This window comes from Marinobacter qingdaonensis (assembly GCF_034555935.1).
In the GTDB taxonomy this organism is placed as follows: Bacteria; Pseudomonadota; Gammaproteobacteria; order Pseudomonadales; family Oleiphilaceae; genus Marinobacter; species Marinobacter qingdaonensis.
This window is the reverse complement of sequence record NZ_JAYDCJ010000003.1, coordinates 2,918,928-2,976,598: the sequence shown is the minus strand read 5'-3', so window position 1 is coordinate 2,976,598 and position 57,671 is coordinate 2,918,928. Positions and strand designations below refer to the sequence as shown.

The following is a 57,671-nucleotide window of genomic DNA, read 5'->3' as shown; positions in this document are numbered from 1 at the left end:
TCCGCGAGGAGCTGCAGGAAATCGTCAACGACTACGGCGACGAGCGTCGGACCGAGATCACCAGCTCCCGTCGGGACCTGACCATCGCCGACTTGATCGACGAAGAAGACCTGGTGGTCACCATTTCCCACAGTGGCTACGCCAAGACCCAGGCGGTCGAAGACTACCAGGCCCAGCGTCGTGGCGGCCGGGGCAAGGCAGCCACGTCCATGAAGGACGAGGATTTCGTCGAGAAACTGCTGGTCGCCAACTCCCACGACACCATTCTGTGCTTCTCCAACCGCGGCAAGGTGTACTGGCTGCGCGTGTTTGAAATTCCCCGGGCCAGCCGTGCGTCCCGTGGTCGCCCGATGGTTAATATCCTGCCGCTGGACGAGGGTGAGCGCATCACCACCTTCCTGCCGGTGCGTGACTACCCGGAAGACCAGTTCGTGCTCATGGCCACCTCCGCCGGCGTGGTCAAGAAGACCCCGCTGCCGAACTTCTCCCGTCCGCGCAGCAGCGGCCTGATCGCGCTGTCGCTGGATGAGGGCGACACCCTGATTGGCGCCGCGATCACCGAGGGCGACGCCGAAGTCATGCTGTTTTCCACGGCCGGCAAGGCGGTGCGCTTCAACGAGGAAGCGGTTCGCCCGATGAGCCGGACCGCACGCGGTGTGCGCGGCATCAAGATGCCGGAAGGGCATCAGGTGGTGTCCCTGATCATTCCGCAGGAAGACGGTGTGATCCTGACCGCCAGTGAAAACGGCTACGGCAAGCGCACGGCGATCGACGAATTCCCGACCTACAGCCGGGGCAGCCAGGGCGTTATTGCCATGCAGTGCTCCGAGCGTAACGGTAACCTGGTCACGGCGCTGCAGCTGTTTGATGGCGACGAGATGATGTTGATTTCGGACAAGGGCACGCTGGTGCGGACCCGGACCGATGAAGTCTCCGTGCTGAGCCGGAACACCCAGGGCGTGCGCCTGATCAAGCTGAGCCAGGAAGACGAGCGCCTGGTGGGTGTGGAGCGGATCGCCGAAGCCGACGACGAAGACATCGACGCTGACGTGGTCGAAGGCAGCGCCGAAGAGAGCAGTTCTGACGACGGTGCCGGCGAGGAATAAGCCGGTACCGCCAATAACCCGAATCAGTAGGACTTGAGAGATCACAGGATCATGAGTAGGGCGTATAACTTTTGTGCAGGACCGGCTACGTTGCCGGAGTCTGTTCTGCAGCAGGCACGCGAGGAAATGCTGGACTGGCGTGGCACCGGCATGTCGGTGATGGAGATGAGTCATCGCAGCGACGAGTTCGTTGAGATTGCCGAAAATGCTGAGCAGGATCTGCGGGAACTCGCAGGTATTTCCGATGATTACGCCGTACTCTTCATGCAGGGAGGAGCCTCCAGCCAGTTTTCGGCCATCCCGCTGAACCTGCTGGGCGACAAGTCCTCCGCGGATTACGTGAACACCGGTATCTGGTCCAAGAAGGCCATCGCCGAAGCCAAACGTTTCGGTGACGTGCAGGTGGTGGCCAGTGCCGAGGCCTCGGGTTTTGCCAGCATTCCCGACGTCGCCGATTGGCAGACCAATCCGGACGCCGCGTACCTGCATTACACCCCGAACGAAACCATTGGTGGCCTGGAGTTCGATTTCATTCCCGAAACCGGCAGCGTGCCGCTGGTCGCGGACATGTCCTCCACCATGCTGTCACGTCCGATGGATTTCTCCCGATTCGGCCTGATTTACGCCGGTGCCCAGAAAAACATCGGTCCCTCGGGCCTGGTGGTGGTGATCGTGCGCAAGGATCTGCTCGGCAAGGCGCGCAAAGAGGCGCCGACCATGCTGAACTATCAGGTCATCGCCGATAACGGCTCCATGTACAACACCCCGGCGACCTATTCCTGGTATCTGGCGGGTCTGGTGTTCAAATGGCTGAAGGCCCAGGGCGGGGTTGAGGCCATGGGCCGGATCAACGAGCGCAAGGCCCGCAAGCTGTACGATTTCATCGACACCAGCGATTTCTACGCCAACCCCATCGAGCCGAGGTTCCGCTCCTGGATGAACGTGCCGTTCACCCTGGCGGACGACGCGCTCAATGGCGACTTCCTGAAAGGGGCGGATGCCCGCGGGCTGCTGAACCTGAAAGGCCACCGGTCGGTGGGTGGTATGCGCGCCAGCATCTACAACGCCATGCCGGAAGCCGGCGTGGACGCCCTGATTCACTACATGGCGGAATTCGCCAAGGAGCGGGGCTGACCATGAGTGACGAGCAGGTTCGTCTGGGCAAACTCCGGGAGGAGATTGACAGCCTGGACCAGCAGATCATGGATCTGATCAGTGCCCGGGCCCGTTGTGCCCAGGAAGTGGCGCACGTGAAGACCAGTTCTAATCCGGATCAGGACGTGTTCTTCTACCGTCCCGAGCGCGAGGCCCAGGTGCTGCGCCGGATCAAGGAGCAGAACCCCGGGCCCTTGTCCGGCGAGGAAATGGCACGGCTGTTCCGGGAGATCATGTCGGCCTGCCTGGCGCTGGAAAAGCCCATGCACATCGCTTTCCTGGGGCCGGTCGGTACCTTTACCCAGGCGGCGGCCCTGAAGCATTTCGGCCATTCCGTGGTCAGTGTTCCGCTGCCAGCGATCGACGCCGTGTTCCGGGAAGTCGAGTCCGGTGCGGCCCATTACGGGGTGGTGCCGGTGGAAAACTCCACCGAGGGCATGATCAACCACACCCTGGACATGTTCATGTCGTCGCCGCTGAAAATCTGCGGCGAGGTGCAGCTTCGTATTCACCACCATCTGCTGGTGTCCCCGAAGTTTGAGGACCAGGACATCACCCGCATTTATTCGCACCAGCAATCCTTTGCCCAGTGCCGGCAGTGGCTGGATACCCATCGCTATGGCATCGAGCGCATCACTGTGTCGAGCAACGCCGAAGCGGCCCGTCGGGCGGCGGAAGAGCCAGGCGCTGCCGCAATTGCCGGTGATATGGCGGCCGAACTCTACGGCCTGAAAAAGCTGGCGAACAGCATTGAGGACCGGCCGGACAACACCACCCGGTTCCTGATCATCGGCCGGGAAGAGGTGCCGGCCAGCGGTCACGACAAGTCGTCGATCCTGGTGTCCATGCGTAACAAGCCCGGCGCCCTGTACCAGCTGCTGGAGCCGTTCCATCGTCACGGCATCAGCCTGACCCGCATCGAAACCCGGCCGTCACCGAGTGGCACCTGGGCCTATGTGTTCTACATCGATTTTGAGGGCCACATGGACGAGGAGCCGGTGCGCAAGTTGCTGGCGGAAGTCGACGACGAGGCGGTGGAATTGAAGCGCCTCGGTTCTTACCCAATCGGTGTACTCTGATGGCGATTGATTACCAGAGCCTGGCAGTCCGAGGCGTGCAGGCCTTGTCGCCCTACCAGCCGGGCAAGCCCATCGACGAGCTGGCCCGGGAACTGGGCCTGGATCCGGCCGACATCATCAAGCTGGCCAGCAATGAAAACCCGCTGGGGCCCAGCGAGAAGGCCCTGGCCGCGGCGCGCGAGGCGTTGTCGGAGCTGTGTCTGTACCCGGACGGCAACGGCTTCGATCTGAAGCAGGCGCTGTCAGCTCGCCTGGCGGTGGGCATGGACCAGATCACCTTGGGGAATGGCTCCAACGACGTGCTCGAAGTGATCGCCCGCTGCTTCGCCGATCCCGACGCGGAGGTGGTCTATTCCCAGTACGCCTTTGCCGTCTATCCGCTGGTGACTCAGGCCATTGGGGCAACCGGGGTGTCGGTACCGGCCCGCGACTGGGGACACGACCTGGACGCCATGGCCGCGGCCGTCACCGAGCGCACCAAACTGGTGTTTGTTGCCAACCCCAACAACCCGACCGGCACGGTGCACAAGGCCGCCGATATCGAAACCTTCCTGGCCAAGATTCCGGAGCGGGTGCTGGTCGTGCTGGACGAGGCCTACTGCGAATACCTGACCGGTGATGCGTACCCGGACGGGGTACAACTGCTGTCCCGCTTCCCGAACCTGATTGTCTGCCGGACCTTTTCCAAGGCCTGGGGCCTGGCCGCGCTTCGGGTCGGCTACAGCATCAGCTCGCCGGCAATTGCCGATGTATTGAATCGGGTTCGTCAACCGTTCAATGTCGACACCCTGGCCCTGGCGGCTGCGACCGCGGTGCTGGCGGACGACGCTTATCTGGAACGGTCCCGGGAGGTTAACAGCGCGGGCTTGCGTCAACTGGAGCAGGCGTTTGACCGGATGGGACTGGCCTACATTCCCTCGGCTGGCAACTTCGTCGCCGTCGATGTCGGGGAACAAGCCCAGGCCGTCTATGAGGCACTCCTGGCACGAGGCGTGATAGTCCGGCCGGTGGCCGGATACGGCATGCCGCGGCACCTGCGGGTATCGGTCGGGCTGCCGGAGCAGAACGCGCGTTTTATCGAGGCGCTGGAGCAATCCCTGGCAGCGCTGGGGCAGGGGAGCTGAGGTGTCTGAGAATCAGCCCCTGTTCAAGCGCGTTGCTGTCATCGGCCTGGGTCTGATCGGCGGATCGCTGGCCAGTGCCATTCGCCGCAACGGCTTGGCGGATGTGGTGGTCGGCGCCGACAAGCGCGCCGACGAGCTGGCGCTGGGCCAGGAGCTTGGTGTCATCGACGAGGTCGCCGAGTCCGTGGAGGCCGCCGTCAAAGGCAGTGATCTGGTGGTGCTGGCGGTTCCGGTGCGGGCGACCCGTGCCGTGCTGGCCGAGGTCAAACCCTGGCTGGAGGCGGGTGCGGTCCTTACCGACGTCGGCAGCACCAAATCCAGCTTTGTTGCCGACGTCGAAGCCGTGTTCGGTGCACTACCCCCGACCGTTATCCCGGGTCACCCGATTGCCGGCTCCGAGAAGAGCGGCATCCGGGCCGCCAATCCGGAACTCTTTGCCAGCCACAAGGTCATCCTTACGCCAGCCGACGACGCCGAGCCGTCCGCTCTGGCGCGCCTTCAGCGCCTGTGGGAAGGGTGCGGAGCGACCGTGCTGACCATGTCGGTCGCCTACCACGACGAGGTGCTGGCGGCGACCAGTCACCTGCCGCATCTGATCGCCTTCTCCCTGGTGGACACCCTGGCCGGCGAAGACGAGAACATGGACATTTTCCGCTACGCGGCCGGCGGCTTTCGCGATTTCACCCGGATTGCCGCCAGTGATCCGGTCATGTGGCACGACATCTTCCTGTCAAACCGGGATGCGGTACTGCGGGTTATCGACCACTTTACCCACGATCTGGATCAGCTGCGCTCGGCCATCGCTCACCAGGACAGTGCCACGCTGCTGCGGGTTTTCAGTCGCGCCAAGGCGGCGCGGGAACATTTTTCTAAGATGCTTTCAGGACAGGCTTACGTGACAAACAACAGTGAAAAGCAGGTAACGTTCCGTCTTCAGCCCGGTGGCTCCATCTCCGGCGATATCCGGGTCCCTGGCGACAAATCCATGTCCCATCGCTCGATCATGCTCGGGGCGCTGGCTGACGGTATCACCGAGGTGAAAGGCTTCCTGGAAGGTGAGGACAGCCTGGCCACGCTACAGGCGTTCCGGGACATGGGCGTAACGATCGAAGGCCCGGACGACGGTTTCGTCCGCATTCACGGCGTTGGTGTCAACGGCCTGCAGGCCCCACGGGGCCCTCTGTACCTGGGCAATTCCGGGACGGCCATGCGCCTGTTTGCCGGCCTGCTGGCGGCGCAGCCGTTTGATTCCGAGTTGACCGGCGACGCCAGTCTGTCCAAGCGGCCGATGGGTCGGGTCGCCGACCCGCTGCGGGCCATGGGCGCAGTCATCGAAACCGCCGACGGCGGTCGCCCACCCATGAAGATTCGCGGTGGCCAGCAGCTGACCGGTATCCATTACGAAATGCCGGTGGCCAGTGCCCAGGTAAAATCCTGCCTGCTGCTGGCGGGTCTGTACGCCGAGGGCAGCACCTCGGTGACCGAGCCGGCTCCGACCCGCGATCACACCGAGCGCATGCTGGCCGGTTTCGGCTATCACGTGCATCGGGATGGCGCCACCGCCAGTGTCACCGGCGGCGGCCAGCTTCAGGCTTGCAACATCGACGTGCCCGCCGACATTTCCTCCGCCGCGTTCTTCCTGGTGGCAGCCAGTATTGCCCCGAATTCCGACCTGATCTTGCGCCACGTTGGTATGAATCCGACCCGGGTTGGCGTGATCAATATCCTGCGCCAGATGGGCGCCAATATCGAAGTGCTGGATGAGCGCGAGATCGGTGGTGAGCCGGTGGCCGACCTGCGGGTGCGCTCTGCCGAGCTGACCGGCATCGACATTCCCGAGGACCAGGTGCCCCTGGCCATCGACGAGTTCCCGGTCCTGTTCATCGCGGCCACCTGCGCCAAAGGCCGCACGGTGCTGCGTGGCGCCGAGGAGCTGCGGGTCAAGGAGAGCGATCGCATCCAGGTGATGGCGGACGGCCTTGCGGCCATTGGCGTGGAAACCACGGTGACGCCGGATGGCATCATCATCGACGGTGGCCAGACCATGGCGGGCGGTACCGTCAACAGCCATGGCGACCACCGAATTGCCATGGCGTTCGCGGTGGCGTCCCTGCGCGCCGCCGGCGACATCGAAGTGACCGACTGCGCCAACGTCGCCACCTCGTTCCCGGGCTTTGTCGAGCTGGCCCGCGGTACCGGTATCCAGATCGAGGCTGAGGGGGCGGAGTAATGGCGGACAGCAAGGCCATGGTCATCACCGTCGACGGGCCCGGTGGCTCGGGCAAGGGCACCATCACCCAGATGTTGGCCAAGAAACTGGGGTTTCACCTGCTGGACAGCGGCGCCCTCTACCGTTTGACCGCGCTGGCGGCGGTGCGCCAGGGTGTGGCCCTGGACGATGAACCCGGTTTGATCGCCGTGGCCGCGTCTCTGGATGTCGCCTTCGAGCCCACCCCGGCCGGTGAGCCCGCCAAGGTCATCCTGGCGGGGGAGGACGTGACCGGGGAAATCCGTACCGAGACCTGCGGCGATAACGCCTCCCGGGTCGCGGTGATCCAGCCGGTGCGGGACGCGCTGTTGCAGCGCCAGCGGGATTTTCGTCAGCCGCCGGGATTGGTCGCCGACGGTCGCGACATGGGGACCGTGGTTTTCCCCGATGCGCCGGTCAAGATTTTCCTGACCGCCAGTGCCGAGGAGCGCGCGCGCCGGCGCTACGCCCAGTTGAAGGACGCAGGTGTCGATGTTAATATTGATGCCCTTTTAGAGGAGATACGGGTTCGCGACGAGCGGGATATGAACCGTTCTGCAGCCCCTCTCAAGCCTGCGGATGATGCGCAAGTCATTGATTCTACGGGTTTGAGTATAGAAGAGGTGTTAGGCAGGTGTATGGCCGCAGCAGGTCAGGCCTGACTACACCTTTTTGTCGTTGAAATGCCGGATGTGGCGTTATCGGCCAGCCACTGGCCATATCCGGAATGACTAACAGACCGTGTCGCTGGTAGCACGGAGTAAACTTGCGTTGATCACATAGGACACATAATGAGCGAGAGCTTTGCGGATCTTTTTGAAGAAAGCCTGAAAGAAATTGACATGCAACCGGGTTCCATCGTCCAGGGAACCGTAGTTGACGTCGACAGCGACTGGGTCACCGTTAACGCCGGACTGAAGTCCGAAGGCGTTATCCCCGCCTCCCAGTTCCTCAACGAAAAAGGCGAGTTGGAAATTGCTATCGGCGACGTTGTCGATGTAGCTCTCGATGCTGTTGAAGACGGCTTCGGGGAAACCCGTCTGTCTCGTGAGAAAGCCAAGCGCGCTGAAGCCTGGAAGGTACTCGAGAAGTCCTTCGAAGCAGAAGAGGTTGTTAAGGGTGTTATCAATGGCAAGGTCAAGGGTGGTTTCACCGTCGATCTGGCCGGTATCCGCGCCTTCCTGCCGGGCTCGCTGGTAGACGTTCGTCCGGTTCGCGACACCGCGCACCTGGAGAACAAAGAACTCGAATTCAAGGTTATCAAGCTGGATCAGAAGCGCAACAACGTGGTTGTTTCCCGTCGCGCGGTTCTGGAAGCTGAGAACAGCGCCGAGCGTGAAGCGCTGCTCGAGACCCTGACCGAAGGTCTGGAGATCAAGGGTATCGTCAAGAACCTGACCGACTACGGCGCGTTCGTAGATCTGGGCGGTGTTGACGGCCTGCTGCACATCACCGATATGGCCTGGAAGCGCATTAAGCATCCGAGCGAAATCGTGAACGTGGGCGACGAGATCAACGTCAAGGTTCTGAAGTTTGACCGTGAGCGTAACCGTGTATCCCTCGGCCTGAAGCAGCTGGGCGAAGATCCATGGGTCGACATCAAGGGTCGCTATCCGGAAGGCAGCAAGGTCAAGGCGCGTGTTACCAACCTGACCGACTACGGCTGCTTCGCGGAGCTGGAAGAAGGTGTTGAAGGTCTGGTTCACGTATCCGAGATGGATTGGACCAACAAGAACATCCATCCGTCCAAAGTCGTCCAGGTTGGCGACGAAGTGGAAGTGATGATTCTGGACATCGACGAGGAGCGTCGTCGTATCTCCCTGGGTATCAAGCAGTGTGTTGCTAACCCGTGGGAAGACTTCTCCAGCAACTTCAACAAGGGCGACCGCATCTCCGGTAAGATCAAGTCCATCACCGACTTCGGTATCTTCATCGGTCTGGACGGTGGCATCGACGGTCTGGTTCACCTGTCTGACATCAGCTGGAACGAGACTGGCGAAGAAGCGGTTCGCGAATACAAGAAGGGTGACGAAGTTGAAACCGTTATCCTGTCTGTTGATCCGGAGCGCGAGCGCATCTCCCTGGGTATCAAGCAGCTCGAGAGCGATCCGTTCGCCGAGTTTGTTCAGCTGAACGACAAGGGCTCCATCGTTAAGGGCACTGTCTCTGCTGTGGATGCCAAGGCTGCGACCATCGCCCTGAACGACGAAGTCGAGGCGGTACTGAAGGCTTCCGAAATCAGCCGCGACCGTGTTGAAGACGCACGCAACGCGCTGAAGGAAGGCGAAGAAGTTGAAGCCAAGATCATCAGCATCGATCGCAAGAACCGCATCATCAACCTGTCTGTGAAGTCCAAAGACGTTGAGGACGACAAGCAGGCTCTGGAAAACGTGCGGAGCAAGGCGGCTGAAACTTCTGGTGCGACCACCATCGGTGATCTCATCAAGGAGCAGATGCAGCAGCAGAACGCCAACAAAGAATGATCGTCTGGTTGGTATGAAAAAAACGGGCTCTAAGAGCCCGTTTTTTTTGTGTTTTTTTTTGGTTTGGCTAAACTAGTGGTCATGAGAGTCCGGTAACCAACCGCGGAATAATAACGAAAGAGGGAAGCGCCTCATGACGAAGTCCGAACTGGTGGAGCTGATTGCGTCCAAGCAAACCCAGCTCTCCGTTAAAGATGTAGAGTTGGCGGTCAAAACCATCATTGAGCACATGTCCCAGTCACTCGCCGATGGCCAGAGAATTGAAATCCGGGGGTTCGGTAGCTTTTCCCTGCATCACCGTGCTGCACGTACGGGGCGAAACCCGAAAACCGGTGAGGCCGTTCAGCTACCCGCCAAGTACGTTCCCCATTTCAAGCCAGGCAAGGAGCTGCGGGAGCAGGTTAACGATAGCCTCAAGAAAGGCTTCTGACGCGGGGTCAGGGAACGGGTATAATTCGGGCTTTCCAGAGCCCAAGCGGGAGCACTAGCGATATGGCAGGGTTGCAGAAAATCTTTATTATTCTGTTGGTACTGGTTCTGGTCCTGCTCGCCCTTGTGTTCTCCCTCAACAACCAGATGGCGGTTTCCCTCAACTTCCTGCTGTTTGAAACCCAGCCCCATGGCGTTGCCGTCTGGATCATCATGTCGTTTGTCATCGGCGCCTTGGTCGGAGTATTGATGACCATGCTGGCCACCTTCAGGACCTCGGTCTCGCGGCGAAACCTTCAGAAAAGACTCGATCGTGCCGAGCAGGCATTGGAGAAATCCAGGGCCCAGAACGACCGGACGCTCTAAATGGATATTGTGCTTCAGTGGCTTCTGCTGACAATAGCGGTCGCCGCCGGGTGGGCTGTCGGGCGGCTAGGCAGCAACAGCCGAAGAACCAAAACCGTGATTGCCGACGAAGAGTCGGTGCGCGATCGTCTTCAGTTTCTCTTCACCAATTATTCCGATCAGGCCGTTGAAAACTTTGTCCAGTCCCTCGCGGTTAACAAGGACACCGTCAGCCTGCACCTGTCCATCGGCAGCCACTTCCGCCTCAAAGGCGAAACTGACCGGGCCATCCTTATTCATCAGAACCTGCTGGCCCGACCCGAACTGCCCACTCGCTTTTCCCCTCAGGTTACCCTGGAGTTGGCCAAGGATTACCTCAAGGCCGGCCTGCTGGACCGCGCCGAAGCACTGCTCCATGAACTCATGGGTGATCGCGATTACGGCCGCAACTCGGCTCAGCAGCTGATCGAGTTGTACCAGCAGGAGAAGGAATGGACCAAGGCGGCGGATGTCGCGCGGGCGCTGACCAAGGGTGATGCCGATCCTGCCATGTTCAAGGTATTGGCCTACCTGACCTGCGAGCTGGCTGAGGACGCCTTGAGGAAGGACGACCGCTGGGCGGCGCAGAAGCTTTGCAAAGAGGCGCTGGATTACGACCAGTCCTGCGTTCGGGCCACGCTGATTCTGATGAAGCTGCTGATCCGCCAGGGCAGTTTCCGCGAGGCGGCGAGCCAGAGCCTGAAAGTGTTCGATCAAAACCCGGAATTCGGCCCCGAAGCGGTGGACCGGCTGATGCGGCTGGAGCAGGAGCACGGTGACGTGGGGCGCCTGGGCAAGAAGTTGCGCAAGCTCTATGAGGCCAACCCCAGCACCAGTCTGCTGTTGGCGCTGGTGGAGTCCGTTGAGCGGTCGTCCGGTCGGCAGGCCGCCATAGAGCTGCTGCGCCGTGAGCTCGAAGTTCGGCCCAGCGTCCGGGGCCTGTTGCGGCTGGTCGAGATGGCCGGCTACGAGAAAGGCATGACCACGGACGAGGGGCGCTTGGTCAGCCGCATTGGTCATCTGATCCTCGCCAACCGACCGATCTACCGTTGCGCCAGCTGTGGCTTCTCCGGCCAGCAACTGCACTGGCTCTGTCCGAGCTGCAAACAGTGGGAGACGGTGCGCCCGATCCAGGGTGTTGAGGCCGAATAAATCATTCAGACATTCTGCAGGGCTTAGAACGTGCAAAACCAAAACGATCCGAAGATCATCGTCGCACTCGACTTTCCATCCGAAACCCCGGCCCTGGAGCTGGTCGACAAGCTGGACCCGGCCAAGTGCCGTCTGAAAGTGGGCAAGGAGCTGTTTACCCGTAGCGGTCCGCAGTTGGTCGAGCGCCTGCAAAAACATGGCTTCGACGTGTTTCTTGATCTCAAATTTCACGACATTCCCAACACCACCTCCGCCGCGGTCGCGGCGGCCGCCGATCTGGGGGTCTGGATGGTCAACGTTCACGCCTCAGGCGGCGAGAAAATGATGACCGCCTGCCGTGAGCGTCTGGAGGTCTTTGGTCCCGATCGCCCGCTGCTTATCGCCGTGACCGTGCTCACCAGCATGAACGCGGACGACCTCGCCGGCATTGGTATCACCGATTCCCCGGAAGCCCAGGTGTCCCGCCTGGCCACGCTCACCAAAAACTGCGGCCTCGACGGCGTAGTCTGCTCGGCCCAGGAAGCTCCCAAGCTGAAAGCGGAGCAGGGTGCCGACTTCCAGCTCATCACGCCGGGCATTCGCCCGCTGACCGCCGACAAGGGCGACCAGCAGCGCATCATGACCCCCACGGACGCCCTGAAGGCCGGTTCCGATTACCTCGTGATTGGTCGCCCGATTACTCGGGCGGCGGATCCTCTGGCGGCATTGGAGGCTATCCACGCTGAAGTGCAAGGGCTTTGAGACGGCGCTCTGGCTTTTAGTTCGGGTGATAGGTTTAGAGTTCGCTCCTAGCCTGCATGGCTCGGAGTCGGGTGGTGAGGGATCGCCCTCCCAAAAACCGCTACGAGCGCACATCGACGTGCTCGTAGCGGTTTTTGAGAAGCAGGGGTGGCCGCGACCAGACTCCATCAATCGCAGGCTACGTTTGCAAAGGTTCGTCCAAAAAAGAGGGCAATAAAAAACCCGCTAACTCAGTGAATTAGCGGGTTTTCAGAATAGTGGCTCCCCGAGCTGGGCTCGAACCAGCGACAAACGGATTAACAGTCCGTTGCTCTACCAACTGAGCTATCGGGGAACGTCGTCGTGTGACGAGGCGCGTATATTAAGTTGGCTATACGCCCCCGTCAACCCCTCGCTGGAACTTTTTAGCCCAGGGCCTTCTTCAGGCGCTCGACGGCCTGCTTCAGGTTATCCATGCTGGTCGCGAAGCTCAGGCGCATGTGGCCCGGAGCGCCGAAGGCAGAACCAGGTACCAGCGCCACGCCGGCGTCGGTCAGCAGTTTTTCCGCGAACTCCACGTCGGTGCTGGCGTCCGGATCGGCATCGATGGCCGCCTGGAAGCTCGGGAACACGTAGAAGGTGCCGTCGCCGTGCAGACACTCGACGCCCGGCAGTTCGTTCAGAGCCTGCACCAGCCAGTCGTGACGTTCCTTGAACGCACTGACCATCTCGCCCACGCACGCCTGGGAGCTGTCCAGAGCCGCCTGGGCCGCCGCCTGGGAGACCGAGGACGGGTTGGAGGTGCTCTGGGACTGGATCTTCTTCATCGCACCGATGATCTTGGCCGGTCCCGCGGCGTAGCCGATGCGCCAGCCAGTCATGGAGTAGGCCTTGGATACGCCGTTCAGCACGAAGGTGCGCTCGTACAGCTCCGGGCAGGCGTTCACGATGTTGCAGAACGGCTTGCCGGTCCAGAGGATGGGCTCATACATGTCGTCGGTGGCGATCATGATGTTCGGGTGCTTCTTCAGCACCTCGCCCAGGGCTTTCAGCTCTTCCATGGAGTAGGCCATGCCGCTGGGGTTGGACGGGCTGTTGATCACGAACAGGCGGGTCCGCTCGGTGATGGCGTTTTCCAGCTGTTCAGGGCTGATCTTGAACCGGGTGTCGGCGCTAGTTTCGATGATCACCGGCGTGCCCTCGGCCACTTTGACCATGTCCGGGTAGGACACCCAGTACGGCGCCGGGATGATGGCTTCATCGCCCGCGTTCAGGGTCGCCAGTGCCAGGTTGAAAAAGCTCTGTTTGCCACCACTGCTTACCAGGATCTGATTGGCTTCGTAATCCAGGCCGTTGTCCCGTTTGAACTTCGCAATAATCGCTTTCTTCAGGGCCGGCGTACCATCCACAGCCGTGTATTTGGTCTGGCCGTTGTTGATGGCTTCAATCGCCGCCTGTTTGATGTGATCGGGGGTGTCGAAGTCCGGCTCGCCAGCACCCAGGCCAATGATGTCCTGGCCGGCTGCGCGGAGTTCCGCGGCCTTGTTGGTGACTGCGAGGGTGGGAGAGGGCTTGATCGCCTGTACTCGGCTGGAAAGTTGAAGGTCCAAACTTGCGCTCCTTAAAGCTGCGTCTGATAGGGCTGCGGCGAGCGGAAGGTTGTTGTTTCAGCCAGGAACCTGGCGAATTTCGTCCGGCCGCCGATGGCCCGATGGTATCATGAAGCCGGCATAACGCTAAATTTCTAGACAGTCTAGGCCTTGAGACAGGCCTTTGCAGTCAAACCGGGGGTGTCTGCCGATTATGGCCAAAAATGAATCCAGTGTTACGAGGGAAGGGGTGTTTCGGGTCAATTCCCCGTACCAGCCGGCCGGTGATCAGCCGAAGGCGATCGAGGGGCTGGTCGACGGCATCCATTCGGGACTGGCCCATCAGACCCTGCTCGGGGTGACCGGGTCGGGCAAGACCTTCACCATTGCCAATGTGGTGGAGCAGGTCCAGCGGCCGACGATCATCATGGCCCACAACAAGACCCTCGCGGCGCAGCTGTACGGGGAGTTCAAGGAATTCTTCCCGGACAACTCGGTGGAGTATTTCGTCTCCTATTACGACTACTACCAGCCCGAGGCGTACGTGCCCTCGTCCGACACCTTCATCGAGAAAGATGCCTCCATCAACGAGCACATCGAGCAGATGCGGCTGTCGGCCACCAAGGCCCTGCTGGAGCGGCCGGACGCCATCATCGTGGCGACGGTGTCGTCGATCTACGGTCTGGGTGATCCGCAGTCCTACCTGAAAATGATGCTGCACCTGGACCGCGGCGATCAGATTGATCAGCGCTTCATCCTGCGCCGGCTGGCCGAGCTCCAGTACACCCGCAACGACATCGAATTCCACCGGGCCAATTACCGGGTCCGTGGTGACGTCATCGATGTGTTCCCGGCGGAATCGGAGAAAGAGGCGATCCGGATCGAACTGTTCGATGACGAGGTGGAAAACCTCAGCTATTTCGATCCGTTGACCGGTGAAGTGCTGCGCCGGGTCCCCCGGGTCACCATCTACCCGAAGTCCCACTATGTCACGCCCCGCCAGACGGTGCTGGATGCGGTCGAGAACATACGTGTGGAGCTGGACGAGCGCCTGCAGCAGCTGCGGGATAACAATCGGCTGGTGGAGGCGCAGCGACTGGAGGAGCGCACCCGGTACGACATCGAGATGATGATGGAGCTGGGTTACTGCAACGGCATCGAGAACTACTCCCGCTACCTGTCCGGCCGCCGGCCGGGCGAAGCGCCGCCGACGCTGTTCGATTACCTGCCGCCGAATGCCTTGCTGGTGGTGGACGAGTCACACGTGACCATTCCGCAGATCGGCGCCATGTACAAAGGCGACCGGTCCCGCAAGGAAACCCTGGTGGAATACGGCTTCCGCTTGCCCTCGGCGCTGGACAACCGGCCCATGCGTTTCGAGGAGTGGGAGCGGGTCGCGCCGCAGATGATCTTTGTGTCCGCCACCCCGGCCAATTACGAGGCCGAGCACGCCGGCCAGGTGGTGGAGCAGGTGGTCAGGCCGACGGGGCTGCTGGATCCGGAAATCGAGGTTCGGCCGGCCTCGACCCAGGTGGACGATCTGCTGTCCGAGATCCACCGCCGGGTCGCCATCAAGGAGCGGGTGCTGGTCACCACCCTGACCAAGCGTATGGCGGAGGATTTGACCGACTTTCTGATGGAGCACGACATCAAGGTCCGGTACCTGCACTCGGACATCGATACGGTGGAACGGGTGGAGATCATCCGGGATCTGCGTCGGGGCGAGTTTGATGTGCTGGTGGGGATCAACCTGCTGCGGGAAGGCCTGGACATGCCGGAGGTGTCGCTGGTGGCGATCCTGGATGCCGACAAGGAGGGCTTCCTGCGCGCCGAGCGGTCATTGATCCAGACCATCGGCCGGGCTGCGCGGAATGTGAACGGCAAGGCCATACTTTATGGCGACCGCATCACCGGCTCCATGCAGAGGGCCATCGATGAAACCGAGCGGCGCCGGGCCAAGCAGATGGCGCACAACGAGGAGCACGGCATCACGCCCAAGGGGCTGAACAAGAAGATTGCCGACATCATGGAAGGCGCCGGCGGCGGTGGCGGTCGTGGCAAGCGCAAGGCCGAGCGCCCGGGTCAGAAGGCCGCGGAAGAAGCCGAGCAGTACCGGGCCAAGACCGACAACAAGTCGCCGGAAGAGGTGCTCAAGGAAGTGTCCAGGCTGGAGGACGAAATGTACAAGGCCGCCGCCGATCTGGACTTCGAAACCGCGGCCCGGCTTCGGGACGAGATTTCCGAGTTGAAGGAAGCGGCCCTGCGCACTGGCTGATCAGCCGTCCCGCTTCGGGCCGACAATGACCGCGGCCTGGAGCGGCTGCACACTGCCGTAGCGCGACATGCGGTCGAAAATCCGGCGCTCGATCGGCAAGTACTGCTTGTCGGCAACACTCTCGCCGGCGTCGACATCAATTTCCGGGTCGTGCAGGTACACGAACTGGTCGTCGATGGCGCACACGGTCACCCAGTGTGGGACCCGGCTGCGGTTGAGCTGCCAGGTGCTGATCAGGATCACTGGGACACGGCCATCGTGCAGCGCCTGTTCCATGCCGGCCAGGGTTAGCGGGTCGTGGCGCAGTTCGATGCTGGTCTTGCCGATGTCGTGCAGAAAACCCTCGTGCACCAGTTCCAGTACCCGTTTCTTGTCGTCGTTGCGAACCGTGTCCTTGAACAGCGCGCCTTCCTTGCTGATCCACGCGCTTGCGTGAAAGCCCCGATTCCAGGCCGCCAGGGCCAGCCCGTGGGGGCCGCAACCGCCGTGCCCGGCGAGCATGAAAATGGTGGTGGCCTCGCGCCAGAGCTTGAGTTCCTCCAGGGTGGTGACCGGCTGCTGCTCGTCGAGCGCCGCCATGGCCATGATCAGTGCGGCCGGGCCGCAGGAAAATTCCGTGGTCTGGGGGTAATAGGGCACCACCGGAAATTGCCGGGACGGCTCGTAGAACAGGATGCGGCGCTCGAAGCGCAGGGCATCGCCGTGGTCCTCGTAATAGTCCCGGTAGGTGCCGAACTGCCGATAGCCCAGGCGCCGGTACAGGCCGATGGCGGCCCCGTTGTCCTCCCGAACCTCCAGGCGCATCACGATCCTGCCGGCTTCCACCGCCGCCCGTTCTGCCGCGCGCACCAGTTTCTCGCCGGCCCCCTGGCCGCGGGCTTTCGGGGAAACCGCAATGGAATAGATCCGGGCCAATCGGGTGGCGGCGTGCATCAGCATCAGGCAATAGCCGACCAGCTCGTCACCGAGGGTGGCCACGATGATCCGGTCCCTCGGCATGTCCAGGAAGCGGCGAAAACTACGCCGGGAAATCCGATCGTCCGAAAAACACAGGTTCTCCAGGCGGACAAGACTGTCCAGATCGCTGGAGACGGCCTGACGGAGTTGGAGCTGAGGTTCTGACATCGAGGGCAAACCTTGTGAATTCTCAAGTCGGGGCATGCACGGTGCTTCCCTTTCGGCGCTATTATGAGAGACTGCCGGTTACTGGAACATAGCTTAAGTATGCGTAAAAGCACGCATTAATTGACGATTGTGCCGGTATCTGGCCCAGCGTATCTTTGCCAACATCCGTGTGGGCTCCACTGTCAGGGAGGAACGCCTTCAATGTCCCGTTTGCTCATCGTTGTCGACCGCGCCAAGGACTGGTCACCCTATTACCCCAGCGAAGACGTGCTGACGTTCGACCAGTACCTGCAATTCGCCGCGCCGGCGAACAGTCGCGTGCGGGTGATCAACCTCTGTCAGAGCGCCCGCTACCTGAGCCGCGGCTACTACTGTTCGCTGCTGGCTGAAGCCCGCGGGCACCATGTGGTGCCGTCGGTCATGACCCTCAATGACCTGAGCCGGAAGGGCCTGTTTTCCCTGGAGCTGGAGGAGCTGGACGGCGGCGTGGTGGACTGGTTGGAGGCCTCGGGCTCCGCCATTGACCCGGACACGGATGACCGCCAGGCGACCCACGAGGTGAAGGTCCGGACCTATTTCGGCCAGGTCGAGCACCCGGCGCTCAAGCCGGCCGCTCGGGCCCTGTTCGAACGCTTTCCGTGCCCGATCCTAGAGGTCGTGTTCAAGCGCCGCAAAGGCTGGCAGATTGAATCCATGAAGCCGGCGGCGCCCGCCGACCTTGATGAACGCGAGCAGGACCTGTTCGCGGCCGCCCTCGACCGGTTCAGCAGCATGGTCTGGCGCAAGCCCCGAACCCGGCGGCGTTACCGCTACGATCTGGCGGTGCTGGTCAATCCGGAAGAGGAGATGCCGCCCAGCGACAAGGTGGCGCTGAAACGGTTTGAAAAGGCCGGACGGAAACTGGGCATCAACGTCGAGCAGATCACCCGGCGCGATTACATGCGGCTGCCGGAGTACGACGGTCTGTTCATTCGCGAAACCACCAACATCGATCACCACACCTACAGGTTCGCGCGCAAGGCAGAAGCCGAGGGCATGGTGGTGATTGACGATCCGGTGTCGATCCTGCGTTGCACCAACAAGGTGTTCCTGGCGGATCTGCTCAAGAACAACAAGGTGCCAACCCCGAAGACCCTGATCCTGTCCAAGGACCAGAAACAGGCGGTGGAGCAGGTGGTTGCCGAACTCGGCTTTCCGGTGGTGATCAAGATTCCCGACGGCGCCTTTTCCCGTGGGGTGACCAAGGCCGAGGACGAGGCGTCGCTGCGGGCTGGGCTCAAGGAGCTATTCAAGCAGTCGGCCCTGGTGCTGGCCCAGGAATACCTTTACACCGAGTATGACTGGCGCATCGGCGTGCTGGGTGGCCGCGCCATCTATGCCTGCAAGTACATGATGGTGAAAGGCCACTGGCAGATCTACCAGCACGGCGAGTCGGACAGTGCCAGCGGCGATTTCGAAACCCTGCCCACCTACGAGGTGCCCCGGAACGTGATCCAGGCCGCGCTCAATGCCACCAAACTGATTGGCAACGGGCTGTACGGCGTGGATATCAAGCAGTCGGGCAACCGGGTCGCGGTGATCGAGGTGAACGACAACCCGAGCATCGATGCCGGCGTGGAGGATCGTTTCTTAGGCGGCGAGCTATACACCCTGATCATGCAGGAATTCCTGTCCCGCATGGAGGACAACCGGCGTCGATAGGCGCCCGCCTTGGCGGGGGGGCCGGGTCAGGGCCCGCCGACCCAGACCCGGACGCTGCCAAACCAGTCGTACTCGGCCAGCACCCGTCGTATGCGCTCGGCGTCCAGGCCGTGGCTGTCGGTGCCGGTGTCGAAGAACAGTTCCAGGTGCACCTTGTTCTTGAGGTAGTGCAGGCGCAAACGACCGTTGGCGGGCAATTCGCCCACCCGGTCTGACAGCACCGCCCGGATTTCCTCCCGGTCGGGCAGGCGTCCGGACGTTGGCCGGTGGTCTTCGTCGTTCTCGGCGTCAATGTGAAAGTTGATGTCGCGAATGTTGTCCAGGGCATCGCGCATGCCGCGCACCACCTGCATGCCGATCTGGTGCCCCTCGGAGACACTGATGTCCGGTCGTACCACCAGGTGAATATCCAGCAGAATGTCATGGCCCATACGGCGGCTGCGCAATTCGTGCACGTTGCGTACGCCGTCGGTCTGGCGGGCGATGTCCTTGAGCATGCGGGTGTCGTCTGGCGACAGGCCGGTATCCACCAGCTCCTTGACGCTGTCCCAGGTGAACTTCCAGCCCACCCGAATGATGAAGCCGGCAATGACCACCGCGGCCAGCACATCGAGCCAGAGAAAACCGAGCATGGCGCCTGCCGTGGACACCAGCACTACCACCGAGGACAGTGCATCGGTCCGACTGTGCCAGGCGTTGGCAATGATCAGTTCGGAGCGAATGGCCTGACCCACGCGGCGGGTATAGTGGTAAATCCATTCCTTGCCGGCCACCGAGACCGCCGCCGCCACCAGCACCGGCCAGCCCGGCACGATGTTGGCCTCGCCCTGAATCAGTCGGAGGATGTTCTCCCAGGCCAGGGCGGCGCCGACGGCAATCAGGATGCTGCCAAGCACCAGGGTGCCGAAGGTTTCGATGCGCTGGTGGCCGTAGGGGTGGTCCTGGTCCGGCTCCTGGCGGGAAATGCGCATGACCCCGAGCACCACCAGGTCGGAGGCGACGTCGCTGAAGGAGTGGATGCCGTCAACGAGCAGGGCCTGGGAGTTGAACAGGGCGCCGGCGGTCACCTTGATGGTGCCGAGTACCGCATCCAGTACCATGCCGATGAGGGTGACCCGAGAGGCTGCCTTCACTTCCCGGGCCAGATTGTCGCGACGTTCAGCCGGTGAGGCGGTCTCGTCCATCGGGAGCTCCGGTCGCTGGGGGAGTGTTCAGTATAACCTTATTCCCCGCGCCCGCGAGGGCGCTGAAATCCGGTCTGGCGCGCACCATTTATGCACAATGTTGCTGAACTGTGACCGGCTAACATTTTGTCCATCTTTACTCAATAGCCTGCCTAAAAAAATATAAGCTACTGAAAAATAACGCTATTTTAACTGGTTAAAAAATGATCAATCTGTAGGCTGGCGCAGTTATCAAGGGTTGGCAACCGTTGCCCCGCGATTTTCAACAGGGTTATCCACAGAATCCGTGGAAAAGCTTTGTGGACCTCCCCAGTTCGGTCATCTCGCTCGGATTTTTCGGGCGGGAAGGATGCTGTGGAAAACTTCCGGTATACTCCCGCCACCGATTGGCAAGGAGGTTTCTGATGTACGGCGTTATTCGCAACCTGTTGTTCCGGCTCCCACCGGAGCAGGCCCACACCGTGGCACTGAACGGCCTGGATGCTCTCAATCGACTGGGCTTGCTGGGCGCCTTTGCCCCCAAGGTCGCGCCGATGCCGGTACGGGTCATGGGCCTGGATTTTCCCAATCCGGTGGGCCTGGCGGCCGGACTGGACAAGAACGCCGACCATCTGGATGCCCTGGGCGCCCTGGGGTTTGGTTTTATCGAGGTGGGCACGGTGACCCCGCTGGCGCAGCCGGGCAATCCCAAGCCTCGCATGTTCCGCTTGCCCGAACATCAGGCCCTGATCAATCGCATGGGCTTCAACAACGAGGGCCTGGAGCATCTACTGGCCCAGGTCGACCGCCGTCGCTACCAGGGCGTGCTGGGTATCAACGTGGGCAAGAACAAGGACACGCCCAACGAGGAGTCCGAATCGGATTACCGCAAGGGCATTGCGGCGGTCTACACCCGGGCCGACTACATCACCGTGAACGTGTCCTCGCCAAATACCCCGGGCCTGCGGGATCTGCAGTTTGGGGACTCCCTGAAGCAGCTGCTGGCAGCGATCAAGGATGAGCAGCGGCAGTGTGAGAAGAACCACGGCCGCTATGTGCCGATCGCGGTGAAAATCGCGCCGGACATGGACGATGACGGCATTCGCTTTGTGGCTTCGGCGCTGAAGGAAACCGGCCTGGACGGGGTGATCGCCACCAACACCACAATCAGTCGGGACGCAGTCGCCGGGCATCAGTTCGCCGACGAGACCGGGGGACTGAGTGGAGCGCCGGTCCGGACGCCATCTTTACGGGTGATCGAGGGCCTGTACGCCGAGCTTGGCGAGTCCCTGCCGATCATTGGTGTGGGCGGAATCACCGACGGTGAGAGTGCGGCGGAGAAGATTCGTGCGGGCGCCAAATTGGTTCAGGTCTACACCGGCTTTATCTACCGGGGACCGGCACTGATTCGCGAGGCCTGCGAGGCCATTCGGCGCCTGGAGCCGCGCCCCTGAAGGGGAGGCAAAAAAATGGGCCCGCTTAGCGGGCCCGTGCGGGGAATGAACCCCGTGGCGATTTATCGCATGGTACGGGGCGGGAGGCCCCGTTTCGGTTTATCAGTAAACTGCTTCGAGTTGTGTACAAAAGACCAGATTAAGATCCGGGGTCTCGTTGAATTTCAGTGATTGTCACGCCGACGTGACGTTGGAAAGTTTGTGTATACCGGAAACTCCGGTCATGCCCTCCCAGTTATCGGTGCGGCCTTCACGCCAACCGTTTAACCATTCCTGACGCACTTCGGATTGTTCGGAGGGGCAGCTGTCTTTAGGTTTGCCAGATACGCCGGCGAGATAACCCCGCTTGAATGCACGAGCGTAAACGTCTCTTTTCTGTCTTTTCATGCCGTTCCTCACTGATGGATTAACAGAACAAGCGTGTACACATCTGCCGTGGCCTCGACAGGTGGGACCCACTCCGGGATAACCCACTATTGTCAGCTCCAGCCAGAGCAGTCAGGATCCTGTTAACGGAGGGCGTTTTTGGCCTCCGGAACGACGCGTCACCTACAAGGTAAGTCGAACCTCGCGCGGATGTACACTAATTATTTCGTCTATATGACGTTTTTCTTATAGTTGAGTGAAATAAAAAACCGGCGGTGTCCCTGATTAAAGCCGCCATTCCAGAAACTTACCTGAAGCCTATGCAACCGGGAGCAAACCTTGTCCAAAACCGTCTTTTTCGTAACCTGCCCGAAGGGTGTTGAGTATCTTCTGGCGGACGAACTCAGCAGTTTCGGACTGTCATCGGTGCGTAACGCCCCGGCCGGTGTCTGGGCTGAGGGCACGCTGGAAGCCGGCTACCGGACCTGTCTCTGGTCGCGCCTGGCCAACCGGGTGATCCTGCACCTGGACGAGGCGGATGCCCGGTCCGGGGACGCGCTCTATGACGGCGTGGTGCACATGGACTGGCAGCAGCACATTCCCGTGCAAGGCAGTTTCCGAGTCAATTTCCTGGGCCAGAACGATGCCATTCGTAACACCCAGTTTGGGGCCCAGCGGGTCAAGGACGGCATCGTCGACCGGTTCCGCGCCAACGGCGGCCAGCGTCCCTCGGTCGCCGCCAGTGACCCTGATGTCACCGTATCCGCCCGTTTGAATCGGGGGCGCCTGTCCCTGGGCATCGATCTGAGTGGTCACAGCCTGCATCGTCGGGGCTACCGGACGGAGAAAGGGGCAGCGCCCCTGAAGGAAAACCTCGCGGCCGCCTTGCTGATGCGCGCCGGATGGCCCGAACTGGCACAGGCCGGTGGCGATTTTCTTGACCCCATGTGCGGCTCCGGCACCCTGGTGATCGAGGCCGCCATGATGGCGCTGGATCTCGCGCCCGGGCGCAAGCAGGAGCGGTTTGGCTTTGAGGCCTGGCTGGGCCATCAGCCGGAACTCTGGCTGGCCTTGCGTCAGGAGGCCGAGCGTCGGGCCCACGACGGCAAACAGGGACCGCTGCCGCGGATGCAGGGCTTTGATCAGGATCCGCGGGTGATCGCCACCGCTCGCAACAACCTGCGTCGGGCCGGCCTGGAGGGGCTGGTCGAGATGCAGGCCTGCCCGGTGGCTGACCTGGCCCTGGACGACGGCTGGGCAACCACCGGACTGGTGCTGACCAACCCGCCCTACGGTGAGCGGTTGAGCGAGCGGCGCGAGCTGGGCGGTTTGTACCAGGCCCTGGGCGATGCGGTGAAACGTCTGGTGCCGGGCTGGCGTCTGGGGGTGTTTTCCGGCGCGCCGGAGTACGGTAAGTCCATCGGTCTGCGCAGTTACAAGCAGTACAAGCTGTTCAACGGCAAACTGCCCGCCCAGCTGTTGCTGTTCAGTGTCGACGAGGCCAGCGTCCGGACGCCGCGGGAGCCGGATGTTCCCGGCGAAATCACGCCCCGGGTAAGCAACGAAGAGCGGGCGGCCATGCTGCGGAACCGGTTGAAGAAAAATCTGAAAACCGTCGGCCAGTGGGCGCGCAAGCAGGGCATTGGCTGTTACCGGCTCTACGACGCTGATATGCCGGAATTCGCGCTGGCGATTGACGTCTACGAGGGCAGGGTGCACGTGCAGGAGTACGCCGCTCCCAAGTCGGTGGACGAGCGCTCGGCGCGGGAACGTCTGGCCGAGGCGCTGGCCGTGATCCCCGAGGCCCTGGGCATCGACCGCGACGCCCTGGTCTGCAAGCAGCGGCAGCGCCAGTCCGGCACCAGCCAATATGAGAAGCAGGCGGCCAGTGGCGAGTTTTTCCAGGTCCACGAGCACGGCTGTGCCCTGAAAGTGAATCTGAAGGATTACCTGGACACCGGTCTGTTCCTGGACCACCGTCCGGTCCGGCACTGGATCCAGCAGCACGCCCAAGGCAAGCGGTTCCTGAACCTGTTCTGCTACACCGGGGCGGCGACGGTCCATGCGGTGGTCGGAGGCGCCAGCCGTTCCCTGAGCCTGGATATGTCCAAAACCTACGTGGGCTGGGCCCGGGACAACCTGGCGCTCAACGGTGCCGATCCCAGACGACACGCGGTGGAGCAGGCCGATTGTCTGGCCTGGCTGGCGGCGCCGGCGTCTCCGGACCAGCGTTATGATCTGATCTTCATGGACCCGCCCACCTTCTCCAACTCCGCCCGCATGGCCGGTGTGCTGGATATCCAGAAAGATCACGCCCGACTCATTCGCCAGGCCATGACCCGCCTGAACAGCGAGGGTCTGCTGATCTTCTCGAACAATTTCCGTCGGTTCCGGCTTGATGAAGACCTGGCGTCAGAGTTCGATATTCAGGAAGTGAGTCAAAGCACCCTGGATCGGGATTTCCAGCGCAATGCCCGCATTCACCGGTGCTGGCACATCCGTCACCGGGCCTGAGTCAGAATTCGTAGCGCAGGCCGCCGGAGAACTGGAAGGTATTGATGTCCGAGGGCGTGTCTTCGAACAGCTTGCCACCTTCCAGTACCAGGTAGGTGTGGTCGAGGATTTCGAAATCCAGGCCGGCCAGCCAGCTCACACTGAAGCTGCTGTCGGGAAAATCCTCAGACAGGCCGGGAAAGTCCTCCACCGCCTCGGCACTGGTGAGCTTGGCCTCCCCCTGGATGTGGGAGAAGCCGAACTGGCCATAGACGTTGGCGTAGTCGGTCAGGGGATAATGCATGCCGATGTACCAGCTGGCATAGTAATCGATGGCCAGCTTGGCGTCCTTGGGGCGCAGGTCGGCGTCCTCCAGGCCCATGCCGGCCCGGACCTCCACATGAAAGCGTTCGGTGATGTGATGGCCGACCACCAGGGTGGCGCCGGAGCCCCAGCCTTCGGTCGTGGTGCGCACCCGCCGGTCGTCTACCTCAACAATTTCCACCGCCGAACGGTGATTGAGCAGGGTCCCGTACAGGCCGATGTAATGCAGATCCTCCCGAATAGTCTCCTCGGCCTGGGGCGCCGGAGACGTGAAGGCAAGGACCGGGAGCAGGGTGGACAGCAGGGCGGTTCGGACAACCTGGTTCATTGTTATCGGGCTTCCTGACGTGGGCGGATACGGGCCTGATTCTGCCTTCTGTAACCGTTTGTTACGTCGACCCATGTCACACTTCCCTGTGTCGGCGCCCGCCGGGGTCAGTCCGGGTCCAGCAGACCTTCCTCGCGCGCCAGCAGGAGCAGGGCATAGACGCCATTTTCCGGCAGTTGCGGCTCCAGGCCCTCATCGATCATCAACTGCCGCCGGCGATCTTCCAGGCTGTCGCTGTCCAGGCCGGTGATCAGCTCGGTGATCGGCGCGATTTCGAACGGGGGTTCCTGGCCCACGGCGCTGAACAGCTTGTCGATCAGGATCTCGTCCGGGTCCAGGCCATCCACGTACACGGTCTGGTCCGGCAGGTCGGCGTGCAGCTCCCGGGCCAGTTCCAGCAGCGGCACGCCTTGTTCCCCCAGGTATCGGAGGTCGACGTCGCCCAGGTCGCCGTCGTCCGGCAGCCAGTCGTCTTCCGGGGTGATGACCACGGTTTTCATGCGGCCGTCGGCGAGGGACCAGGCCATGGCGACCGGGAACAGGGCGTCGTCGGTCTGGCAGTATTCGATATCGAGAAATCTCGGTGCTTGCACGCAGAGCTCCGGTAGTGACAGGTAAATGAGGGACCGGCGGTGAGGATTTCCGGTCACCCGGTATGAGCCGTTCAGGCTTCATGCGATACTGTGGGCGCCATTATCATTCAATCAGGGGCATCATGGAACACGCTGAATTTAACAATGATCTGCTGACCTTTCTGGACTCGTCGCCAACACCCTGGCACGCAGTGGCGACGATGAAAAGCCGGCTCGATGCGGCCGGTTTCGAACCACTCGATGAAAAAGACGACTGGTCGCTGGCTCCGGGCCAGGGCTATTACGTGATCCGCAACGGCTCCTCCATAATCGCGTTCCGCACCGGCAAACGGGAGGTCACCAACTCCGGCATCCGCATGGTCGGCGCCCACACGGACAGCCCCTGCCTGAAGGTCAAACCGAGCCCGGAGCTGCGCCGCAAGGGGTTTTTCCAGCTGGGCGTGGAAGTCTATGGCGGCGTGCTGCTGAACCCCTGGTTCGATCGTGACCTGTCGCTGGCCGGCCGGGTGACCGTGCTCGACGAGGACGGCCAGGTCCGTGACACGCTGGTGGATTTCCGCAAGCCGGTGGCGTTCATCCCCAGCCTGGCGATCCACCTCGACCGCGAGGCCAACAGCAATCGCACGGTGAATCCGCAGACCGATTTGCCCCCGGTGCTGATGCAGGTGCCCGAAAGCGACAGCACCAGTTTCGTGGACCTGCTCCGACAGCAGGTGGCCAGCGACACCGGGGTGAAGGCGCGCAAGGTGCTGGGTTACGAGCTGAGTTTCTACGACGCCCAGGGCGCGTCGTTTGTCGGTCTGCGGGACGAATTCATTGCCTCGGCCCGGCTCGACAACCTGCTCAGTTGCTACATCGGGTTGCAGTCCCTGTTGCACGCCTCCGGTGATGAGGCGGCGTTGCTGGTCTGTAATGACCACGAGGAAGTGGGCAGCATGTCCGCCGAAGGTGCCCAGGGGCCGTTCCTGACGTCGGTCCTGGAGCGCTGGTGTGGTGCCGGCAAGTCCCGGTCAATTGCCCGATCGATGATGGTGTCGGCGGACAACGCCCACGGCATCCACCCCAACTACATGGACCGGCACGATGAGAACCACGGGCCGTTGCTGAACCAGGGACCGGTCATCAAGATCAACCACAACCAGCGCTACGCCACCAACAGCCGGTCCGCCGCCATCTACCGGCACATCAGTGACGAGCTGGGCCTGCCTCACCAGTCATTCGTGGTGCGCAGCGACATGGGCTGTGGCAGCACCATCGGACCGCTGACGGCCGGCAACCTGGGGGTGACCACCCTCGACATCGGCGTGCCGCAATTCGGCATGCACTCGATCCGGGAGCTCATCGGAACCGAAGACGGCTATACTTTGTTCCGGGTGCTGACGGAATTCATGCAGCGGGAGCAGATTTTCTGAGGCATGAAACGAAAAATGCCGCTGCTTCGTAAGAAGTAGCGGCATTCCGGAATAAGTGGCTCCCCGAGCTGGGCTCGAACCAGCGACAAACGGATTAACAGTCCGTTGCTCTACCAACTGAGCTATCGGGGAACAGCATCAAAGTGACGCGCATATTAAGTGCTTTGATGGACCGGGTCAACCCCCTGAATTAAAAGGTTAAAAATTGTACGGAAGTCAGTGTTCAGAGGTGCATAGTGACAGGGAGGTGTCGTTATGACTGCGTTCGAATCCGCCCCGCATCCCGTGCCCGTCAACGTTCGTCCGGATCGAATGCGATACCAGCCGCCACCCTGGCTGCGAAACGGACACGTCCAGTCCATCTGGCCCACCCTGTTCCGGCGCGTCGGCAATTTCACCCCCGAGCGGGAATTGCTGGCCACCGACGATGACGACGAGCTGCACCTGGACTGGTATCGCCAGGGCAGTGATCGATTGGCGGTTGTGTCCCATGGCCTGGAAGGCCACAGCCGACGCCCCTACGTTCTGGGCATGACCCGGGCTCTGTTGAGCGCCGGCTGGGACGTCCTGGCCTGGAATTACCGTTCCTGCGGCGGCGTGATGAACCGGCAGCCAAGGTTTTACCACAGCGGCGCCACCGGCGATCTGGCCCGGGTGATCGAGCATGGGCTCGTCATGCCCTACAAGCGGTTGTTCCTGTCCGGTTTCAGCATGGGTGGCAACCTCACCCTGTTGTACCTGGGGGAGCAGGGCGAACGGGTCGATAGCCGGATCTGCGGTGCTGCGACGTTTTCCGTCCCGTGCGACCTCGCCGGCAGTGCCGAGGTGCTGTCCCGGCCCAGCCGAAAGATCTACATGAATCGGTTTCTCAAGGATCTGCATCGAAAAATGCAGGAAAAAGCGGAAAAGTTTCCGGACCTGATCGATGTGGCCGGGTTCGAGTCGATTCGCAATTTCCAGCAGTTCGATGACCGCTATACCGCGCCCCTGCACGGCTTCCGGGATGCCAGCGATTACTGGGCCCGGGCGTCCGCGCTCGGCCGTCTTCGGGACATTCGGGTGCCGGCGCTGATGGTCAACGCCGCCGACGACCCGTTCCTGTCCGAACGCTGTTTTCCGGAGTCCCGTCGGGTGCTCGGGGCCCACGTCCGCTTCGAGGCGCCGCGCTGGGGTGGGCACGTCGGGTTTGTCGAGCACGCCCGGGATGGCTATTACTGGTCTGAACGCCGGGCAATCGCCTTTTTACAGGGCGTGGCGTCCTAGCAAAGGGGTTTGGGCCGTCAATGCAGGGTCGATTCCAGCACCGGCCACACGTTGTCGAGCAACTGGGGCTGGGCGTCGACGCTGGGGTGAATGCCGTCGTCCTGCATCATGCCGTCCTGGTCGTAGATCCCCTGGAGAAAGAAGGGAACCAACGCCGTGTCGTATCGGTCTGACAGGGTCGGGTAGATATCGGCGAACATCTGGGTATAGCGCTGGCCGTAATTCGGTGGAATCTGCATGCCCACGAGTATGGCTCTGGCCCCTGAGTCCTGGACCAGGGCGATCATCTCTGCCAGATTGGCCTCGATAACCTGGGGCGGAAAGCCGCGCAAGCCGTCGTTGCCGCCCAGTTCGATCAGCACAACATCCGGCTCGTTATCCTCCAGCAGGCCTGGCAAGCGCCGCGCCCCGCCATCGGTGGTTTCGCCGCTGATGCTGGCATTGACGACCTGCCACTGGGACAGGCCGTTGCGGTCGAGACGCTGCTTCAGTAGCTGGACCCAGGCTTGCTCGGTCGGGACACCGTAGGCGGCACTCAGGCTGTCGCCCAGAATCAGCAGGGTGTTCTGGCTTGCCAGCGCTGGCGCGGCCAAGCAGGCTAGCAAAAGGAACAGTATTGATCTGACGGTCTGTCGTGCCGTATCCATAAACGAATTGCCCAATGTTGCCCTATGAACCACACCCATTTTCGGGAGCTGCCGTGAACCAGATGACTGATTTTAACGCCGACCGTTCCAGCCCTATGCTTCGGGTCGAGAACCTCACCCATCGGGTGACACTGGAAACCGATACGCTGACGATCTTGCAGGGGGTCAGTCTGGAAATCAATCGGGGAGAGTCCGTAGCCATTGTTGGCCGGTCTGGCTCGGGCAAGACCACGCTCCTGGGCTTGCTGGCCGGGCTGGATACCCCCAGTGAGGGCACCGTGGAGCTGGACGGTGCGATCATCAGCCGGCTGTCCGAGGATGAGCGGGCGCAACTGAGGGCGCGCCGGGTCGGTTTCGTGTTCCAGTCGTTTCAGCTCCTGCCGGCGCTGACGGCCCTTGAAAACGTGATGCTGCCGTTGGAGTTGGCGGGCATGGCGTCCCCGGAAACCCGTGCCCGCGAGCTGCTGGGCCGGGTCGGGTTGGGCGAGCGCCTCAGCCACACGCCGAGGCAGCTGTCCGGGGGCGAGCAGCAGCGGGTCGCGATTGCCCGGGCCTTTGCCTCCGAGCCGGCCATCCTGTTCGCCGACGAGCCTACCGGCAACCTGGACAACCGGACCGGCCAGGCGGTGTCCGACCTGTTGATGGAACTGAACCGGGAGCAGGGCACCACACTGGTCATGGTCACCCACGACGAACACCTGGCGGCGCGGTGCCGACGCCAGTTCCACATTGAGGCGGGGATTCTGACTGAGCCTGAAATGGCCGAGGAGCTGGCGCACTGATGGCGGCCTCAAACAAGCTGATGTCGGTCGGGCGCGACTGGCGGGAACGGGACGTGCGCGTGGTGCTCTCGGCACTGATCATCGCTGTGGCCACAGTGGCAACCATTGCCCTGTTTGCGGGGCAGTTGCAGCGGACCCTGGTGTCGTCGGCCAGCTCGTTCCTGGCCGCGGATCGGCAACTGGAAGCCGAGAACGGCCGGGAAATCCCGGCCGAATGGCTGACCCGGGCCCAGGCGTCGGGCCTGGCCATCGGGCGCATGGTGGAATTCTCCACCATGGTGTTCGGCACCGGCGGCTTCCAGCTGGTGTCGGTGAAGGCGGTCAGCAATGAGTACCCGCTGCGCGGCCAGATCGAAATCCAGCGCGGTGCCGAGAGCCCGCGTCAGCAGGTGGCGGCCGGCCCGAAACCGGGCGAGGTCTGGATCAATCCCCGCCTGCTGCGCCTGCTGGAGCTGGACATCGGTGACACCCTGGAAGTGGGCAACCGAAACCTGACGGTGTCGGGCTTGCTGATCCGGGAACCGGACGGCGGCTTCCGGCTGTCGGCGCTGGCGCCCCGGGTCATGATGCACGTGGACGACGTCCGCTCGACGGGGGTGATTCAGGAAGGCAGTCGGGTTGAATACGTCTACCTGTTTGCCGGCGACGAGGCCGCCCTTGAGGACTATTACAGCTGGCTGGAGCCCCGGTTGGAGCCGAGTCATGAGTGGGAGGGGGTACGCGACGGCGAGACCTTCTCGCGTTCGCTCGAGCGGGCGGAGCGTTTCCTGCTGCTCGGCGGCAGCCTGGCGGTGCTGTTGGCCGCGGTCGCCGTCGCGGTGGCCAGCCGCCAGTATGCCCTGTCCCAGCGGGATACGGTGGCACTGCTGAAAACCCTGGGGCTGCGCAGCCGCGGCATTGGCGCGCTCTACCTGCGGCGGCTGGCGCTGTGGGGCGTGGCTGGCGTGGTGGGCGGCCTGATGGTGGCCCTGCCGGTGTTCTGGCTGCTGACCCGGCTGCTGAGCGACGTGCTCGAGCGCCCCGTGGAATTCTACCTCGACCCGATGGCGCTGGTGCCGGCCCTGCTGACCGCCCTGGTCTCCCTGTTCGCTTTCGCCTTCCCGCCGATTCGACGGCTGCGGCATGTACCGGCCATGCGGGTCTTGCGCAGTCAGCCCGGAGAAACCGGTCGGGAAGCGCTGCCGGACATCGCGCTGGCGATTGTCGCGGTGTTTGGCCTGGTCTGGTTGTACGCCGGTGAGGTGAACCTGGTGGTGTCGTTGCTCGCGGGTCTGGTGCTTTTGCTGGGCGTGCTGGGCCTGCTGGGCTGGGGCCTGGTGGCGCTGCTGCGCAAAGTACGCGGGGGCGGCAATGCCTGGCGCCTGGCCCTGGTGGGGCTGTACCGGCACCGACGCGCCAGTCTCTCTCAGATGGCGGTGTTTGCCATGACCCTGATGCTGGCGGCGACGCTGGTGCTGGTGCGGACGTCGCTGCTGGACGACTGGCAGGCCCAGTTGCCCCAGGACGCCCCCAACCATTTCCTGATCAACATCGCGCCGGACGCCGTCGACGACGTTGGGGCCTTCTGGCAGGAGCGCGGGCAACCACTTGATACGCTCTACCCGATGGTGCGCGGTCGACTCACCGGGCTGAACGGCCAGCCGGTGAAGGAAGCGGTGAGCAAGGACGAGCGCATCGGCGCTCTGAATAGGGAGTTGAACCTGACCTGGATGTCGTCCCTGCCCGAGGACAACGAAGTGGTCCAGGGCCAGTGGTTTGCGGCGGATGACCAGCGCGGGGTGTCGGTGGAGGCGGAGTTGGCGGAACGGCTGGGCCTGGTTCTGGGCGACCGCCTGACGTTCACCATCGGTTCGGAAACGGTGACCGAGTCGGTGACCAGCATCCGCACCGTCCAGTGGGACAGCATGAAGCCGAACTTCTACATGGCGTTCCCGCCCGATGGCGGGCTGTCCGACATGCCGGCCACCTGGATCACCAGCTTCTACCTGCCGGCGGACCAGAAATCGGCGCTCAACGCCTTTTCCCGGCAGTTCCCGACCGTGTCGGTGCTGGAGATCGATCACATCATTGAGCGGATCCAGCAGATCGTCCGCCAGGTGACCCAGGCCATCGAGGCGATCCTGGCGCTGATTCTGGCCGCGGCGCTGGTGGTGATGGCGGCGGTGGTCAGCGCTACGCTTCGGGACCGCCAGCGCGAGGGCGCACTGCTGCGAACCTTAGGCGGCCGTCAGACCCTGCTGGTGCGCAGTACCATGCTGGAATTTGCCCTGTTGGGTGGTTTTGCCGGGCTGCTCGGTGTCGCCGCCGCCGAAGCCGCGGTCTGGGCACTGCAGTTCCGGATGTTCGAGGGCAGCTTCAGCTGGCACTGGCAGGTGGTGTTGCCGGTACCGCTGATCAGTGCCGTGGTGCTGGCGCTGTTTGGGCGCTGGCAGCTCAGGCCGGTTCTGAACGTCTCGCCCATGCTGCTGCTGCGACGGCTGGAGTAGCCGTCACACCAGGCGTTAGCGGTAGTTCGCAAGAATGGCGTCGAGTTCGCCATTCTCGCGCATTTTCTCCAGTTCCCGGTTGAAGGCCTCGCCGAAGCCTTGCCAGTCCTTCCTGAGCATGATCCGAAAGCCGAACTGGCTGATGCTGATCTGGGACGTCCGGAACTGATCCTGCAGCCCTTCTTTGCGCAGGATCCATTGCCCCACAAGCCGGTCCGCCACGGCCGCGTCAAACCGATCGCCGTGCAGAACGAAGGTAAACATGTCGCGATCGCGGGATACGTCGAACCGTCGGATGTTTCCAGCCTCGAAGTAACTCTGCAGAAGCGGGTAGTTGTACCCCAGGTGAGTGACCACCGTTTTCGAGAACAGGTCCCTCGGCGAGCGGTAATCCAGCTCCGAGGTCTTGGGAATGAAGAACACCTCTTCAATGGCCACCACCGAGTCGGTGAACAGGAACCGGTCCGGGGCACTGGTCCATTCGATGGCGCGGGGGGTGCCATCGATAAAGCCGTCCAGCAGCATCTGGTCCACCCGCTTGCGGGGGACCCGTTTGGCCACTAACTCGTAGCCCAACCGCTCACTGATCCGCGCAACCACGTCCCACATGATGCCCGAGGGTTGGTTGTTCTCAAGAATCAGGTAGGGCGGGTAGCCACTGGGAGAGACGTTGAAGCGAAAGGTCTTCTGCTCGCTGGCGACAGCGTTGCCGCCAAAGATCACCGCTCCGATGAGCAGGGCAAGACTGGGCAGTTTCAGGGCGAGTCGGCATCGCCATAGTCGCTTCATGGTGCTGGACCCTTGACGGTGTAGGTGCGTGCCCGGCGACTTCCTGGTCGGAGCTCAAATTATTGTTACTTTTTTGCAATGGGAATTCAATCATGCCGGCGTGGGGCCGGACTGGCGGGAACCGGGGCCCGAACGGGCCCCCGCGAACGGCTTAGGCCCAGGCGCGACGGAGCACGGCGCGGGCGTCTTCGAGTGTCACTTCTTTCGGGTTGAACATGATGGCGCCATCGTCCAGCGCCATCTCGGCGATAAGATCCAGCTGCTCTTCCTGGACCTTGCCGGTTTCCTTCAGGGTCCGGGGCAGTTGGCAACGCTTGTGCAACTGATCGCGCAGCTTGCGAATGGCCGAAATACTGGCCTCGGCCCGACGGCTGGCCGGAGTGGCGGAGTAGACTTCCGGGCCTTCGAGGTGCAACAGCAGATCGCCCAGCGGCCCGCGGATGTCCTCCAGGTTGTACTCGAGCACGTACGGCAGGTACAGGCTCATGCACAGGCCATGGGGCAGGTGGCAGATCGCCCCGGTGGCGTGGCCGAGGGCGTGCACCAGCCCGACCATGGAGTTGGAAAAGGCAATGCCGGCCATGGTCGAGGCCTGCGCCAGTTCCAGTCGGCCGTCGGTGTCTTTGGGGTTGTCCATGACCGTCAGCAGGGACTGGCTGATCTTTTTCACCGCCGCGGTGGCGTAGGCGTCGCTGAGCGGGTTCTTGGCCATGCAGGTGAAGGCCTCGGTGGCATGGGTCAGCGCGTCCATGGCCGTCGCCGCGGTGATGTGCGGCGGGAGCGTCAGGGTCATGCGTGGGTCAATCACCGCGGCATTGGGCAGCAGGAACGACGAGGTAAACGGCAGTTTGACGCCCTTGGCCTCGTCGGTGATCACCGCCACCGAGGTGACTTCCGAGCCGGTGCCGGCGGTGGTCGGCACCACCAGGAACGGCTTGAGCGGCTTCTTGATGACGCCAGCGCCGCTGTACTTGGCGATGTCGGTACCGCCTTCGGACACCAGAATGTTGACCGCCTTGCCGGTGTCGATGGCGGAGCCACCTCCCACCGCGATGATGGAGTCGCATTTCTCCTGCCGGTAGATGCCGGCGATGTCCCGCACCACGGTGGTGGAGGAGTCCGGCGGTACGTCGTCATAAATGGTGACGATTTCCAGGCCGCTTTCCTCGCAGGCAGCGATCACCGGGTCGAGCAGACCCGCGGCCCGCACGCCCTTGTCGGTAACGATCATGGGGCGCTTTGCGGCCAGGCCGGTCAGTTCGTAGGGGATGTGTTCCAGGGCCGCCTTGCCGGCAATGACTTTCACCGGGCAGAAGAATTCGTAGTAGCTGTTAGTCATTACGCTCTCACCGTCTCGACAAAATTGGTTGCAACTTTCAGGTAGATCCGCGCGCCGCTGATGAGCTTCTGCGGCAGGTGCAGGTTACGGGGGTATTCCTTGACCGCCCGCTGCGCGATCAGCTTGGGCAGGATGAAAGACTCGAGCCGGTTCAGCACCCGGGTCATGCGCACCGCGTAGCTGATGTCTCCGTCGACCAGCATGCGGTCATTGGCAAAGGCCACGGCGGTCTTTTCCTGGAACGACAGCACCAGGAAGGCGTGGGCAATGTGCTTGAACCGAATGGACAGGTCGACGGGGCGGGGCGCTTCGTCGCCGTGGTAGTGGAATCGGCCCAGCCCGGTGTGTTCAACCACCATGCGCGGGCCGTTGGGCATGACCATCATTTCGAACAGGAAGCCGTTGGGCAGTGCCAGGGCTTCCTTCTTGACCGTGTCGTCCACCTCGCTGACTGCCTGCAGAGCCCGCCCCATCACCTGGAACATCACCTGCACATACAGGCGTCGAGCCTGGGCCATCATGGGCTGGATACGTTTCGCTAACATCGCCGTCATCCATCTGTTGTTGGTGTAAATTGATTTTTAGAGTTAATGCTCTAAAAGTCAATGTGGCGATGACGGTTTGTTAGCGTCAGTCCGGCAAATCTCCTAGCCCGTCAGCGCTTCGAGCTTTTTCCGGGCCTCTTCGCCGACATCGCCACCGGCTTCGGCGGCCTTGCTGTAGTAGGCGATGGCTTCGTCCCGGCGGCCTTGCTTGGCGGCGATATCCCCCAGGCGCAGGAAGGCGATGGAGGTCGGCACCACCTGATTGGCGCGGACCAGGTTGTCACGGGCCTTATCGAGGTTGTTCAGCTCCAGCGCGTTCAGGCCGTTGTGCAGTCGGTACACAAACATTTCCGGATAGAGCGAAACCGCCTTCTCAAAGTCGGCAGCGGCCTGTTCCAGCCGGTTTTGGTCCCGATGGATGCGTCCGCGCAGGGAATAGAACTTGGCTTCCCCCGGCGCCAGGCGGATCGCCTCGTTGACGGCTTTCAGGGCACCGTCCATGTCGTCTTCCGAAGCCAGTTCGAGGGCTTTGTCGTGGGCATCGTAGGCGGGCTGGAGCTTGCGCAGGGTCGCCAGTTTACGCTCGTACACGTCTTCGCCGCGGTAGCCACCGGCCCCGACCTCGGCCACCAGTTCCTGGTTTTCCCTGACCCGTTTGGCTGACGGCGGATGGGTGGCAAACAGCCCTTGCACGAAATTGGTGTCGCGGTCCTTGGAGAGTTCGAGGAACAACTGCTGGAGCTCCACGGCCGCCGTGGGGTCGTAGCCGGCCTTCTTCATGTAGAGGATGCCGTAGTGGTCCGACTCCAGTTCGTCGGATTGGCTGTATTGCGCCAGCGCCAATTGCGCGCCGACGGCGGCGCCGCCCATGAGCAAACCGGCCCACTCGTTGTCGGACAACGCAAAGCCCAGGCCGGCGACACCGGCACTGATCAGCATGCCTTGCTGCATGCGCTGCACGCTGTGACGGGCGGCGGCATGGACGATCTCGTGACCGAGGACCGAGGCCAATTGCGCCTCGTCGTCCAGTTTGGCCAGCAGCCCGCGGTTGATGGCGATCTTGCCACCCGGCAGGGCCCAGGCGTTGGGAACGCTGCTGTTCAGGACCACAAACTCGTAGGGCAGGTCGGGGCGGGCACTGACCTTGGCCAGTTTCTGGCCGACCTCACTGACGTACAGACCAAGTTCCGGATCCAGGTAGAACTGGCCACCCTGGGTCTGCTGGGTGGGCGTGTACTGCTCTGCGCCCATGGCCAGTTCCTGACCCTCCGGTATCAGCGACAGCTGTTTTTCGCCCGTAACCGGGTTGACGGAACAGCCGCTCAGTGCCAACGCGAACGCGACCGGGGCAATGCCGAATTTCAAGACTGACTGGTTCACACGAAACTCCCTTATTTAGTGGTCCCTGATACCATGATTGCACGGCTTGGACCGGCTGAAAATCCCTCGCCCGTTCTGGTGGCTCACGCCCCCTTAGCGTATTATAAGTGCCTGTTCCCACGATGTTTCATTCTGCACTGTCACCCAAGGTCGGTCATGAGTAATTTTCTCGAATGGATTGCATTGCTCTGGTTCCTGGCATGCTGGTTGGGCTACACCGCCTATTCCCGCCGTCGGGCCGCCGACCGGCCCTGCCTGTCCAACACCCTGGACCTGTACCGGGAGGACTGGATGCGGGTCATGCTGCGCCGGGACAACCGCATCGCCGACGCCTCGGTGGTGGGAAACCTGGAACGCAACGGCGCCTTTTTTGCCTCCAGTTGCCTGCTGATACTGGCCGGTATCATCACTGCCCTGGGGTACACCCAGGAAGTCATGGAGGTGTTCAGCACCATGCCCTTCGGCACCTTGCCCAGCCGTGAAATCTGGGAGTTGCGGATGGTGGTGCTGATGGTGGTGTTCATCTACGCCTTTTTTAAATTCACCTGGTCGATGCGCATGTACAACTTCGTCTCGGTCATGGTGGGGAGCGCGCCACCGCCGGACGACACCAAGACCAGCCCGGCTGGTCGCGAGGCCTTCGCCCGCAGTGCCGGCAACGTCTGCAATCTGGCGGGCGATGCGTTCAACCTGGGCCTGCGGTCCTATTACTACGCCCTGGCGGTGGTCGGCTGGTTCATCCACCCCGTGGCCTTCATGGCGGCGTCGACCCTGGTCGTGGTGGTCCTGTACCGGCGGGAATTCTGCTCCGACGCGCTGGGGGCCCTGCGGGCCGGCAAGGTGTTCGACGAGCCGAGCCCGGGCAAGGGCGACAAAAGTGCCAAATCCAACTGATGAGTCACAGGTTCTGCACTGAATGAATGACCAAATCCGACTGGACCGGGTCGTCCGGTTCCTTGAAACCCTGAATCAGGCCAGAGAGCTCGACCTCTCCGTCACCGAAGCCCGGGAGGGCAGTCTGACCCTGTGCCTGCCCTACAGCGACCGTATCATCGGCAATCCCGACACCGGCGTGATCCATGGCGGCGCTATCACCACCCTGATGGACACCACCTCGGGCTCGGTCATTCTCTGTGCCCTGGAAGAATTCGAGCTGTGTCCAACCCTGGACCTGCGGGTCGATTACATGCGCCCGGCCGTACCGCACAAACCGGTGTACGCCCGCGCCGAGACCTACAAGGTCACCCGCAACATCATCTTCACCCGCTGTGAGGCCTACCAGGAAGGGGGTGAGACCATTGCCAACTGCGTGGGCACCTTCATGCGCATCGGCAAAGAAGCCACGCCCAAGCATTACCGGGACCGGATCACTGGAGGTGACGCATGACCGATCCGGATATCTACCGCTACACCCGCGATACCGGGGATTTCTCCCGCCTGATCGCCAGCATTCCGTACGCCAGCTTCATCGGTCTGGAATGCGACCGGTTCGGCGATGACCTGATTTTCCGGCTGCCGAAAAAAGAGGAAAACCTCGGTAATCCGATCCTGCCGGCCATCCATGGCGGCGTGATCGGCGGTTTCATGGAGCTGTCGGCGGCCATCTACCTGATGATGTCCCAGGACAGCATGCGCATGCCGCGCATCGTGGATTTTTCCCTGGATTACCTGCGCGCCGGCCTGGACCGGGAAACCTACGCCGAATGTCGCCTGACCCGCCAGGGCAACCGGGTGGCCAACGTCATGATCACCGCCTGGCAGAAGTCGCGGGCCCAGCCGATAGCCACCGCCCGCGCCCACTTCCTCCTCGAAGACTGATCCCGCTCGAGTCCCGGGGCTTGAAATGCCCCGGGGTGCCCCCACGTTTGCTGCATATCGGATTTCCGTGCTGACGCGGGCGCGGAGATTTTGCCGAAACACGCTGTGAATACGTCCATGTACGCTCGGCTCCGCCATCCATGGCTCCGCACGGTTTCGGCAAAACCTCCGCACCCGCTTGTTCGAACTGTTGAGTTATTTCAGGAGATACAGACGCCATGACGGTTGAGTCGCAAAAAGAGACCCTGGGTTTTCAGACCGAAGTGAAGCAACTGCTTCACCTGATGATCCATTCGCTTTATTCCAACAAGGAAATCTTCCTCCGCGAGCTGATTTCCAACGCCTCGGACGCCGAGGACAAGTTGCGCTTTGCGGCCCTGAAGGATGACAGCCTGTACGAGGGCGATCCGGACCTGAAAATCCGTCTGGATTACGACAAAGAGGCGAACACCATTACCCTGACCGATAACGGGATTGGTATGAGCCGAGACGATGTCATCCAGAACCTGGGCACCATCGCCAAGTCCGGCACCGCCGAATTCCTCAAGCAGCTCTCCGGTGACGAGAAGAAGGACAGCAAGCTGATCGGTCAGTTTGGGGTTGGTTTCTACTCCGCCTTCATCGTGGCTGACAAGGTCGAGGTGTTCACCCGCCGTGCCGGCACGCCCGCGGAAGAGGGGGTGCACTGGGAGTCCAAGGGCGATGGCGAGTTCTCCATTGAACAGGTCAACCGCGAGAAACGTGGTACCGAAATCGTCATTCACCTGAAGCCGGACGCCAGCGAATTCGCCGACGGCTTCCGCCTGCGCGGTCTGGTGAAAAAGTACTCCGACCACATCTCGTTCCCGGTGGTGATGACGTCCGAATCCGAGGAAGAGGACGAGAAGGGCAAGGACGAGACCGTGAACGACGCCACGGCGCTCTGGACCCTGCCGCGGACCGAGATCAAGGACGAGGAGTACAAGGAGTTCTACAAGCACATTGCCCACGATTTCGAGGATCCGCTGACCTGGTCCCACAACAAGGTGGAAGGCAAGCTGGACTACACCAGCCTGCTGTACATCCCGGCCCGGGCCCCGTTCGACCTGTACAACCGCGAGGCGCCCCGTGGCTTGAAGCTGTACGTGCAGCGGGTGTTCATCATGGACGACGCCGAGCAGTTCCTGCCGCTGTACCTGCGGTTCGCCAAGGGCGTGATCGACTCCAACGATCTGTCACTGAACGTGTCCCGGGAAATCCTGCAGAACGACAGCACCGTGGAGAGCATTCGCTCGGCGCTGACCAAGCGCGTGCTGGACATGCTGTCCAAGCTGGCCAAGAAAGACGCCGACCAGTACCAGAAGTTCTGGGGCGAGTTCGGTACCGTGCTCAAGGAAGGTCCGGCGGAGGATTTCGGCAACCGCGAGAAGATTGCCGGTCTGCTGCGCTTTGCCTCCACCCACACCGGTGAGCGCACCCAGAATGTCGCGCTTGATGACTACATCGGCCGGATGAAGGACGGCCAGAAAAAGATCTACTACATCACCGCCGATAACTTCATGGCCGCCAAGAGCAGCCCGCACCTGGAGGTGTTCCGCAAGAAGGGCATTGAGGTGCTCATCCTGACCGATCGCATCGACGAGTGGATGATGGGTTACCTCAACGAGTACGACGGCAAGCAGTTCCAGGACGTCGCCCGTGGCGATCTGGACCTGGGTGAAGTCGAGACCGAGGAAGACAAGAAGCACAAGGAAGAGGCGGCCGAGGAGCACAAGGAGCTGCTGGAGCGCATCAAGAAGGCGCTGGATGACCGGGTTCAGGAAGTGCGGGTGACCAACCGCCTGACCGATTCCCCGGCGTGTCTGGTGGTTGGTGACTTCGACATGGGCGCGCAGATGAAGAAGATCATGGAAGCGGCCGGTCAGAAGGTGCCGGACAGCAAGCCGATCTTCGAAATCAACGTGGACCATCCGCTGGTCCAGCGCCTGGAGAGTGAAAAGGGCGACGAGCGCTTTGGCGAACTGTCGGCGGTGCTGCTCGATCAGGCCACCCTCGCCAGCGGCGAGCAGTTGGATGACCCGGGCGCCTACGTCAGCCGCCTGAACCGTCTGTTGCTGGAACTGGCGAACTAAGCCTCGTGCAGCAGATCGTCGTGGACATCAGCATCAGCCCTGAGGAGTGGATCAAGCTCTATCAGGGCGTTGCTACCGACGTTCACACCACGGCCCGGGACGGACGCTCCGTCCGTTTCCCGGCCCGCATCCTCTCCCGTTTCTACCTGCGTGATGGCATCCGCGGTTCCTTCCGTATTCTGTTCGACGATCAGGGCAAGTTTGCCGGCGTCGAGCGCCTGTCATAGCCAAAAGCTTTCCCGGTATTTTCTTTCTTTGATTTTTGCCCGCGCTCGGTCATCGACTATGCTCAAGGTGTGCACAGCAAAAAAGGAGTTGTGTCATGCGTCCCTGGATGAAGTCCTGGTCTGAGCAGTGGAAAAAACAGAGCAAGATGCTGACGGATTACTGCGTCAACTACGCCATTTCCCAATAGGCGGGGTGGTTGTAAGACCGCTTCAATCTCATTCCGAAACTGACTACAATGCCGGCCCGCTTAAGCTTTAACCACACCCGGAGCCGACATGCGAGTAATCCTTGCCCCGATGGAGGGGCTGGTGGATGCGCCCATCCGTGAAACCCTGACCCAGGTCGGTGGCATCGACCGGTGCGTGACCGAATTTGTGCGCGTCACTCACGGCATGCTGCCGCCGCGGGTGTTCTACAAGTACGCTCCGGAACTTCATAACCACTCCCTGACCCGCGTGGGCACCCCCGTCGCGTTGCAACTGCTGGGCTCCGATCCGGAACAGATGGGGTTGCACGGCCTGCGCGCGGCGGAACTGGGCGCCACCCAGGTGGACATCAATTTTGGTTGCCCGGCCAAGACCGTGAACAAGCACAAGGGTGGCTGCGTGCTCATGCGTGAACCCGAGCTGATGCACGAAATCACGGCCGCGGTGCGTCGAGCGGTGCCCGACCAGATCCCGGTCACGGCGAAAATGCGGCTCGGCTACGACGACCGCTCCATGGGGGTGGCCTGCGGCCAGGCCCTGGAGGCGGCGGGCGCGTCGGAAATCGTGATTCATGCCCGCAGCAAGGTCGACGGCTACAAGCCACCGGCGTACTGGGAGGAAATCGCCAGGGTCCGCGAGGCAGTGTCAGCGCACGTGATTGCCAATGGCGAAATCTGGACCGTCGCCGATTACTGGCGCTGCCGCGAGGTGTCCGGTTGCGCGGATGTGATGATCGGTCGTGGCCTGATTGCCCGCCCGGACCTGGCGCGCAAGATCAAGGCCAGCCAGGCCGGAGAGGACATTGCCGACATGGCCTGGCCGGAGGCGGTGGCCCTGGTCCGGGAATACGCGGAGGTGCTGCAGGGGTGGCTGGAAGACCGCTACGTTACCGGTCGGATCAAGCAGTGGATGAACTTTCTGCGCCAGGGCTTCCCGGAAGCCGAGGCCCTGTGGCCAAAAGCCCGCAAGATCCGAGAGGTGGCGCCCATGCTGGCCTGCCTGGAGCAGGGCGCGCTGCCGAACGCCGACCGGGGCCAGGCGGCCTGACCCGAAAGCCGCCTTTGCGGCGCCCACGCATTTCCCTGTGTGCTGACTACACTGGTACGGAATGACTAGGGGTTCGTAGTCCTTATTGGTCTACAACCACACACAGAGGGATGCGCACGATGTTCACCACGAAACCATTCGGCGGCCCGTCCGCCATGTCCTGGGGGCTGGCGCTGCTGCTGACGGCAGCGGCAGGCCAGGCTGTTGCCGACGGCGAGGTCCGGGTCACGCCCCTGGGCAGCCACGACGGCGAATTCTGCAGTCGGGACCGGGCCCTGATCTTCGAGGACCCGGACGGCACCCGGATTCTCTACGACGCCGGCCGCACCGTGGCCGGGCCCGACGACGACCGCCTCGGGGACATCCACGGCGTGCTGGTGTCCCACATGCACGGTGATCACGTCGGTGACCAGCGCATCGCCCGCACCAACGCCGGCACCTGTGCCGCCCCGGACACCTCGGTGTCGACCCTGCCGCAGTCCAACACCGTCGATATCGCCGTGAAAAAACAGGCCAAGATCATCACCGGCAGTGAAATGCCGGCGTTTTTTGCCGCCAAACTCTCGGAGCAGGGTGGTGATGCCGCCAACTCGCAGCTGGTCCGATTCGGGGCCGAGCGGACGTTAGGGGGCGTGGCCATTACCACCGTGCCTGCGGTGCACAGCAACGGGGTGTCGCCGGGCTTTCTGAGTGGTCCGCTGGCGGAATACCTGAAGGCAGCGGGGGTAGGTGCCAGCGTCGGGCCGCCCACCGGCTATGTTCTGACCTTCTCCAACGGTCTGGTGGTGTACCTGTCGGGCGACACCGGCATCACGGCTGAGCAGCAACTGGTGGTCAACGGGCATTATGGTGCCGAGCTGGTGGTGATGAACATTGGCGACACCTACACCACCGGTCCGAAAGAGGCGGCCTATGTGATCAATGACCTGGTCCAGCCGCGGGCGGTGATCGCCTCCCACGCCAATGAGGCGGCGACCCATGACGGCAAGCTGCAGACCGGTACCCGAACCGCCATGTTCCGGGATCTGGTGAAGGTCCCGGTGCATGTGCCCTTGAGCGGTCGAACCATGGCGTTCGACGGCGAGGGCCAATGCACCGAGGGCTGTGACGGCTCCTAGCCTTCCATGATGGCGCTGTAGGTTCCCGAACGGGCGGCACCATTGAGTCGCGCCCGTTTCAGGATCGCCTCCTGGGCCGCCGGGCCATTCTCCAGCTTGCCAGCCCAGGCTTTCTGCGCAGGTTCCTGCAGGGCGCGGCCATAGGAGAAGCTCAGCGCCCAGGGCTGGGTGCCCATGGTGTTCAGCGCGTTCAGGTTTTCGGTGGCCTCTTCGGGCGTCTGGCCACCGGACAGGAAATTGATGCCGGGTACCGCCGCCGGCACGGTGCGTCGGAACACCGCCAGGGTGGCTTCGGCGACCTGCTCGGGGGGCGCCTTGGGGCAGTCCTTGCCGGGCGTCACCATGCTGGGCTTGAGGATCATGTGTTCCAGCGCGACCCGATGACGGGCCAGCGCGATAAACACCTCCCGCAGGACCGCCTCGCTCACCTCGGCACAGCGTTCGATGCTGTGGTCACCGTCGATCAGCACTTCAGGCTCCACAATCGGCACGATGCCCAGGGACTGGCACACCGCGCCATAGCGGGCAAGGGTTTCGGCGTTGGCCTCCACTGCCTGCCGGGAGGGCAGGGTTGCCGAGATATGGAAAACATTCCGCCACTTGGCGAAACGCGCGCCCTGGTTCTTGTAGATCTCCAACCGGTCTTCCAAGCCGTCCAGACCGAAGGTGATTTCATCCCCGGGCGCGTTGACCAGCGGTTTCTTGCCCTTGTCGACCTTGATCCCGGGCACTATGCCCTGGTTTTCCAGCATGGCCGGGATGGGCACCTTGTCCAGACTCTGCTGGCCCAGGGTTTCCTCGAACAGAATGACCCCGCTGATGAACTCCCCGAGCCCCGGTGCCGAAAAAATCAGGCTGCGGTATTCCCGCCGTTTCTCCTCGGTGGACTCAACACCCACGGCGGTAAAGCGCTTGGCAATGGTGGGATGGCTTTCATCGGCGGCCAGGATGCCCTGGCCGGGCTGGATCAGGCGTTGGATGGTGGATGCGAGCTCATCCTGGATAGGCATGGGGTCTCCTCCGTACCGGTCGTTTGGCGGTTTTCTGGGATGGTCCTGTTCATTGTAGACGGTCAATGGCGCGCTGAATTTTGATCTGGGCTAAGGCGGGAACTCCCAGATTGGATTAGGCTTAAGGGGAGTATCACTGTAAGGGCTGGACCGGTTATGAAAACGGTGGTCAGCGTGAGTCAGGGCGCCTCGGAAGACGACTACGAGCTGGCAACGGAGTTTTTGGGGCAGCCGTTTCGCCTGCTCCGGCTCGGCACCGATGGCAGTCTGGATCGGGCCGAATCGCTCCTGGAGTCGGTGCAGGACCAGGCCGACGCCATCGGCCTGAGCATGATGCACGATCACTACCGGGTCGGCCCGCAACAGCTGGAACATCCCGACACCGCTCGGCTCGAAGCCTGCGTGCCGGACAAACCCGTCACCACCGGCGCGGGCCTGCGCAGAATCCTGCAGGAGTGGGCGGTGCGCCACACCCAGTCCCAACTCGGCCACTTTTTCGACAACGCCCGGGTCCTGGTCATGAACGGTCAGGCCAGTTACCGGATTGCCCGGGCCTTGTCCGAGCACACCGACAATCTGTCCTTTGCCGACCCCTACCTCGATTTCGGGGTGCCCCGCCTTCTGACATCATTGCCGCAGCTGGAAGCCTACACCCGGATCACCGCTCCCTTCCTGTTTCATCCGCTCGCGGCCAAGGGGCTGAACCTGGCGCTGGGCAGTCCGCTGTACCGGCTGGGCGAGGGCCTGGTGCAGGGCAGTTTGCATCGGGCGGTTGAACGGTCACACGTGATCGTGGCGGCGGTCGGCGATCTGGAGCAGTTCTCCCGCAAGGAGCTGGATGGCAAGACCCTGATCACCGCCCGGGTTACCGAGGCGGCGCTGGACTGGTTGCGGGCCCGCCGGGTGGCGATGGTGGTGGATTACAGCCCCTGGCTGGCCGGGCGACCGGTCGGGATCAATGCCCTGGATGCCATGACCAGCCTGGTGAAGGCGCGCGCGCCCGGGCAGCTGGGTCCGGATGACTACCTCGACGTGATTGAACGCCTGGGACTGGAACCCCGCATTCTCTATCCGGACGGTTATCGACGGGTCAATCGCTTCGCCTTCGTCATTCATCCGCTTTCGCAACAGTACCTGACCAAGACCCCGCCGCTGGACTGGCTGGCCGGCGTGGCGCCAACGCCGGTGATGAACCTGGTGGAGAAAGCCGTGGCCTATGCCCCGCCTTTCCGGTATTCCCGGGTATCGGGCATTGCCTCGCCCACCGGCGACGAGGTCGAGGGTTGGCTGATTACCGTGGGCGGAACGCCCCGGGAAATCATGGCCCATGGCCCGGAATTCACCTACCGGCGCCTGGAGGCGGCGGCCAGGCTGGCGAAACGCCTGGGCGCCCAGATCATGGGGCTGGGCGCGTTCACCAAGGTGGTGGGCGACGCCGGTATCACCGTGGCCAAACGGGCGCCATTGCCGATCACCACCGGCAACAGCTACAGCGCCTCCGGTGCGCTCTGGGCCGCGCACGAGGCCGTCAGGCGTCTGGGCCGGGTGCGCATCGGCCCAAGTGGCAAGATGGCGGGCAAGGCCATGGTGGTCGGGGCCACCGGTGCCATCGGCTCGGTCTGCGCGCGTCTGCTGGCGAAGGCCGTGGATGAGGTGTTCCTGGCCGCGCCGGAGCCGGCCAAGCTGCTGGCGCTGAAGGAGAGCATCGAACAGGAAACGGAAGGCGCTGTGGTGCATGTGACCGGCTCGGCCAACCGGGACCTGGCGGAGATGGACCTGATCGTCACCGCGACGTCCGGGGCCGGCAAGCGGATTCTGGACATCACCCGGGTCAAGCCCGGCTGTGTCATCACCGACGTTGCCCGCCCCCTGGATATTCCGGCCGAGGACGTGGCCAAACGACCCGACGTGCTGGTGATCGAGTCCGGCGAGATCCAGTTGCCGGGCCATGTGCGCATGAAGGACATCGGTCTGCCGCCGGGCATTGCCTATGCCTGCCTGGCGGAGACGATCGTTCTGGCGCTGGAGGGGCGCTTCGAGAACTTCACCCTGGGGCGTAACATCGAGTGGCAGCGGGTGCGGGAAATCTACCAGATGGGCCTGCGTCATGGCATGCGACTGGCGGCAATCTCGGGCGTTAGCGGGGTGTTCACGGATGACGATTTCGAGCGGGTACGGGCGCTCGCCGCTCAGGTGCCCCCGAGCGCGGCCGCGACCGCCGCATTGGCGTGAATCTCCGTGGTGTCGAACAGCGCCACCGGAGTGTCGGATTGTTTGAGCAGCAAGCCGATTTCGGTACAGCCGAGGAGGGCAGCCTGGGCACCCCGGGTTGCCAGGCTGTCGACCACCGCCTGAAACACCGCCCTGGAGTCCGGCCGGATATCGCCCTGGCACAGTTCCTCGTAAATGATCCGGTGAATTTCGTCGCGCTCTTCCTGGTCGGGAACCAGGACCCGAATACCGGCCCGCTCCAGGCGTTCCCGGTAAAACGCCTGCTCCATGGTAAAGCGGGTGCCGAGCAGACCCACCGAGTGCATGCCTTCGTGTTTGAGCGCCTGGGCCGTGGCGTCGGCGATGTGCAGGAGCGGAATGTCGATGGCGTCGTCGATCTGCGGCGCCACCTTGTGCATGGTGTTGGTGCCGATCAGCAAGAAATCCGCCCCGGCGGCTTGCACGGCTTCGGCGGCGGAGGCCAGCAAACGACCGGCGGCCTCCCAGTCGCCCTGCTGCTGCAGGACCTCGATCTCCGCAAAATCGACGCTGTAGAGAATCAGCCGGGCCGAGTGCAGCCCGCCCAGTCTGGCCTTTACACCTTCGTTGATCAGCCGGTAGTAACTCTGGGTCGACTCCCAGCTCATGCCGCCAAGCAGGCCAATGGTTTTCATCATCAGGGTTCTCGCGTCGAGAGAGAATGACGGTGTTTGGGGAAAGAGTAGGTTCTATCGCCGGAAAAAGAAAAGGCCCGACAGCGTTTGCTCTCGGGCCTTTTGGCTACGACGTTAACGAGGCTGGCTTAGCCGCACTTGCTGTCGCCGCAGGACAGGCAGGTGGCGCAGCCGTCCATGACGATCACCGCCTTGGTGCTGCATTTGCCACACATGGTGGCGTTCGCCGGATAGTCGCTGCTTTTCTCGTCGTTGGTGGCGGTGGAGGTGCTGGCCTCGAACTCCGCACGCTTCTCGGCGAGGATGCGCTTGGTGGTCTCGCTCATCTCCTCGCTTTCCAGCAGGCCGATGGCCTTCAGGTGTTTCTCGATCACGGCACCGATTTCGGCCACCAGAGACGGCATGAACACGCCACCCTTCTTGAAGTAGCCACCGTTCGGGTCGTACACCGAGCGCAGTTCCTCCACCAGGAAGGTCACATCGCCACCCTTGCGGAAGACCGCGGAGATAACCCGGGTGAGGGCGATAACCCACTGGAAGTGTTCCATCGACTTGGAGTTGATGAACACCTCATAGGGCTGACGGCTCTCGTGGTCCGTGTCCTCGTTGAGCAGGATGTCGTTGATGGTGATGTACATCGCGTGCTCAGCCACCGGTGGCTTGATCTTGTAGGTGGTGCCCAGCAGGAAGTCAGGCCGCTCGATGTTCTCGTTCATCTGAACGGGGGTGTTGTCCTGCTGCGGCGTCGCTGCGGACTCGCCGGCTGCGGGATCGGCTTTCTTCACACGGTAGCCGACGATTTTGTTGCTGATTTTGACTGTCATATTCGTTGTCCTATGTCGGGTGCCCGGATCAGTACTTGCCGTAGGTGCCTTCTTTGAGAGCATCAAACAGGTTGGCGGCGTTGTGGATCTCACCGTCGTACTCGACCTGCTCGTTGCCCTTGAGGGTCACCTTGCTGCCATCGTCCAGAGTAAATTCGTACTCGGTGTTTTCCAGGTCTTTCTCCTTGACCAGTACGCCCTGGAAGGCTTCCGGATTGAAACGGAACGTGGTGCAGCCCTTCAGACCCTTGTCGTAGGCGTACAGGTAGATGTCCTTGAATTCCTGATAGGCAAATTCTGTCGGAACGTTGGCCGTCTTGGAAATCGAGGAATCTACCCATTTCTGGGCGGCCGCCTGAATGTCCACGTGCTGCGACGGGGTTACGTCGTCGGAGGTGGTGAAGTAGCTCGGCAGCTTCTTGTCCTCGTCGTCGGAGAACGGCATGGCACCCGCGTTGACCATGTGGCGGTAAGCCAGCAGTTCAAACGAGAACACGTCCACTTTTTCCTTGGTCTTGCGGCCTTCCCGAATGATGTTGCGGGCATAGTGGTGCGAGAAGCTCGGCTCGATGCCGTTACTGGCGTTGTTGGCCAGGGACAGGCTGATGGTGCCGGTCGGCGCGATCGAGGTGTGGTGGGTGAAGCGGCCACCTTTTTCGGCCAGTTCTTCCACCAACTTCGGCTCGACGCTGGCAATCTGCTGCATGTACTTGCTGTACTTGGCATGCAGAACCCGGCCCTTGAGCTTGTCGCCCAGTTTGTAGCCGTCCTGGGACAGCTGAGGGCACTTGCTCAGCATCTTCGGGGTGATCTCGAACTCGTCGTCCATGATCGGCGCCACGCCTTTTTCCTCGGCCAGGGCCAGGGACTGACGCCAGCCTTCGACCGCCATCTCGCGTACCACTTCCTCGGTGAACTGGACGGACTCCTCGGAACCGTACGGCATGCGCAGCATGGCCAGGGTCGAGCCCAGACCCAGGATACCCATGCCGTGGCGGCGCTTGTAGGTGATTTCGTGACGCTGCTCTTCCAGCGGCAGGCCGTTGATCTCTACCACGTTGTCGAGCATGCGGGTAAAGATACCCACCACCTTACGGTACTTCTCGTAGTTGAAGCTGGCCTTATCGGTGAACGGGTAGTCCACGAACATGGTCAGGTTCACAGAGCCCAGCAGGCAGCTGCCGTAGGGCGGCAGCGGCTGCTCGCCGCAGGGGTTGGTGGCCCGGATGTCCTCGCAGAACCAGTTGTTGTTCATCTGGTTGACCTTGTCGATCAGGATGAAGCCTGGCTCGGCGTAGTCGTAGGTGGAGGTCATGATGGTGTCCCAGATGAACTGGGCTTTCAGGGTGCGGTAGATCCGGCACGCCACCTTGCCTTCGTCATTGACCACGTAGCCGTCGAGGATCGGGAAGTCGCGGTAAACGAACTGGCTGTCGTCGGACAGGTCCAGGCCTTCGTCTTCCACTTCTTTCTCGGTGACCGGGAACGACAGGTGCCAGTCGTCGCCGTTGCGAACGGCTTCGATGAAGTCTTCGGTGATCAGCAGGGACAGGTTGAACTGACGCAGGCGACCGTCTTCACGTTTGGCCTGGATAAAGTCGATCACGTCCGGGTGGTGCACGTCAAAGGTGGCCATCTGGGCGCCGCGACGGCCACCGGCAGAGGACACGGTGAAGCACATGCGGTCGAAGATATCCATGAACGACAGCGGGCCGGAGGTGGTGGCGCCAGCGCCGGCTACGTAAGCGCCCTTGGGACGCAGGGTGGAGAACTCGTAGCCAATACCGCAGCCGGCTTTCAGGGTCAGGCCGGCCTCGTGGTTCTTTTCCAGGATGTCGTTCATGGAGTCCTGGACGGAGCCGGACACGGTGCAGTTGATGGTCGAGGTTGCCGGCTTGTGAGCCTCGGCACCGGCGTTGGAAGTGATCCGGCCGGCCGGGATGGCACCGTTCTGCAACGCCCACACGAAGTCCTTCATGTGCTTGGTGCGCACGGACTTGTTCTCAACCTCGGACAGGGCTTTGGCTACCCGCTCGTAAGTGGCGTTGATGTCGGTATCGACGGGCTCGCCCGTCTTGGTTTTCAGCTGATACTTGCTGTTCCAGATGTCGAGTGAAGCTTCCTGCATCGGAATCGTCGTTACCACTGCCTGTGCCTTAGCGCTCATTGCAACCCTCGGTATTCCAAGTGTGTCTTCTTTTGACAGCACCATCGCGACAACGGTGCTGCACCCCTTGAATCGTAAATTGATCGGTGTCGGTCACGACGGCTCGATAACCACAACATATGGTGGCTATGGCGGGAGCTGATTCGTGCCGGGTCGTGCGAAATCTTTACGTTGGATCGTTGTTGTTGGGCCGGTTTGGCCGCTTGGGACAGCGTTTGACCGCTGACGCCCGTGATGCGTGCTGGCCCTATATATAGGCTTATTTTTCGATGAGTATAACAGGATATAGTGTTATGTGAACAAGAAGAGAACTATTGATTGGTTCCAGGGGGGCAAAGAAAATCAATCGTGCCGAGCTTGAAAACCCGAAATGACCGACAGGACCGCGGCTTGCGTGGGATTTTTTACTGGCACTACATCTTGTGGTTAAAAAATAACCGGTTCGGGCCTCGGCTGGCGGGCCGCAACCGTTTTGTGACCCTTGCACGTACCCAACGCCAACGTGTCGCTAAAGTATGCCAGTGGCGTCGGAATCTGCAGTGGCCCACAGGAAGTGATAACTACTATAAAAGGAACAGAAGATGAAAGGCCTGAATCCAACCTTGCTAGCGCTCTGTGTGGCGGGTGTTGCACCCGTGGCCCAGGCGGACTTTCAGCGACTTGATGACAGTGCGATGGGGAACATCACCGGTCAGGCCGGTGTCACCATCGAACTGGAAACCAAGTTGAACATTGACCGCTTCATCTACACCGATGAAGGCTCCCTGGAAATCAACGACATCTCCGTCGGCGGTGCCAACCGGACCGACTTTTTCTCGGAGATGGGGCTGAACCTGAACGGCTCGGCGACAGATCGACTCGACAACATCCGGGTCAACATCGACCTGGCCAGCGATGGCGATGCCATCATCAACCTGTTGCCGTTGTCCTTCAACGCCGTGGATCTGAGGGTGTCGACCGGGGCCTGGAACCTGACCGGTACCGGCGGCTCGACCACCGTCCTAGATAACTTCCGCATGGACGCCCTGATCGGCTCGGGCACCATTCGGGTCGACACGGCGACGGACCAGCTCAACTTCAAGACCGACATTGCCATCGACGACATGGACTTCGATGTCCCGTTTCTCGCCCTTGGGGTTCGGGATTTCCAGCTGACCGGTGCGGATTACGATCTGCAGGCGCCACAGCCACTCCGGCTGTTTGCCTACGTCGAACTGGACATGTACACGGCACCGAATGCGCAAAGCGTGGAGAGCCTGGCGATAGACCTGCAGACGTTCGAGGCAGATATCCGGATTGGCGGGGTTCTCGTGGGTGGCACGTCCATCGGCTCGATGGCTTTCGATAATCTGGCGATCACCAATACGTCGATGCTGATTTACGGTCACTGAGACCAGACCGTTGGTAAACGGGGCGGGGTAGACCCGCCCCGTCTGGTTTCTCAGCCCAGCAGCAGGCTGTCGTCATCGACCGCCAGTCCGCGCTGCTTCTCGAACAGCCCGAGCAGGTCTTTCACTTCCAGCCCTTCACGCTTCTGCCCGGCGATGTCAAACACCACCTGGCCCTGGTGCAGCATGACGGTCCGGCTTCCCACTTCGAGGGCCTGCTTCATGCTGTGGGTCACCATCAGGGCGGTCAGTTGCTGCTCCTCGATGATCTGCGTGGTCAGCTCCAGCACGAACGCCGCCGTCTTGGGATCCAGTGCGGCGGTGTGCTCGTCCAGCAGGAGAATGCTCGACGGCGTCAGGCTCGCCATCAGCAGGCTCACCGCCTGCCGTTGTCCCCCGGACAGCAGTCCCATCTTGTCACCGAGCCGGTTTTCCAGGCCCAGTTTGAGCGACGACAGGCTCGCCCGGAACTGTTCCAGATACTGTTTCTTGACCGCCGAGGTAAGGCCGCGACGCTGCCCCCGCTTGATGGCCAGGGCCAGATTTTCCTCGATCGACAGGCCTTCGCAGGTGCCGGCGAGCGGATCCTGGAACACCCGGGCAACCCGGCCCGCGCGCTTGTGGGTGGGCAGCTTGGTGACATCGACGTTATCGACGATGATCTCGCCACTGTCGACCAGTACCTCGCCGGAGAGGGCGTTCAGAAAGGTGGACTTGCCGGCGCCGTTACTGCCGATCACGGTGACAAACTCACCCTGGTTCACGGTCAGGCTCATGCCCCGGAGTGCCGGGTTTTCCAGCGGCGTTCCCTTGCCAAAGGTCAGTCGAAGATCGCTTGCACTGATCATGTCGCCTCCTCAGGCCTTGTTGCGGGTGAATTTGCCAATCACGGAACTGCGCACGCCCGGCAGAACGATGGCGAGGGTAACCAGCACGGCGGTGATCAGGTTCAGATCCTGGGCCTGAAGGCCGAGCACGTCGGCGTTCAGGGCGAAGGCGATGGCAAGGCGGTAAATGATGGCGCCGAACACGCAGGCGAGCAGGGCGCGCACCACGGTGGACGGCGTGATGACTGCCTCACCGCCAATGAGCGACGCCAACCCGATCACGATCACACCCACCCCCATGGTGACGTCGGCCGCCCCCTGGCTTTGCGCGAACAGGGCGCCGGCCAGGCCGACCAGTCCGTTCGACAGCGCCACGCCCAGCACGATCATGCCGCCGGTTGCGATGCCCTGGGCCCGGGCCATACGGGGGTTGGCGCCGGTGGCACGCATGGCCAGACCGGTTTCCGATTTCATGAACCGCCACAACAGGATCAGCGCCACGACCACAACAATGATGAACAGCAGCACCGGCACCTGGTGATAGGCCAGGTTCAGGTCGTACCAGGGCGTGAGCACGGTTTCTTCCGTGAGCAGGGCGACGTTGGGCCGACCCATGATGCGCAGGTTCACCGAGTAGAGCGCGATCATGGTCAGGATCGACGCCAGCAGGTTCAGGATCTTGAGTTTGACGTTAAGCAGGGCGGTAACCGCGCCGGCGGCCATCCCGGCCAGGACGGCCATACCGGTGGCCAGCCAGGGGTTCCAGCCGCCAATGATCAGTACGGCGGCAACGGCCGCGCCCAGCGGGAAGCTGCCGTCAACGGTCAGGTCCGGAAAGTCCAGGACCCGGAAAGAGATGTAGATGCCGAACGCCACCAGGCCGTAGATCAGACCGGTCTCGATGGCGCCATAGAATGCGATTTCACTTAGCATGGGTAGTTTTTCACTGTGAAAGAAAACGGGCGGGCCCTTGTGGGGTCCGCCCGCTCAGGTAAGGCGTTACTTGTCGCTGTTGACGACTTCTTTGGCGTCCCGGATCAGGTCTTCGGACAGGGTGATGCCCATGCGCTCGGCGGCGGCCGGGTTCACAAACAGGTCCAGGGTGTCCATGGTTTCGACCGGCATCTCGCCCGGCTTGGTGCCGTTGAGTACCCGGGCAACCATGGCGCCAGCCTGACGGCCGTGGTTGTAATAGTTGAAACCGAGGGCTGCAACCGCACCGCGGGCCACGGTGGCGGTGTCGGCGGCGAAGACCGGTATCTTGGCCCGTTCACCCACGGACACCACCGCCTCGGCAGCGCTGATCACGGTGTTGTCGGTGGTCAGGTAGATGGCATCGGCCTCGCCCACCAGGGAGCGGGAAGCGCCCAGCACTTCGGAGGTCTTGGTCGCAGCGGCCTTGACCAGTTCCAGGTCACGCGCCGCCAGGCGCTCTTCCAGCAGGTTGACCAGAGACACGGCGTTGGCCTCGCCCGGGTTGTACACGGTGCCGATGCGCTTGGCGTCCGGCATGACTCGCTGGAGCATGTCCAGATGCTTGTCGATGGGCAGCATGTCGCTGACGCCGGAAATGTTGGTGCCGGAAGCCTCGAGGCTGGGAACCAGTTTGGCGCCGACCGGATCGGTGACGGCGGAGAAAATGACCGGCAGGTTGCGTGCCGCCGCAGCGACGGTCTGTGCCGACGGTGTGGCGATGGCAACGATCACGTCGGGGCTGGCGCCCACGAATTTCCGGGCGATCTGGGAGGCAATGGCCGAGTTGCCCTGGGCACTCTCGTGCATGACGGTCAGGTTCTGGCCTTCCTTGAAGCCCTGCTCGGCGAGTTCATCCTTTACGCCCTGATAAACGGCGTCCAGTGCCGGATGTTCAACGATCTGCGTGATGGCGACGGTGCGGGCTTCCTGGGCCTGCACCAGACCTGTTGCTGCCAGAAGTGCCGCACCGATCAGGGTGCGCAGGGTTCTCTTGGCCATATGCCTGGGTCTCCGAGTCGTTCTGGATTGGTAGGTTTTAGCGTTCGGAATTTCGAAGGAGCGCAAGTTTACCACAGGCGAGGGGGCTTCTGGGTAGGGATTGTCGCGAGCCCTGACCGGAGATTGAAACGTTCGACAAATAAAATTGTTTTGCTTCGGTCACACTTTGACGCGCCATTGTGTGTTGAAATACCCTACGAAAGTCTAATAATGATGGCGAATTATTCGAACAACGAAAACAAGGAAGATTGATGGACACAACAAACAAGCTCCCGTTGGATATGGTCTACCATTGGGAGACCAACAAGGCCAACTCCCTGTACATGACCCAGCCGATTGGTGACGGCAAAGTTGTGGAATACACCTGGGGTCGCGCGGTCGATGAGGCGCGACGGATGGCCGCCTATCTGAAATCGCTCAACCTGCCGGAAAAGAGCCGAATTGGCCTGATTTCCAAAAACTGCGCGCAGTGGATCATGACCGATTGGGCCATCTGGATGGCCGGTCACATTTCCGTGCCCCTGTACCCGACCCTGAACGCCGATACGGTCAACTACATCCTGAACCACGCGGAGTGCGATGTCCTGTTCGTGGGCAAGCTGGACGATTGGGACATGATGAAGCCCGGTGTCCCGGAATCGGTCCGTTGCATTTCCTTCCCGCTGAGTCCGCCCAACGAATTTGAAACCTGGGACGACATCGTGGCCAAGTACCCGCCGCTGGCGGAGAACACCCAGCGCGATCCGGACGAGCTGGCCACCATCGTTTACACCTCGGGCAGCACCGGCCGTCCCAAGGGCGTGATGCTGAGTTTCCGCAACATGGCCTTTGCCGCCGCTGGTGGCACCCAGGTGCTGGGCGTGGGTTCGCAGGAGCGGATGCTGTCCTACCTTCCCCTGGCGCACGTGTTTGAGCGCACCTTCGTTGAGCTTGGTTCCCTGTACACCGGCTTCCAGCTCTATTTCGCGGAGTCTCTGGACACCTTTGTCCAGGATCTGCAGCGCGCCCAGCCGACGCTGTTCCTGTCGGTACCGCGGCTGTGGGTGAAGTTCCAGCACGGTGTGCTGCAAAAGCTGCCGAAGCAGAAGCTGGAACGGCTGATGAAGATTCCGGTGGTCAACAAGCTGATCAAGAAAAAGATTCTCAAGGGTCTGGGCCTGAGCAAGGTCAAATTGGCCGGCAGTGGCTCCGCGCCCCTGTCCAGCGATGTCCTGGACTGGTACCGCAACCTCGGTCTGGAACTCCTTGAGGGTTACGGCATGTCCGAGAACTTTGCCTACTCCCACATGAACAAGCCCGGGCGCTCACGCACCGGCTATGTCGGGGAAGCGCTGCCCGGCGTTGAGGTGAAGATCAGCGAGCAGGGTGAGGTGTTGGTCAAGAGCCCCGCGACCATGATGGGCTACTACAAGGACGAGGAGAAAACCCGCGAGGCCTTCACCGAGGACGGGTTCCTCAAGACCGGCGACAAGGGTGAAATTGACGACCTGGGCCGGCTCAAGCTGACCGGTCGCATCAAGGAAATCTTCAAGACCAGCAAGGGCAAGTACATTGCCCCGGCGCCCATCGAAAATCGCCTGATGTCCCATGACGCCATCGAAATGGTGTGCGTGTCTGGCGCCAACCAGACCCAGCCCCACGCCCTGGTGATGCTGGGAGAGGACATTCGCCCCAAGGCCGCCGATGAGAACTTCCGTAAGGAGCTTGAAGCCAGCTTCAAGAACCTGATCCAGGAAGTGAACAAGACGGTCGATCCGCACGAGCAACTGGCATTCATCACGGTGGTCAGTGACGAGTGGTCGATCGAAAACAGCTTCCTGACCCCGACCCTCAAGCTGAAACGCAACGTGGTTGAAGATGCGTATCAGGAAAAGGTCGACAACTGGTACGCCCAGCGTCAGGCGGTGATCTGGCAGTGATGGCCGGAGTTGCAGGCCAGCATTGACCCAAAGGCCCGGCACTGCCGGGCCTTTTTTGTGGGTCTGGAGCCGACATAAGTCGCATAGGGAAAGCCGGTACAGGCGCCTAAACTGGTTGAGGATCAGGAGGATAAAATGAGCAAACTGGCCCTTTTCCAGGATCGTATCAACGAAGAAATCCCTCTGTCCCAGGCCCTGGGCATCCGCCTTCTTTCCTGGGACGGTCATGCACTGCTGTTAAGTGCACCCCTGGCCCAGAACCGGAACCATCAGGGCACCGGGTTCGGGGGCAGTGTCTATTCGGCGGCGGTCACGGCCGCCTGGGGCCTGACCGAGTTGGCTCTGTCGGACCTGGGCCTGCGCGGTGCAGTGGTGGTGCAGAGCGGCAACATCGACTATGTGGCTCCAGTGGATCAGGACTTCTACGTCATTTGCCGGCTGCCCGGCGGTGAGATCCCGGCCAAATTCCGCAAGAGTCTGGCGCGCCACGGCAAGGGCCGACTGGATCTGACCGCCGAAGTCTTTTGCGGCGAGCCAACCCCAGAGCCTCTGGGGCGGCCGGTGGCGGTATTCCAGGGGCGCTTCGTGGTCAAGGATGTGCATTCCAAAGTGACACCCCACGCGGCGCGCTGAGCCTCGCTATCCGATGGTCCGGGTCTTGGAGATGGACCGGCTCATCAGGATGATCGGGACAATGCCGGCGAGCACGATGATCAAGGCCGGCAGGGCGCTGTGGTACAGCCGCTCGTCGGAGGCAAACTGGTACACGTAGGTCGCCAGGGTCTCGAAATTGAACGGCCGGAGGATCAGCGTGGCCGGCAATTCCTTCATGCAATCCACGAACACCACCAGCGCGGCTGTGAGCAGGGTGCCCCGGAGCATGGGCAGGTGCACCCGAACCAGGGTTTTCCCCGGGCTGTGGCCGAGCGAGCGCGAGGCCATGTCCATGCTCGGCGTTACCTTCTGCAGGGCGCTCTCCACGCTGCCCGCCGAGACCGCAAGAAAACGCACGGTGTAGGCAAACACCAGGGCGAACGCCGACCCGCTGAGCAGCAGTCCGGTGCTAACGCCAAACCATTCCCGCATCAGGCCATCGAACCAGTTATCAAACCCGGCCAGGGGCACAATGACACCCACCGCCAGAACCGCTCCGGGCATGGCATAGCCCAGGCTGGATAGCCGCATCAGGACCTGCATGCCCCGAGTGTTGTGCAGCCGGCGGCTGTACGCCAGGGTGACACCGATCAGCAGTGTGGTGAGCGCGGCGGTTCCGGACAGGAACAGGCTGTTCAGGGTGTTTTCGATGAAATCCGGATTCCAGCTTTCGCCAAAATACTCCCATGCGTACAGGCCCAGAGTGAAGCCAGGGATGATGAAGCCGAACAGCAGCGGCAGTGCGCAGGCGGCCAGGCAAGCCAGTTGCTGGGGTCCGGAAAGGGAAAAGCGCTGAATCGGGTCGCGGTTATCGCGCGCGGCAAACTGCTGCTGCCGCCGGCGGGAATAGCGCTCCAGGGTCACGAGGATCACCATGAAGATCAGCATGGTGGTGGCAATCTGCGCGGCGCCACCCAGATTGCCCAGATTCATCCAGGTGTCGAACAGGCCTGCGGTCAGGGTTTGCACCGCAAAGAAATCGACGGTGCCGAAATCGTTCAGGGTTTCCATCAGCACCAGCGACAGTCCGACGGCGATCGCCGGCCGGGCGATGGGCAGCACGACCCGGAAAAAGGTGCTGAGGGCCGAATGGCCCAGACTGCGGCTGACCGCGAAGAGCGAGGGCGATTGCTCCAGAAACGCCGCCCGGGCCAACAGGTAAACGTAGGGGTAAAGCACCAGGCCGATCATCAGCGTGGCGCCCTCCAGGCTTCGAATCTCCGGAAACCAGTAGTCGCTGGCGTTCTGCCAGCCGAACCAGGCCCTCAGGGCGGTCTGCACCGGGCCGGCATAATCCAGCAGGCTGGTGTACACATAGGCAATGACGTACGCCGGCACAGCGAACGGCAACAGCATGGCCCATTCGAAAAACTTGCGGCCGGGAAACTCGCACATGGTCACGGCCCAGGCCGAGGACAATCCGATCACCAGGGTCAGGGCACCCACGCCGATCATCAACTGCAGGGTGGTGGTCAGATAGCGGGGCAGGGTGGTGTCCAGCAGGTGCGGCCAGATGTTTTCTTCAGGAAACAGTGCGAGGAACACCACGGACAGAACCGGC

At 62.0% G+C, this 57,671-nt stretch carries 49 protein-coding genes and 2 tRNA genes (2 of these 51 cut by a window edge); 30 read left to right on the top strand and 21 right to left on the bottom strand.

Annotated elements, in window-relative coordinates:
• The 11 genes from gyrA to pyrF all read left to right on the top strand — a co-directional run.
• Nucleotides 1-1,106: the end of a DNA gyrase subunit A gene (gene gyrA, locus U5822_RS16860; RefSeq protein ID WP_322856767.1), read on the top strand. Its footprint begins 1,504 nt before the window's first position; only the last 1,106 of its 2,610 coding nucleotides appear in the window; its start codon lies beyond the left edge, outside the window; its stop codon occupies nt 1,104-1,106.
• A 51-nt stretch (nt 1,107-1,157) separates the two neighbouring features.
• Complete coding sequence (gene serC / locus U5822_RS16855) at nt 1,158-2,240, top strand: 3-phosphoserine/phosphohydroxythreonine transaminase (RefSeq protein ID WP_322856766.1); 1,083 nt, start codon at nt 1,158-1,160, stop codon at nt 2,238-2,240.
• Nucleotides 2,241-2,242: 2 nt separating this feature from the next.
• Entirely contained in the window at nt 2,243-3,340 is a 1,098-nt protein-coding gene (gene pheA / locus U5822_RS16850; RefSeq protein WP_322856765.1) for a prephenate dehydratase, read from the top strand.
• A complete protein-coding gene (gene hisC, locus U5822_RS16845; protein ID WP_322856764.1) occupies nt 3,340-4,464 on the top strand; it encodes a histidinol-phosphate transaminase in 1,125 nt (374 codons plus the stop codon). The genes pheA and hisC overlap by 1 nt, the downstream gene beginning before the upstream one ends.
• Before the next feature lies 1 nt (nt 4,465).
• Nucleotides 4,466-6,694, top strand: coding sequence for a bifunctional prephenate dehydrogenase/3-phosphoshikimate 1-carboxyvinyltransferase (locus U5822_RS16840; RefSeq protein ID WP_322856763.1), 2,229 nt, complete (start codon nt 4,466-4,468; stop codon nt 6,692-6,694).
• Entirely contained in the window at nt 6,694-7,374 is a 681-nt protein-coding gene (gene cmk / locus U5822_RS16835; protein WP_322856762.1) for a (d)CMP kinase, read from the top strand. The genes U5822_RS16840 and cmk overlap by 1 nt, the downstream gene beginning before the upstream one ends.
• A gap of 129 nt (nt 7,375-7,503) precedes the next feature.
• Nucleotides 7,504-9,195 (top strand): 30S ribosomal protein S1, encoded by a 1,692-nt coding sequence (rpsA, locus tag U5822_RS16830; protein ID WP_322856761.1) that lies wholly within the window; start codon nt 7,504-7,506, stop codon nt 9,193-9,195.
• Between the two features lie 133 nt (nt 9,196-9,328).
• Nucleotides 9,329-9,625, top strand: coding sequence for an integration host factor subunit beta (locus tag U5822_RS16825; protein ID WP_008172061.1), 297 nt, complete (start codon nt 9,329-9,331; stop codon nt 9,623-9,625).
• Between the two features lie 62 nt (nt 9,626-9,687).
• The gene (locus U5822_RS16820; protein ID WP_322856760.1) at nt 9,688-9,990 is read left to right on the top strand and encodes a LapA family protein; all 303 of its coding nucleotides are present in this window, start codon (nt 9,688-9,690) and stop codon (nt 9,988-9,990) included.
• A complete protein-coding gene (gene lapB, locus U5822_RS16815) occupies nt 9,991-11,160 on the top strand; it encodes a lipopolysaccharide assembly protein LapB (RefSeq protein ID WP_322856759.1) in 1,170 nt (389 codons plus the stop codon). It abuts the gene before it with no gap.
• A gap of 30 nt (nt 11,161-11,190) precedes the next feature.
• The gene (gene pyrF / locus U5822_RS16810) at nt 11,191-11,901 is read left to right on the top strand and encodes an orotidine-5'-phosphate decarboxylase (RefSeq protein WP_322856758.1); all 711 of its coding nucleotides are present in this window, start codon (nt 11,191-11,193) and stop codon (nt 11,899-11,901) included.
• A 258-nt stretch (nt 11,902-12,159) separates the two neighbouring features.
• Here pyrF and U5822_RS16805 read toward each other — a convergent pair.
• Nucleotides 12,160-12,235 (bottom strand) — tRNA-Asn (locus U5822_RS16805).
• A gap of 70 nt (nt 12,236-12,305) precedes the next feature.
• On the bottom strand, nt 12,306-13,490 hold the full coding sequence (locus tag U5822_RS16800; protein WP_322856757.1) for a pyridoxal phosphate-dependent aminotransferase: 1,185 nt from the start codon (nt 13,488-13,490) through the stop codon (nt 12,306-12,308).
• A 193-nt stretch (nt 13,491-13,683) separates the two neighbouring features.
• On the opposite strand from U5822_RS16800, the gene uvrB reads away from it, so the two are divergent.
• Nucleotides 13,684-15,744, top strand: coding sequence for an excinuclease ABC subunit UvrB (uvrB, locus tag U5822_RS16795; RefSeq protein WP_322856756.1), 2,061 nt, complete (start codon nt 13,684-13,686; stop codon nt 15,742-15,744).
• Here uvrB and U5822_RS16790 read toward each other — a convergent pair whose 3' ends face one another.
• Nucleotides 15,745-16,869: a GNAT family N-acetyltransferase/peptidase C39 family protein gene (locus U5822_RS16790; RefSeq protein WP_322856755.1), complete on the bottom strand. Its 1,125-nt coding sequence runs from the start codon at nt 16,867-16,869 to the stop codon at nt 15,745-15,747. It lies immediately after the preceding gene.
• A 201-nt stretch (nt 16,870-17,070) separates the two neighbouring features.
• On the opposite strand from U5822_RS16790, the gene U5822_RS16785 reads away from it, so the two are divergent.
• On the top strand, nt 17,071-18,570 hold the full coding sequence (locus tag U5822_RS16785) for a RimK family protein (RefSeq protein ID WP_322856754.1): 1,500 nt from the start codon (nt 17,071-17,073) through the stop codon (nt 18,568-18,570).
• 26 nt (nt 18,571-18,596) lie between these two features.
• Here U5822_RS16785 and U5822_RS16780 read toward each other — a convergent pair whose 3' ends face one another.
• A complete protein-coding gene (locus tag U5822_RS16780) occupies nt 18,597-19,754 on the bottom strand; it encodes a cation diffusion facilitator family transporter (RefSeq protein WP_322856753.1) in 1,158 nt (385 codons plus the stop codon).
• A gap of 404 nt (nt 19,755-20,158) precedes the next feature.
• Between U5822_RS16780 and U5822_RS16775 the strand changes: the two genes are divergently transcribed.
• Nucleotides 20,159-21,187, top strand: a complete 1,029-nt coding sequence (locus U5822_RS16775) for a quinone-dependent dihydroorotate dehydrogenase (RefSeq protein WP_322856752.1) — start codon at nt 20,159-20,161, stop codon at nt 21,185-21,187.
• Between the two features lie 174 nt (nt 21,188-21,361).
• On the opposite strand, the gene rmf is transcribed toward U5822_RS16775, so the two are convergent.
• Nucleotides 21,362-21,574, bottom strand: coding sequence for a ribosome modulation factor (gene rmf / locus U5822_RS16770; protein ID WP_322856751.1), 213 nt, complete (start codon nt 21,572-21,574; stop codon nt 21,362-21,364).
• A 318-nt stretch (nt 21,575-21,892) separates the two neighbouring features.
• Here rmf and rlmKL point away from each other — a divergent pair, with 318 nt between their 5' ends.
• On the top strand, nt 21,893-24,067 hold the full coding sequence (rlmKL, locus tag U5822_RS16765) for a bifunctional 23S rRNA (guanine(2069)-N(7))-methyltransferase RlmK/23S rRNA (guanine(2445)-N(2))-methyltransferase RlmL (RefSeq protein ID WP_322856750.1): 2,175 nt from the start codon (nt 21,893-21,895) through the stop codon (nt 24,065-24,067).
• Nucleotide 24,068: 1 nt separating this feature from the next.
• On the opposite strand, the gene U5822_RS16760 is transcribed toward rlmKL, so the two are convergent.
• Entirely contained in the window at nt 24,069-24,698 is a 630-nt protein-coding gene (locus tag U5822_RS16760) for an outer membrane beta-barrel protein (RefSeq protein ID WP_322856749.1), read from the bottom strand.
• 107 nt (nt 24,699-24,805) lie between these two features.
• On the bottom strand, nt 24,806-25,291 hold the full coding sequence (locus tag U5822_RS16755) for a hypothetical protein (protein WP_322856748.1): 486 nt from the start codon (nt 25,289-25,291) through the stop codon (nt 24,806-24,808).
• 122 nt (nt 25,292-25,413) lie between these two features.
• Here U5822_RS16755 and U5822_RS16750 point away from each other — a divergent pair, with 122 nt between their 5' ends.
• Entirely contained in the window at nt 25,414-26,703 is a 1,290-nt protein-coding gene (locus U5822_RS16750) for a M18 family aminopeptidase (RefSeq protein WP_322856747.1), read from the top strand.
• A gap of 56 nt (nt 26,704-26,759) precedes the next feature.
• Here U5822_RS16750 and U5822_RS16745 read toward each other — a convergent pair.
• Nucleotides 26,760-26,835: transfer RNA gene (locus U5822_RS16745), tRNA-Asn, on the bottom strand.
• A gap of 123 nt (nt 26,836-26,958) precedes the next feature.
• Here U5822_RS16745 and U5822_RS16740 point away from each other — a divergent pair.
• A complete protein-coding gene (locus tag U5822_RS16740) occupies nt 26,959-27,966 on the top strand; it encodes a YheT family hydrolase (RefSeq protein ID WP_322856746.1) in 1,008 nt (335 codons plus the stop codon).
• Nucleotides 27,967-27,983: 17 nt separating this feature from the next.
• Here the strand turns inward: U5822_RS16740 and U5822_RS16735 are convergent, their stop codons facing one another.
• Nucleotides 27,984-28,613, bottom strand: a complete 630-nt coding sequence (locus U5822_RS16735) for an arylesterase (protein WP_322856745.1) — start codon at nt 28,611-28,613, stop codon at nt 27,984-27,986.
• 62 nt (nt 28,614-28,675) lie between these two features.
• On the opposite strand from U5822_RS16735, the gene U5822_RS16730 reads away from it, so the two are divergent.
• Nucleotides 28,676-29,395, top strand: coding sequence for an ABC transporter ATP-binding protein (locus tag U5822_RS16730; RefSeq protein WP_322856953.1), 720 nt, complete (start codon nt 28,676-28,678; stop codon nt 29,393-29,395).
• On the top strand, nt 29,395-31,881 hold the full coding sequence (locus tag U5822_RS16725; protein WP_322856744.1) for an ABC transporter permease: 2,487 nt from the start codon (nt 29,395-29,397) through the stop codon (nt 31,879-31,881). The genes U5822_RS16730 and U5822_RS16725 overlap by 1 nt, the downstream gene beginning before the upstream one ends.
• A gap of 15 nt (nt 31,882-31,896) precedes the next feature.
• On the opposite strand, the gene U5822_RS16720 is transcribed toward U5822_RS16725, so the two are convergent.
• The 4 genes from U5822_RS16720 to U5822_RS16705 all read right to left on the bottom strand — a co-directional run bounded on the left by U5822_RS16720 (nt 31,897) and on the right by U5822_RS16705 (nt 35,934).
• A complete protein-coding gene (locus U5822_RS16720; protein ID WP_322856743.1) occupies nt 31,897-32,670 on the bottom strand; it encodes a substrate-binding periplasmic protein in 774 nt (257 codons plus the stop codon).
• 151 nt (nt 32,671-32,821) lie between these two features.
• Nucleotides 32,822-34,009 (bottom strand): iron-containing alcohol dehydrogenase, encoded by a 1,188-nt coding sequence (locus U5822_RS16715; protein WP_322856742.1) that lies wholly within the window; start codon nt 34,007-34,009, stop codon nt 32,822-32,824.
• Nucleotides 34,009-34,554, bottom strand: a complete 546-nt coding sequence (locus tag U5822_RS16710; protein ID WP_322856741.1) for a hypothetical protein — start codon at nt 34,552-34,554, stop codon at nt 34,009-34,011. Before U5822_RS16710 ends, U5822_RS16715 begins: the two co-directional genes overlap by 1 nt.
• A 102-nt stretch (nt 34,555-34,656) precedes the next feature.
• The gene (locus U5822_RS16705; protein WP_322856740.1) at nt 34,657-35,934 is read right to left on the bottom strand and encodes a M48 family metalloprotease; all 1,278 of its coding nucleotides are present in this window, start codon (nt 35,932-35,934) and stop codon (nt 34,657-34,659) included.
• A 156-nt stretch (nt 35,935-36,090) separates the two neighbouring features.
• Here U5822_RS16705 and U5822_RS16700 point away from each other — a divergent pair, with 156 nt between their 5' ends.
• The 7 genes from U5822_RS16700 to U5822_RS16670 all read left to right on the top strand — a co-directional run bounded on the left by U5822_RS16700 (nt 36,091) and on the right by U5822_RS16670 (nt 42,462).
• A complete protein-coding gene (locus tag U5822_RS16700) occupies nt 36,091-36,828 on the top strand; it encodes a DUF599 domain-containing protein (protein WP_322856739.1) in 738 nt (245 codons plus the stop codon).
• A gap of 22 nt (nt 36,829-36,850) precedes the next feature.
• Complete coding sequence (locus tag U5822_RS16695) at nt 36,851-37,321, top strand: PaaI family thioesterase (RefSeq protein WP_322856738.1); 471 nt, start codon at nt 36,851-36,853, stop codon at nt 37,319-37,321.
• Nucleotides 37,318-37,752 carry a PaaI family thioesterase gene (locus tag U5822_RS16690; RefSeq protein ID WP_322856737.1) on the top strand — a complete coding sequence of 145 codons (435 nt, stop codon included), beginning with the start codon at nt 37,318-37,320 and terminating at the stop codon, nt 37,750-37,752. Before U5822_RS16695 ends, U5822_RS16690 begins: the two co-directional genes overlap by 4 nt.
• A gap of 218 nt (nt 37,753-37,970) precedes the next feature.
• Nucleotides 37,971-39,863, top strand: a complete 1,893-nt coding sequence (htpG, locus tag U5822_RS16685) for a molecular chaperone HtpG (protein WP_322856736.1) — start codon at nt 37,971-37,973, stop codon at nt 39,861-39,863.
• Between the two features lie 5 nt (nt 39,864-39,868).
• The gene (locus U5822_RS16680; protein ID WP_322856735.1) at nt 39,869-40,090 is read left to right on the top strand and encodes a DUF2835 domain-containing protein; all 222 of its coding nucleotides are present in this window, start codon (nt 39,869-39,871) and stop codon (nt 40,088-40,090) included.
• Nucleotides 40,091-40,366: 276 nt separating this feature from the next.
• The gene (locus U5822_RS16675; protein ID WP_322856734.1) at nt 40,367-41,344 is read left to right on the top strand and encodes a tRNA dihydrouridine synthase; all 978 of its coding nucleotides are present in this window, start codon (nt 40,367-40,369) and stop codon (nt 41,342-41,344) included.
• Nucleotides 41,345-41,463: 119 nt separating this feature from the next.
• Entirely contained in the window at nt 41,464-42,462 is a 999-nt protein-coding gene (locus U5822_RS16670) for an MBL fold metallo-hydrolase (protein WP_322856733.1), read from the top strand.
• Here U5822_RS16670 and U5822_RS16665 read toward each other — a convergent pair.
• Nucleotides 42,459-43,472 carry a class I fructose-bisphosphate aldolase gene (locus tag U5822_RS16665; RefSeq protein ID WP_322856732.1) on the bottom strand — a complete coding sequence of 338 codons (1,014 nt, stop codon included), beginning with the start codon at nt 43,470-43,472 and terminating at the stop codon, nt 42,459-42,461. The genes U5822_RS16670 and U5822_RS16665 overlap by 4 nt on opposite strands.
• 156 nt (nt 43,473-43,628) lie before the next feature.
• Between U5822_RS16665 and U5822_RS16660 the strand changes: the two genes are divergently transcribed.
• On the top strand, nt 43,629-45,704 hold the full coding sequence (locus tag U5822_RS16660) for a dehydrogenase (protein ID WP_322856731.1): 2,076 nt from the start codon (nt 43,629-43,631) through the stop codon (nt 45,702-45,704).
• Here U5822_RS16660 and U5822_RS16655 read toward each other — a convergent pair.
• The 3 genes from U5822_RS16655 to U5822_RS16645 form a co-directional block, all read right to left on the bottom strand.
• Entirely contained in the window at nt 45,662-46,357 is a 696-nt protein-coding gene (locus U5822_RS16655) for an aspartate/glutamate racemase family protein (RefSeq protein WP_322856952.1), read from the bottom strand. The two genes, U5822_RS16660 and U5822_RS16655, sit on opposite strands and share 43 nt — an antisense overlap.
• A 128-nt stretch (nt 46,358-46,485) precedes the next feature.
• The gene (locus U5822_RS16650) at nt 46,486-47,181 is read right to left on the bottom strand and encodes a TSCPD domain-containing protein (RefSeq protein WP_322856730.1); all 696 of its coding nucleotides are present in this window, start codon (nt 47,179-47,181) and stop codon (nt 46,486-46,488) included.
• 28 nt (nt 47,182-47,209) lie between these two features.
• Nucleotides 47,210-49,348 carry an adenosylcobalamin-dependent ribonucleoside-diphosphate reductase gene (locus tag U5822_RS16645; protein WP_322856729.1) on the bottom strand — a complete coding sequence of 713 codons (2,139 nt, stop codon included), beginning with the start codon at nt 49,346-49,348 and terminating at the stop codon, nt 47,210-47,212.
• A 581-nt stretch (nt 49,349-49,929) separates the two neighbouring features.
• Here U5822_RS16645 and U5822_RS16640 point away from each other — a divergent pair.
• Complete coding sequence (locus tag U5822_RS16640) at nt 49,930-50,739, top strand: DUF6160 family protein (protein ID WP_322856728.1); 810 nt, start codon at nt 49,930-49,932, stop codon at nt 50,737-50,739.
• Nucleotides 50,740-50,789: 50 nt separating this feature from the next.
• On the opposite strand, the gene U5822_RS16635 is transcribed toward U5822_RS16640, so the two are convergent.
• From U5822_RS16635 to U5822_RS16625, 3 genes are all read right to left on the bottom strand, one after another.
• Nucleotides 50,790-51,584: an ABC transporter ATP-binding protein gene (locus U5822_RS16635; RefSeq protein ID WP_322856727.1), complete on the bottom strand. Its 795-nt coding sequence runs from the start codon at nt 51,582-51,584 to the stop codon at nt 50,790-50,792.
• 9 nt (nt 51,585-51,593) lie between these two features.
• Nucleotides 51,594-52,496, bottom strand: a complete 903-nt coding sequence (locus U5822_RS16630) for an ABC transporter permease (protein ID WP_322856726.1) — start codon at nt 52,494-52,496, stop codon at nt 51,594-51,596.
• 66 nt (nt 52,497-52,562) lie between these two features.
• Entirely contained in the window at nt 52,563-53,537 is a 975-nt protein-coding gene (locus U5822_RS16625) for an ABC transporter substrate-binding protein (protein WP_322856725.1), read from the bottom strand.
• A gap of 251 nt (nt 53,538-53,788) precedes the next feature.
• Between U5822_RS16625 and U5822_RS16620 the strand changes: the two genes are divergently transcribed.
• Nucleotides 53,789-55,456 carry an AMP-binding protein gene (locus tag U5822_RS16620; protein WP_322856724.1) on the top strand — a complete coding sequence of 556 codons (1,668 nt, stop codon included), beginning with the start codon at nt 53,789-53,791 and terminating at the stop codon, nt 55,454-55,456.
• Between the two features lie 135 nt (nt 55,457-55,591).
• Entirely contained in the window at nt 55,592-56,089 is a 498-nt protein-coding gene (locus U5822_RS16615; RefSeq protein ID WP_322856723.1) for a thioesterase domain-containing protein, read from the top strand.
• Between the two features lie 6 nt (nt 56,090-56,095).
• Here U5822_RS16615 and U5822_RS16610 read toward each other — a convergent pair whose 3' ends face one another.
• Nucleotides 56,096-57,671, bottom strand: the 3' portion of a protein-coding gene (locus tag U5822_RS16610) for an ABC transporter permease (protein WP_322856722.1). Its footprint extends 113 nt past the window's final position; the window shows 1,576 of its 1,689 coding nt (coding positions 114-1,689); its start codon lies off the right edge, out of view; it ends in the stop codon at nt 56,096-56,098.

Excerpts from the sequence above, each read along its gene's own strand:
- serC (WP_322856766.1), top strand. The coding sequence starts at position 1,158 with ATGAGTAGGGCGTATAACTTTTGTGCAGGACCGGCTACGTTGCCGGAG.
- pheA (WP_322856765.1), top strand. The coding sequence starts at position 2,243 with ATGAGTGACGAGCAGGTTCGTCTGGGCAAACTCCGGGAGGAGATTGAC.
- hisC (WP_322856764.1), top strand. The coding sequence starts at position 3,340 with ATGGCGATTGATTACCAGAGCCTGGCAGTCCGAGGCGTGCAGGCCTTG.
- cmk (WP_322856762.1), top strand. The coding sequence starts at position 6,694 with ATGGCGGACAGCAAGGCCATGGTCATCACCGTCGACGGGCCCGGTGGC.
- rpsA (WP_322856761.1), top strand. The coding sequence starts at position 7,504 with ATGAGCGAGAGCTTTGCGGATCTTTTTGAAGAAAGCCTGAAAGAAATT.
- U5822_RS16825 (WP_008172061.1), top strand. The coding sequence starts at position 9,329 with ATGACGAAGTCCGAACTGGTGGAGCTGATTGCGTCCAAGCAAACCCAG.
- U5822_RS16820 (WP_322856760.1), top strand. The coding sequence starts at position 9,688 with ATGGCAGGGTTGCAGAAAATCTTTATTATTCTGTTGGTACTGGTTCTG.
- lapB (WP_322856759.1), top strand. The coding sequence starts at position 9,991 with ATGGATATTGTGCTTCAGTGGCTTCTGCTGACAATAGCGGTCGCCGCC.
- uvrB (WP_322856756.1), top strand. The coding sequence starts at position 13,684 with ATGGCCAAAAATGAATCCAGTGTTACGAGGGAAGGGGTGTTTCGGGTC.
- U5822_RS16790 (WP_322856755.1), bottom strand. The coding sequence starts at position 16,869 with ATGTCAGAACCTCAGCTCCAACTCCGTCAGGCCGTCTCCAGCGATCTG.
- U5822_RS16785 (WP_322856754.1), top strand. The coding sequence starts at position 17,071 with ATGTCCCGTTTGCTCATCGTTGTCGACCGCGCCAAGGACTGGTCACCC.
- U5822_RS16780 (WP_322856753.1), bottom strand. The coding sequence starts at position 19,754 with ATGGACGAGACCGCCTCACCGGCTGAACGTCGCGACAATCTGGCCCGG.
- U5822_RS16775 (WP_322856752.1), top strand. The coding sequence starts at position 20,159 with ATGTACGGCGTTATTCGCAACCTGTTGTTCCGGCTCCCACCGGAGCAG.
- rmf (WP_322856751.1), bottom strand. The coding sequence starts at position 21,574 with ATGAAAAGACAGAAAAGAGACGTTTACGCTCGTGCATTCAAGCGGGGT.
- U5822_RS16760 (WP_322856749.1), bottom strand. The coding sequence starts at position 24,698 with ATGAACCAGGTTGTCCGAACCGCCCTGCTGTCCACCCTGCTCCCGGTC.
- U5822_RS16750 (WP_322856747.1), top strand. The coding sequence starts at position 25,414 with ATGGAACACGCTGAATTTAACAATGATCTGCTGACCTTTCTGGACTCG.
- U5822_RS16740 (WP_322856746.1), top strand. The coding sequence starts at position 26,959 with ATGACTGCGTTCGAATCCGCCCCGCATCCCGTGCCCGTCAACGTTCGT.
- U5822_RS16735 (WP_322856745.1), bottom strand. The coding sequence starts at position 28,613 with ATGGATACGGCACGACAGACCGTCAGATCAATACTGTTCCTTTTGCTA.
- U5822_RS16730 (WP_322856953.1), top strand. The coding sequence starts at position 28,676 with ATGACTGATTTTAACGCCGACCGTTCCAGCCCTATGCTTCGGGTCGAG.
- U5822_RS16725 (WP_322856744.1), top strand. The coding sequence starts at position 29,395 with ATGGCGGCCTCAAACAAGCTGATGTCGGTCGGGCGCGACTGGCGGGAA.
- U5822_RS16720 (WP_322856743.1), bottom strand. The coding sequence starts at position 32,670 with ATGAAGCGACTATGGCGATGCCGACTCGCCCTGAAACTGCCCAGTCTT.
- U5822_RS16715 (WP_322856742.1), bottom strand. The coding sequence starts at position 34,009 with ATGACTAACAGCTACTACGAATTCTTCTGCCCGGTGAAAGTCATTGCC.
- U5822_RS16710 (WP_322856741.1), bottom strand. The coding sequence starts at position 34,554 with ATGTTAGCGAAACGTATCCAGCCCATGATGGCCCAGGCTCGACGCCTG.
- U5822_RS16700 (WP_322856739.1), top strand. The coding sequence starts at position 36,091 with ATGAGTAATTTTCTCGAATGGATTGCATTGCTCTGGTTCCTGGCATGC.
- U5822_RS16695 (WP_322856738.1), top strand. The coding sequence starts at position 36,851 with ATGAATGACCAAATCCGACTGGACCGGGTCGTCCGGTTCCTTGAAACC.
- U5822_RS16690 (WP_322856737.1), top strand. The coding sequence starts at position 37,318 with ATGACCGATCCGGATATCTACCGCTACACCCGCGATACCGGGGATTTC.
- htpG (WP_322856736.1), top strand. The coding sequence starts at position 37,971 with ATGACGGTTGAGTCGCAAAAAGAGACCCTGGGTTTTCAGACCGAAGTG.
- U5822_RS16675 (WP_322856734.1), top strand. The coding sequence starts at position 40,367 with ATGCGAGTAATCCTTGCCCCGATGGAGGGGCTGGTGGATGCGCCCATC.
- U5822_RS16670 (WP_322856733.1), top strand. The coding sequence starts at position 41,464 with ATGTTCACCACGAAACCATTCGGCGGCCCGTCCGCCATGTCCTGGGGG.
- U5822_RS16665 (WP_322856732.1), bottom strand. The coding sequence starts at position 43,472 with ATGCCTATCCAGGATGAGCTCGCATCCACCATCCAACGCCTGATCCAG.
- U5822_RS16660 (WP_322856731.1), top strand. The coding sequence starts at position 43,629 with ATGAAAACGGTGGTCAGCGTGAGTCAGGGCGCCTCGGAAGACGACTAC.
- U5822_RS16655 (WP_322856952.1), bottom strand. The coding sequence starts at position 46,357 with ATGAAAACCATTGGCCTGCTTGGCGGCATGAGCTGGGAGTCGACCCAG.
- U5822_RS16650 (WP_322856730.1), bottom strand. The coding sequence starts at position 47,181 with ATGACAGTCAAAATCAGCAACAAAATCGTCGGCTACCGTGTGAAGAAA.
- U5822_RS16645 (WP_322856729.1), bottom strand. The coding sequence starts at position 49,348 with ATGAGCGCTAAGGCACAGGCAGTGGTAACGACGATTCCGATGCAGGAA.
- U5822_RS16640 (WP_322856728.1), top strand. The coding sequence starts at position 49,930 with ATGAAAGGCCTGAATCCAACCTTGCTAGCGCTCTGTGTGGCGGGTGTT.
- U5822_RS16635 (WP_322856727.1), bottom strand. The coding sequence starts at position 51,584 with ATGATCAGTGCAAGCGATCTTCGACTGACCTTTGGCAAGGGAACGCCG.
- U5822_RS16630 (WP_322856726.1), bottom strand. The coding sequence starts at position 52,496 with ATGCTAAGTGAAATCGCATTCTATGGCGCCATCGAGACCGGTCTGATC.
- U5822_RS16625 (WP_322856725.1), bottom strand. The coding sequence starts at position 53,537 with ATGGCCAAGAGAACCCTGCGCACCCTGATCGGTGCGGCACTTCTGGCA.
- U5822_RS16620 (WP_322856724.1), top strand. The coding sequence starts at position 53,789 with ATGGACACAACAAACAAGCTCCCGTTGGATATGGTCTACCATTGGGAG.
- U5822_RS16615 (WP_322856723.1), top strand. The coding sequence starts at position 55,592 with ATGAGCAAACTGGCCCTTTTCCAGGATCGTATCAACGAAGAAATCCCT.